Genomic DNA, 57007 nt, shown 5'->3' with positions numbered 1-57007 from the left:
AAATACACCCGCCGTCGCAACCCCAACCTCAAAAAAGGGTTCCGTAAGCCGCCCGCCAAATACGCCGCCCGCTCGCCCTTCGCACCCGCTATCGGGGCGGCGTCCGCCCCCGAGAATGAAGCTCCCCAGCGCAAGCGCTCGCAGCCTCTCTTCCGTGAAGGCTCAGCCCTGAACGAGCCGGTCACCGACGAAGAGATGCTGGTGCAGGGGATCACTCCTATGCCCGAGAAACGGGGCAGGGGCGGAAAAGAGCCGGAAAGCGAGTTCACGCGGGCTAAAAATATTGTGCTGAATCAGCTGGCTGCCTCGCCTAAGTCCCGGGCCATGCTAGAGAAAAAGCTGGTTGAGAAAGAAATCTCGGCGGAGGTTATTGAGGATATCCTGAACCGTTTTGAGGCGGTCAACCTGATTAACGACGCTGAGTTTGCCGATATGTATGTGCGCACTCGAATGAACGTGAAGAAGCTGTCGCGGTCGGCTATCCGGCGGGAGCTGAAAACCAAGGGGGTTGAGGGTGAGTTAGCTGAGCTTGCCCTGGAGCAGCGTACCGAGGAGGACGAGCGCGCCGACGCCCACGAGCTGGTGCGCAAAAAATTGCGGCCCTCAATGGACCTGGGGGACCGTGCTGAGAAAGAGAAGGTTATGCGCCGCCTGGTGGCTATGCTGGGCCGTAAGGGCTACCCGGCGGGTCTAGCTTTTAGCGTGGTGCGCGAGGAAATTGAGGCGTATGCAACCAAGATGGGCATGGTGTCAGAAGATAGCTACTCCTACTATGACTAAACAAATGGGGCGCACGGTACAGAGGTATGTACCGTGCGCCCCAGCCTAATACGATATGTGGGGGATTCAGGACCAGCCGTTGGGCAGTAGACCGAAAATAGCGGCAACCGAGTAGATAAAGGCAACCGTATAGGTCAAAATGAGAATCCCCTGGGCAATGGGGTGAGCTTGCCAGGTCGCTGTCCAGACAGGTTCTAGCTCGCCCTTTTTACGGGCGGCTCGAAGCATGAGCACCGGGAGGATAGACATAGCAGCACCGGCAAAGCCGCCGGCATATGACAGGGCAGAAACGAAACCACCTAGACCTGCAATAGAGATAGCCAGCGGGGGTAGAACGGTCAGGCCAACAGCGGCGATACGAAGCGGTCCGTGTTCTTCCCAGCGAGTGATATCAAGGATATTACGCATAGCGGTGTAGCCGATAGCTACAAAAGAGGTAAACATTGCCAGCAGGGCAAAGATGTTAGCCAGGTAGTAGGCAAAAGGCCCTAGAGCCTCACCCCAGGAGAGCGTGACAACCTCAGAGACGTTATCACCGAGCAGACCCAGCGCGACAAAGGGAACCAGAGCTAGGGTGAAACCGGTGGCTGACATGCCGCCAACGAGGGCGGTAGGGATGGCCTTGGGGTTGGTATCGCCAAGTCCGCGAACCAGCTCAGGAACAACGTACTGAGCCATAAAGGTGAAGACCGCGAGGTTCATAATTGGCACGATGAAGAAGGGGTGCAACTCAACCAGGTTGGAGAGAGTGATGCCGGGGCCAAGAATTGTCCAGAGTGAGAGGGCAAGAATAATCGCTGCCATGCCTGTGGTAATAAGCCCTTCGACAAGACCGGTGGCGTGCAGACCCTTGAACATGATGAAGGATCCAAGCGCGAAGAAAAGTAGGGTTCCAGCGAGCTGCGGTAGACCGGTGAGGTTGTTGAGCAGGGAGCCTGAGCCTGCGGCGTAGGCTATGAGTGCGCCGATAGAGTTGACCATGATAGCAGCGAAGATCACCCAGCGGCCGGCCTGACCCAGGTATTTTTCTGCTAGGCCTGAGAGCTGTAGTGGTTCTTTGGTGCGCTGAGAAACCTCGGCGATGTACATCATAGAGAAGGTGGTCAGCAGACCAGCGATGGTGAGGGCAATGGCGAGCGCCAGGAAACCACCGTTTCGGGCGGCGTAGGGCAGGCTGAGAATGCCCGCGCCAATATTGGTACCAAAGATGAGGGCGATGCCTTGCAGAATACTGAGGGTTGGGGCGGGGTGCTGATAGGTGACTGACCCTGACGGAGCGGATGAGGGCATGGAGATCCTTAGGGTAGGGGTAGAGGAAAGGTGCATACAGTGTGAGGTACTGAAGGATATAGTACTCTTGGCGGGGCAAAGAAGAGCTATTGTGACTGCATATGCCCGACAGCTTGTTCCGTTAAGATTGCTTGGAGGGCGAGAACCGCCGAAGCCACTTGCTGATCGCGATCAAAAGCTACCTGGGGCTGGGGGGAGACTCGCTCGTAGAATTCTTGGGTTTTTGTGCGCCAGATCAGACTGCTTATTACTGCTTGCGGTAGTGGTCCATCTGGCCAGGACGGAAATCCCAGCAGGAGCTCAGCGACCGGTAGCGCCCAGTGGTGCCAGCAGGTACCCTCAGCGTCGATACCGCGAATCCCCGGCCCAGGGGCCGCCTGCTGAAGCAGGTTAGCCGGAGAAAAATCGCCGGACGACAGCACCCTCTCGCTCGGTGCCGGGTAGATAATGCCCTCCACAGCCTGCTCCATCTGCGTAAACTCAACCGACCCCACCGGCACACCTTCTCTCTCGGCCAACAGGCGCAGGCCCTTGAAGGCAAGCTGGGGTGAGGGTAAGGATCCCGGTACGGACGCCCGCGCATCAGCGCTCGCAAGCTCAGCGGCAAAAAATGCCTGGGAGGCAGCCTGCGCGGGGGAGCCCAGAATACTAGCCCAGGTATCTACCCAAGCGTCCAGGGCCTGCCGGGGTGCGGCGTCCGCCCCGGCAGAGAGCAGGAGGTCGCCCAGGCTGACTGTAGGGTTGCTGCTGGCGACGTCCTCAAGAATCAAGAGCCTGGCCGTGTCGTCGGATGCCAGCAGGCGGGGGTAAAGCCCCGGTGCAACCTGATCCAGGGCAGCAAGGCCGTGCTTTTCGCGAAGGTAGCCAAAACCGCCAGAGTTACGGGCTGAGTCTTTGCGGCGAAAATACTTGAGCACACAGCTCACCCCGCGATGATCTCGCACCCGAACCACCACCGACCGCATCCCGCTCGACAGAATCTGGGCATCAGCAACCTGAGCGCCGGTTAGTTCCACCGACCGCTCTAAAAGCCCAGCCAGCAGACGCAAAAAAGCGGGGGAATCTACGGGCTGCTCCACCGCGCTAGGGGAGTAGGTGCTTGCAGCCTGAGCGGCACGTGATGCAAAGAATGAGGGAGAAGGGCGAACCGACATAGAGCCCAGAATAGCAACCTAGTAGACTGTACGGGTGAGTATTGACGTGAACACCGACAAGCCCGTGGCAGCACCCAAGACCCGCACCTACGAGGTGCGTACCTTCGGCTGCCAGATGAACGTACACGATTCAGAGCGCATGAGCGGCCTGCTCGAAGCATCAGGCTACGTGCCCGCAGAAGAGGGAACCACCCCCGACCTGGTCGTTTTTAACACCTGTGCCGTACGCGAAAACGCCGATAACAAGCTCTACGGTAACCTGGGGCAGCTCGCCCCGGTCAAGCGTGAGAACGAAGGCATGCAGATCGCTGTGGGTGGCTGCCTGGCGCAGAAAGACCAGGACGTCATTCTGAAGAAGGCCCCCTGGGTCGACGTGGTGTTCGGTACCCACAACATCGGCTCCCTGCCCACTCTGCTCGAGCGCGCCCGTCATAACAACGAGGCCCAGGCTGAGCTGTTAGAAGCCCTAGAGGTATTCCCCTCCACCCTGCCGACCAAGCGCGACCACGTGTACTCCGGCTGGGTCTCTATTTCGGTGGGCTGCAACAACACCTGTACCTTCTGCATCGTGCCCTCTCTGCGCGGTAAGGAAGAAGACCGCCGCCCCGGTGAAATCCTGGCAGAAGTGCAGGCCCTAGTTGACGACGGCGCCATCGAAGTGACTCTGCTGGGCCAGAACGTCAACTCCTACGGTGTGGGCTTTGGCGACCGCCAGGCATTCTCGAAGCTGCTGCGCGCCTGCGGCGAGATTGAGGGCCTAGAGCGCGTCCGCTTTACCTCCCCCCACCCGGCCATGTTCACCGACGACGTCATCGATGCTATGGCCGAAACCCCCAACGTCATGCCCGTGCTGCACATGCCCCTGCAGTCCGGCTCTGACAAGGTGCTCAAGGACATGAAGCGTTCCTACCGCTCCAAGAAGTTCCTGGGCATCCTGGAGAAGGTGCGCGAGCGCATCCCCGATGCCGTCATCACCACCGACATTATCGTGGGCTTCCCCGGCGAAACCGAAGAGGACTTCCAGGAGACCCTGCGGGTGGTTGAGGAGTCCCGTTTCTCGTCCGCTTTTACCTTCCAGTATTCAATTCGCCCCGGCACTCCGGCAGCGACCATGCCCAACCAGGTGCCCAAGGCTGTGGTGCAGGAACGCTACGAGCGCCTGATCGCCCTACAGGACCGCATTGCCGGTGAAGAAAACCGTAAGCAGCTGGGTAAGACCGTTGAGCTGATGGTTACCGCAGAGTCAGGGCGCAAGGCCGAAGAAACCGGCCGACTGTCGGGCCGCGCCCGCGACCAGCGCCTGGTGCACTTCACCGTGCCCGAAGGCTGCGAGGTGCCCCGCCCCGGTGATCTGGTGACCCTGCCCATCACCGAGGCCGGTTCCTTCCACCTGATTTCTGACCCCACCGCTGACCAGTACTCGGTGCGCCGCTCCCGCGCGGGTGACGCCTGGGACCGTGCCCAGGCCGACTCCTGCGGCACCGGTACCACCCAGGTGCCCGGCACCCCGGTTTCCCTGGGCTTCCCCACCTTTAAGCCCGCCCTCTAACCCATGACAGAGAAGGACGCCGCCAGCAGCTCCCTGCCGATTATCGCCGTGGTGGGCCCCACCGGCTCGGGTAAAAGCGCCCTCGCTATCGAGCTGGCACGGGCTTTGGGCGGGGAGTGTGTCAACGCCGATTCCATGCAGTTCTACCGGGGTATGGATATCGGCACCGCCAAGGTTACTGCCGAAGAAATGCAGGGGGTTCCCCACCACCTGCTCGACACCCTCGAGGTTACTGAAGAAGCCTCGGTGGCAACCTTCCAGGCTCAGGCTAGGGCTACCTTCGATGAGATCCGCGCTCGCGGGAACTACCCGATTCTGGTCGGTGGCTCCGGCCTGTATGTGCGTGCTGCCCTGGACGTTTTGGAATTTCCCGAAACCGACCCTGCCGTGCGCTCCCGTCTAGAAGCCGAGCTGGCGGCGTCCGGCCCCGGCCCCCTGCTTCAGCGCCTGCGCACGGTTGACCCCGAATCTGCCGAGCGGGTCAAGGACGACCGCCGCCTGGTTCGTGCTCTTGAGGTCTTTGAGGTGACCGGCCGCCCCTTCTCGTCCTTTATGCCCACCCGCACCTACCACCAGCCTGCCCTTCAAATTGGTCTCAACGGCGACCGAGCCCAGCTGCACCAGCGGCTGCGCCAGAGGGTAGTTGCCATGGAAGAAGCCGGCCTGCTGGCCGAGGTAGAAGCCCTCGAAGCCAGGGGCCTGCGCCGGGGCAAAACCGCCCCGGCAGCCATCGGCTACCGGGAATTTCTCAAGGTTCTGGACGCCGCCCGCGGCTTGCTGCCCGCCGGTGAGGAATATTCTGTCGCCCAGGCAGTTGACGATACCGTCACCGCCACCCGCCAGTTCGCCCGCCGCCAGCTCACCTGGTTCAGGGCAGATCACCGGGTGCACTGGCTCGACTGGTCCAGCTCCACCCTGCTCGAAGAAGCCCTGGCCCTCGTCAAGGGCAACCAGGCACTAGACTAAGTAAGAAAAGCGCCCCACAACGGAAAGGCAAAACCCGTGGCAACCCACACCGTAGAAATCCCCGTCTGGGGCGATTTGACCGGTAAGACCCTTACCAAGGGGCAGGCAACCGGCAACGACTTCATCTTCGTCACTGACCCCGAAGCCAAGCTTAATCTGCCTGCCGAGCTCATCGCTAGGGTTACCGACCGCCACTTCGGCATCGGTGCTGACGGCTTTATCCGCGCGGTCAAGACCGAGCACCTGGATTTTGCCTCCCACCTGCTGGAAGAGGCTCCCGAAGCTATCTGGTTCATGGACTACCGCAACGGCGACGGCTCAATCGCCGAGATGTGCGGCAATGGTGTGCGCGCTTTTGTGGACTATCTGTTGACCGAGAAACTGGTTGAGCTTGAAGAGGGCGGACGCCTGCTGATTGCTACCCGCGCCGGTATCAAGGCTGTAGGTCGCACCGAAGACGGCTACGCCATTGATATGGGCCCCTGGGGCTTCATCAACGGCGACATGGCCCGCGATAACGGCACCGACGCCCAGGTGACCGCCAAGGGCCTGCGTACTCCCCGCGGGGCCCTGTCCATTACCATGGGTAACCCCCACACCGTTGTCATGCTGGGTACCGACGGCAAGCTTGACGGGCTGAACCTGCACGAGGCCCCCAAGGTTTCACCCAACCCGCCTGAAGGCACCAACGTAGAGTTCGTCGTCCCCGAAGAAATCTCAGCAGAGGACGGCGACCCCGCCACCGAAAACATCGGTTCAATTCGCATGCGCGTGCACGAACGCGGCGTCGGCGAAACCCTCTCCTGCGGTACCGGCGCTTGTGCCGCCGCTGCCGCTACCCGCTTCTGGGGTGGCGAGGACGCCCCCGACGAGTGGCTGGTCCGCGTACCCGGTGGAACCCTGGCCGTCACTTTCGTACTGGGCCCCGACAACCTCGAACACGTCGTGTTGGCAGGGCCTGCCGCCATGACCGGTAAGGTGCTGCTGGGCTAAATGACTGAAAACCTAGAAAACAACCGGGAACTCTGGAACGAGATTTACTCAGAGCGGGAACAGATGTGGTCGGGCAAGCCTAACGCTTCGCTTGTTACCCTCATCGGCGACCGCGCCCCCGGCACCGTCCTTGACCTTGGCGGCATCCCTGGACTTGCTGGAGCCGGTGGAGAGCTCATTTCGGTGGCGCACGCAGGTGCCCCCTCCTACGCTGATCCCGAGGACGCTCGTAAGCACAAGGCCCGCATAGTCAAGGCGGCAGAAGAGACAGGGGCATGCTGGCAGCCCGTTGGCTCGGGGCTGGCGTGAATCGCGACTGAGCGAAGCGAAGCTGCGAGAGGGTCGACGGGCAGAAGTATGCCTCTGCCTTTCTTACATGTATTAGCTGAGGAGCTATTCCGGGCGGTGCACCTCAAGAATGCGGAAACCTTTTGAGGTAGCGTAGCGGGTTACCTCTAGGTCGGGGAAAGTTTCAGCCAGCCACTTCTGCAGGGAGTCTGAGCCCAGGTTTTTCTGCACGACTAGGTAGGCGGTGCCGTCGGGGGCAAGACGGGGCAGCCAGGTGTGCATGATGCCGTGTAGCACGTCCTTACCCACGCGGATGGGCGGGTTGGACCAGATGGTGTCAAAGGTAAGCGTTTCATCGAGTGCCTCGGGGGCTGAGACCGTTACGTTGCTCAGGCCCAGACGTTCAGCGTTCATCTCGGTGAGCTGGGCAGAGCGGGAGTTCACCTCGACCCCGTAGACCTCAGCATCAGGCGCTGCCATTGCCAGGCTCAGGGTAATCGGGCCCCACCCACACCCGATATCGAGCATGCGCGCCCCCTGCGGGGCAGGGGCCTCATCCAGGAGAATACGGGTTCCCTTGTCAACCCCACCCGGGCTAAAGATGCCGGAAGCGGTCAGAACCTGCACCCGGTGTCCGCCCAGCTCAACAGTTACAGGCTGGGGCGAAAATTCGCCGGTGGGGTTTTCAGAAAAATAGTGCGCGCTACTCATAGACGTTCATTCTACGCTAAGCCTCTGCCCTTACCGCCCCGGAAAAGCTAGAATAGAAGGACGCCTCAAACCACCTCGAAAGGTACTATGACCGAGACTTCAAACCCCAGCAATGACCCTAAACTTCCCTCAGATGAACAGCTGAGACTCACGGTAGACCGCGTGCTGGGGCGGGCAGCGGGCAACGGCAGTGTGCTTGATGAAAGGGCCCGCGAACTCTCAGATAACCAGCGTGAACATTCCGAATACGACGGTGACCAGGTAGATCTCGAAGAGCGCCGGGCGCTACGCCGTGTGGCTGGTCTGTCGACCGAACTCGATGATGTGACCGAAGTTGAATACCGCCAGCTGCGCCTTGAGCGCGTTGTGCTGGCAGGCATCTGGTCAGAGGGCACTCTGGAAGAAGCTGAGAATTCCCTACGTGAGCTGGCGGCGCTGGCTGAGACTGCCGGTTCTGAGGTTCTGGACGGTCTGGTGCAGCGTCGTCTGAAGCCCGACCCGGGTACCTACCTGGGCTCCGGCAAGGTGCTCGAACTTAAAGATATCGTTGAGGCGTCCGGTGCCGATACCGTGATTGTGGACGCCGAGCTGGCCCCATCCCAGCGCCGAGCTATTGAAGATATCGTCAAGGTCAAGGTCATTGACCGAACCGCCCTGATTCTTGATATCTTCGCCCAGCACGCTAAGTCGCGTGAGGGTAAGGCCCAGGTTGAGCTGGCCCAGCTTGAATACATGCTGCCGCGTCTGCGCGGTTGGGGTGCCTCTCTGTCCCGTCAGGCTGGTGGCCGTGCCGCCGGTGGTGAGGGTATTGGTTCCCGCGGTCCCGGCGAAACCAAAATCGAAATGGACCGCCGCCGCCTGCGCGCCCGCATGGCCAAGCTCAAGCGAGAGATTGCGGCCATGGCTCCTGCCCGCGAAACCAAGCGCCTGAACCGCAAGCGTAACCGGGTGCCATCCGTAGCTATTGCCGGTTACACCAACGCCGGTAAGTCCTCCCTGCTCAACCGCCTCACAGACGCCGGCGTGCTGGTCGAGAACGCCCTCTTTGCGACCCTCGACCCTACCGTGCGCAAGGCCCAGACTCCGGACGGCGTGGGCTACACCCTGTCTGACACCGTCGGCTTCGTGCGCGCCCTGCCCACCCAGCTGGTGGAGGCCTTTCGCTCTACCCTTGAGGAAGTGGCTGACGCTGATGTGATTGTTCACGTCGTGGATGTCTCCCACCCCGACCCCGAGGGGCAGATTCACTCCGTCCGTCAGGTGATTACCGAGGTCGACGCCCAAAATATCCCCGAAATCATTGTGCTCAACAAGGCAGATGCGGCCGACCCCTTCGTCATTGAGCGCCTGCGCCAGAAGGAACCCAACCACGTTGTGGTCTCAGCCCGCACCGGCGAGGGTATCGAGGAACTCCAGCAAAAGATAGCTGATACCATTCCCCGCCCCTCCATTGAACTCAACCTGCTGGTACCCTTCTCAGCAGGTGGCGTGGTGTCCCGTCTGCACGAGTGGGACGCCGAGATTCTGCGTACTGCCTTTGTGCAAGACGGCACCTACGTGCAGGCCCTGGTCCGCGAAGAGGTAGCCTCTGACCTTGCGGAGTACGTGCTCGAAGAAGACCTTCTTGAAGTACTGCAACCTGAAATCGACGAAGCTATCGCCTCAGGGGCGGTAGAGACTCAGCGCGCATGAACGACCACGTCACCGCACCCACCGGGCAGGAGCTAGAGACCCTGCCCGGTGCCAAGCCCGTCCTACAGCTCCTCGACACCGTCGTGGAGCGCTCCGGCGGCCAGAAGCGCGACGGCCAGCGCACCATGGCAGCCCACGTAGCCCGTGCCCTCGACACCGAAAAACACCTGCTGGTGCAGGCCGGTACCGGTACGGGTAAGTCCCTGGGCTACCTGGTACCCGCCATTCACGCTGCCCAAACAGCAGAAAAACCTATCGTGGTAGCTACCGCAACCCTGGCCCTGCAAGCCCAGATTGTTAATCGCGATATTCCGCGCCTGCTGGAATCCCTGGGCGATGAACCCGAGCACGAAACCGACGTCGCTATCCTCAAGGGGCGCAACAATTACGTCTGCCTACACAAGCTTGAAGGCGGCTACCCCGAGGACGACGGAGATGCCCTCTTCGATATGGACGCCGCTACCGGCTCCACCGGTCCCTCAGGAAAGCTGGGGGAGGAGGTTGTGCGCCTTCGCGAGTGGGCACAGACCACCGACACCGGCGACCGCGACGAGTTGCTGCCAGGTGTCAGCGATAAGGCATGGCGGCAGATAGCCGTCACCGCCTCAGAGTGCCTGGGCAAAAAGTGCCCCCTGGTCGAAGAGTGTTTCAGCGAGATGGCCCGAACCAGAGCTGCTGAATCAGATATCGTCATTACCAACCACGCCCTTCTCGCTATCAACGCCTTTGAAGGTGCTGCGGTGCTGCCCGACCACGACATCGCCATCATCGACGAGGCCCACGAACTAGCTGACCGCGTCACCGGCGCCGTCACCGGGGCACTCTCGCCGGCCGCTATTACCAAGGTTGCCCGCAGCCTCAAACGGCACACGGATGCCGACCACAAGGCACTAGAACAGGCAGCGCTCGCCCTTGACGATTCTCTCAACGGGGTGCCCGCAGAGATGATGCCCAAGGGCTTGCCTGACCGGGTTGCCGCTGCCATGGAACGCGTGCGCGATGCGGCGCGTCAGGCTCTCTCCGATACGAAGAGCGGGGATAAGGATGGCGACGCCGGCCGCCAGATGGCGCGTGCCGCCCTGACAGAGGTGCACGAAACCTCAGAGAAGATGCTGACCGCTGACCCGCTCTACCAGGTCATCTGGGTTTCTCGTACCGGCTCCTGGGAGCCCGGCAGGGGGTATGTGGCGGCTGCCGACGATGATCCCGCCACCTTGAACATTGCCCCTATCTCGGTTGCTGGTTACCTGCGAGAAGGACTTTTCGAAAACCGAACCGTGGTGCTGACATCTGCGACGCTGACGGTGGGAGAAAGTTTTGATGCCGCCGCTGGTGCCCTGGGGCTGATGGGTAAGGACGCTCCGCGCTGGGACGGTATCGACGTGGGCTCACCCTTTAACTACCCCAAGCAGGGCGTGCTGTATCTAGCCTCTGACCTGCCTAAACCCGGCCGGGGAGTTTCGGTAGAGCAGCTGGACCGTATCGTTGAGCTTGTGACCGCCTCGGGTGGCGGCGCGCTGGGGCTCTTTTCCTCTAAGCGCGGGGCAGAGCTGGCTGCCGAGTATGTGCGGGAGCGCACCGATCTGAATATTCTTTTGCAGGGGGAGTCGTCTCTGCGTGCCCTGGTGCAGGAGTTCACCGAGGACACCGATTCCTGCCTTTTTGGCACCATGAGTCTCTGGCAGGGCGTGGACGTTCCTGGCGACTCCTGCCGCCTGGTCATGATGGACCGTATTCCATTCCCCCGCCCCGATGACCCGCTGTCGCAGGCGCGCACCCGGGCGGTAGCCGCTGCCGGTGGTAACGGCTTCATGGCTGTTTCTGCCTACCATGCTGCGGTCCGTATGGCCCAGGGCGCCGGTCGTCTAGTGAGGTCAGTCGGTGACAGGGGTGTTGTGGCAGTCCTTGACTCCCGTATCGCTACTCAGCGCTACGGTTCCTATCTGGTGAAGTCGCTGCCGCCCTTCTGGACTACCACCCGCAAGGACGTGGTGTTAGGCGCGCTCGAGCGCCTCAAACAGTCAATCGACTAGTGAGAGGCTAGGTCTTAGAGACTACGCAGTACCGAGACGACCTTACCCATGATGGTGGCCTTATCGCCCAGGATAGGCTCGTACTGGGTGTTCTGGGGCAGCAACCAGGTGTGGCCGTCGCGCTGGCGGAAGGTCTTCACGGTGGCCTCATCGTCAAGCAAGGCCGCGACAATGTCACCGTTCTGAGCAGTGTTCTGGGCACGCACTACCACCCAGTCGCCATCGCAAATCGCAGCATCGACCATGGAGTCCCCCTTGACGCGCAGCATAAAGAGGTCGCCCTGACCTACGAGCTGGCGGGGGAGCGTCATGACGTCTTCGATTGCCTGCTCGGCGGCAATGGGGGAGCCCGCAGCAATACGGCCCACCAGGGGAACAGTTGCAAGGTTGTCGTCGGTCTGCGCGAAGGTGGGCACAATCGGCAGCGTGATGACGCTGGTTTCAGGCTTTGCTTCTTCGGGGGAGGTCTCGCCGGTGAGAACCTCAATGGCGCGCGGACGCTTGGGATCGCGCCTAATGTAGCCCATCTCTTCGAGGCGCGAGAGCTGGTGGGTAACAGATGAGAGTGAAGCGAGACCAACAAGGTCACCGATTTCACGCATAGACGGTGGGTAGCCGTGCTCATCGATAGCGCTCGAAATGGCGCTCAAAATTTTTTTCTGGCGGGCAGTGAGGGGGCGAGAGCCCTTGTGGGGCGGGCTTGCCGGAGTCTGCGGAGTTCGTTCGCTCACGGTATCTCGTCTCTGTTGGTTCTTAAAATGTCAGCCACCCGGTGTTCACTATCAAGTGGTCTTCTAAGACTATGTCAAGCAAACAGGTTATTCAAACATTTGTTCTAATTTTTCTCGACTATGTTCGATTTTTCTGATAGAACATAGATACGAAGAAATTTTAGAACAAAGATTCGACTTTTGGTTGAATGTTTGAGCGTGGATCAGGAGAAAGACTTATGAGCACCATCGCCTTGCCCGAGTTTATGGCTCGTACTTCTTTGAAGAAGCCCCTTGATCAGGCTGCTACTTTTACCGTCCGTCATCACCCGCAAGTGACCGTATCGGCCGGGGCACTGCGGCAGCCCCAGTACCGTATTCGTTTTGCAGCACCTGTGCCTGTTCGCCCTGCACCTGTAGCTCCCTTGCGGAATCTGCCTTCCCGCCCTGCAGCTTCTGCCCCGGCTCAGCAGACTAGCGCGGTAGTAGAACCACCCCAGAGTGCGAAAACGGAGCGCCAGAAAATCCGTCTGACCCGCCGCGGTCGGCTGGTCTTCAGGGGGCTGCCGCTGCTCACACTCCTAGCTCTGGTGGTTCTGGGTGCTCTTACTTTTCTAGTTCCAGGGGAAGCTAAGAGTGCCACTCTTGAACCGCTTGCCCCCGTGAGCCAGACTGTGACCGTTGTGCACGGCGATACTCTCTGGACCATCGCAGCAGACGTGGCACCCGGTGAAGACAATCGCGACGTCATCAATCGCATCATGCAGATTAACGACCTCACCAGCGCACAGCTGGTTCCCGGTCATGTTCTTGAGGTGCCTGTCTACACCCAGTCACAGTAAGAAAAAGAGCGATGCCCTATGCCAGACTGCGAAACAAGAATGCAACGTACGGGGCTGGGTCGTTACACTAGGGGAGTGACCGAAACTACCACAGCATTCGAAGCCCTGCCCCTGCGTGAAGATTTGCGGGGCCGTTCACCCTACGGCGCACCCATGATCGATGTTCCGGTGACCCTCAACGTTAACGAGAACACCCACCCCATGCCGCAAGAAGTCATCGATGCCATCACGCGCGATGTAGCAGAGGTTGCCGTAAGTCTGAACCGCTACCCCGACCGCGAGTTCGATACCCTCAGAGCAGAACTCGCAGACTACCTGGGGCACGGTCTGACCCCCGAAAACATCTGGGCAGCTAACGGCTCCAATGAGATTCTCCAGCAACTCATGCAGGTCTTTGGCGGCCCCGGGCGCTCGGTCATGAGTTTTGTGCCCACCTACTCTATGTACCCCCTGCTGGCAGACGGAACCAATACCGCTTTTATCGCAGGCACTCGGGCAGGTAACTACTCCCTCACCGCCGCTTCAGCAGTTGAACAAATTGAAGAGCACAAGCCCTCAATTGTTATTCTCTGCTCGCCCAACAACCCCACCGGCACCGGTCTGGGCCTAGACGTTATCGAGGCTGTCTACGATGCCGTAGCTGCCTACAACGGTATCGTCGTGGTCGATGAGGCCTACGCAGAGTTTGCCCAAGACCGCACCCAGAACGCTCTCACCCTTCTGCCCGGACGCCCTAACCTGGTTGTCTCCCGCACCATGAGCAAGGCCTTCGCTCTTGCAGGTGCCCGCCTGGGCTACTTCGCAGCAGATCCCGCTGTTGCCGACGCCGTTCGCCTGGTTCGCCTGCCCTACCACCTCTCAGCCGTCACCCAGGCAACCGCGATTGCAGCCCTGCGTCACCGCACCCAGCTGCTGGCTAATGTCGACGACATCCGCGCCCAGCGCGACCGCATCGTGGAGCACCTCACCGGCCTGGGGCTAGAACCGGCTGTATCGGATTCCAACTTTGTGTTCTTCGGTGGTCTCAAGGACGAAAAAGCTGCCTGGAACTACCTGCTAGAACGCGGCGTCCTGGTACGCGATAACGGGATCCCCGGCTACCTGCGCGTCACTGCCGGTACTGAAGCCGAGACCAGCGCCTTCCTAGACCACCTCACCGACTACGTGCAGACTTTTGAACGCTAAGCGCAACGCACAGTCCTATCCACACCGGCAGATACCTTAGAAAAAGAGACAGACATGGCAGTACCTACTGAATCATCCACCGGCATTGGCCCCCGCATTGCAAAGATGGAGCGGGCAACCAGCGAGTCGTCCGTCAGCGTCGAAATTAACCTCGACGGCACCGGCGTATCAGATATCGACACCGGTGTGCCCTTCTACGACCACATGCTCACAGCTCTGTCTAAGCACTCCCTAATTGACATGACTATCAAGTGCTCCGGCGATACCCACATCGATGTGCATCACACTGTTGAAGATACCGGCATCGTGCTGGGTGAGGTACTCCGCCAGGCCCTGGGCGATAAGGCAGGCATCCGCCGCTTCGGTACTGCTACAGTGCCCCTCGATGAAGCTCTGGCTTCTGCCGTGGTCGATATTTCTGGCCGTCCCTACCTGGTCCACACCGGTGAGCCCGAAGGCTTCGAATACCATCTCATCGGTGGGCACTTCACCGGGTCAATGGTGCGCCATGTCTTTGAGGCTTTCGCCTATCATGCCGGTATCTGTCTGCACATCACCTTGTTGGGCGGGCGCGACCCCCACCATATCGCTGAAGCCCAGTTCAAGGCTCTCGCCCGCGCCCTGCGTCAGGCAGTAGAGCCCGACCCCCGCCACGCCGGTATCCCCTCGACTAAGGGAGCTCTCTAATGAGTGAGACTTTACAGCAGAAGCCCACCGTCACCGTCCTTGACTACGGGGCAGGGAACGTGCGTTCAGCCGTCCGCGCCCTTGAAGAAGCCGGTGCCTACGTGATGCTGTCCCGCAAGGAGTCAGACGTGCTGGGTGCAGACGGCCTGGTCGTACCTGGCGTTGGTGCTTTCAAGGCCGTGATGGACGGGCTCAAAGATGCGGACGCCATTCGCATGATTGGCAGGCGCGTTGCGGGCGGACGCCCCGTGCTCGGCATCTGCGTGGGCCTACAGGTCATGTTCGAAAAGGGCGTTGAGCACGGAGTTGAAGCCGACGGCCTGGGCGAGTGGCCCGGCACCGTTGAAAAGCTCAAAGCCGAGGTCGTGCCCCACATGGGGTGGAATACCGTCCGCACACCTGAGGGGTCTACACTCTTTGCCGGTATTGAGAACGAACGCTTCTACTTTGTGCACTCCTACGGGGTACAAGAATGGACCTTCGACCAGAACAACGAAGCTATGCTGCCGCCGCAGGTCACCTGGGCTAACCACGGCGGCGACTTCATCGCGGCGGTCGAGAACGGGCCCCTAACTGCCACCCAGTTCCACCCAGAAAAGTCGGGTGAGGCCGGCATCCGCCTGCTTAAGAACTGGATTAATTCCCTGCCTGTAACCGGGCGTTTAGACGGGGCGAAGTAGGGTATGTCAGCTACAACGTCCGGGCTACTGATTATGACCGTAGGTATGATGTTCATCGGCGGAGCCTACTCCTTCTACAAGCAAAAAATTACCTGGGTAGCTCAGCTGGTGCTGCTGCTGGTGGGTCTAGCCTTTGCCGGGTACGGCCTGTACGTCGTGATGAACTACAGCTAGCCCGCCCCCAAACCTAGATTTTTACCTTTCCACTCCCAAGGAGATAAGAATGACTGATCGTCTCGAACTGCTACCCGCAGTCGATGTAGCCAACGGCCAGGCCGTGCGCCTGGTGCAGGGCGAAGCCGGATCGGAAACCAACTACGGCTCCCCCGTCGAAGCTGCCCTAGAGTGGCAGAACGCCGGTGCTGAATGGCTGCACCTGGTTGATCTCGACGCTGCCTTTGGCCGCGGCGACAACATCGAGATCCTGACCGAGGTAGCCCAGGAACTTTCCATCAAGATTGAGATGTCGGGCGGCATCCGCGACGACGAATCCCTGGAACGAGCCCTGTCGCTCAACCCCGCCCGCATCAATCTCGGCACCGCTGCCCTCGAAAACCCCGAATGGACCCGCAAGGTCATCGCCGAGCACGGCGATGTTATCGCTGTTGGGCTGGACGTCCGCGGGGACGTACTGGCCGCCCGCGGTTGGACCAAGGAAGGCGGCAACCTCTGGGAAGTTCTCGACCGCCTGAACGACGACGGCTGTGCCCGCTACGTCGTCACCGACGTCACCAAGGACGGTACCCTGCAGGGCCCCAACCTGGAACTTCTGCGCAAGGTTGCTGAGCGTACCGATAAGCCGGTGGTCGCCTCCGGCGGTATCGCAACTCTGGACGACATCGCTGCCCTGCGCACCATGGTGCCCCACGGTGTTGAAGGAGCCATCACCGGTAAGGCCCTCTACGCCGGCAAATTCACCCTGGCCCAGGCACTCGACGTCGCAGGTCGCCCCTAGTGACAGACTTTTTAGATCGCGTGCACCGCGCCCACACCCACGGGCACGGCAACCCCGGAGACCCCAGCGCACCCCGCCGGGAACTCCCCGCACATATTGCTGCCCAGTTGGCGTCCGCTGGCCAAAAAACCGATACCGGCGGGCAGCCCTGGAAAGGACGCAACCTGGGGGAGGGCACCAGCCACACCCACCAGTTCCCCGGTGACGACGGTAAAACCGACCCCGCCCTGCAAAAAGTTCTCGATGCTTTCGCCGCGGGCGAAGTCGATGAAGTCGCCGTGGTCGACGCCCTGCGCTCCGTGCGTATCTTTGCCCCGGTTGTAGCCCAGCTATCTCAAGCAGAAATCACCGAACACGGCCTGGTATCAGACAAAGAATCGGATATGGCGCTGGTGAGTATCCAGGCTCCGGACGGACGCCGCGCCCTCCCCGTCTTCACCAACGTAGACGCCCTCACTGCCTGGCACGACCTAGCCCGCCCGGTTGCCGCAGATATGCGCAAAACCGCCCTATCAGCTGTTGAAGACGAGAACCAACTGATTGTGGTAAACCCGGGCGCAGACCTCACCTTCGTCGTGCGCCGCCCAGCCTTCTGGGCAATCGCTAAGGGGGAAGAATGGGTGCCCTCCTACCGCAACCCGCAGATTGCCCAAGAACTCAGCAACATTGCCGCGCCCTTGTCGGCCGTGGTTGCGGTTGAAGCAGGCCCCGGCACCGGCGTGTACTCGCAAACCGCAAGCGGACGCGTGCTGGCAGGCGGCGGGCACGGGCCAGAGCTGAAAATCATGCTCAAACTCCGCCCCGGCCTCACTCAGGAACAGGTCAACCAGACCGTACAGACCTTCCAGCAGGGGCTAGCCCTCAACCAGGTCATTGCCGAGCAGGCTGACTCAGTGCAAATTGCCTTAGCCTCAGCCTAGAAAACCGGCCCGGTGAACTTTTCGCCGGGCCCCTTGCCGGGGGCGTCCGGGTAGGGGGAAGCCTCACGGAAAGCCAGCTGGAGGGAACGCAGGCCGTCACGCAGGGGAGCGGCGTGCTGGGAACCAATCTCGGGTGCCGCAGCGGTGACGAAACCTGCCAGGGCGGTAATCAGCTTGCGGGCCTCATCAAGATCTTTGAGGTCTTCAGCGTTCTCTTCAGCAGCCAGGCCGCACTTGACGGCGGCAGCGCTCATCAGGTGAACCGCAGCGGTGGTAATCACCTCAACAGCGGGCACCTCTGCGATATCGCGCATCTGCGCGTTGACCTCTTCAACCTGCTCTGCAGTCAGGCCTTCAGGCAGCGTCTGGCCCTGTTCAGCGGAATCTTCAAAACGGTAGCTAGTTTCGTTGCTCATGGTTACTAGAATCTCACACCAACCCCACCGAGTGTGAATTGCCCGTCACACTCAACCCGGCCACCGGCGTCCGCCCCAAGAAAAACCCCGAAAACCCTTGAAAAATTGCCCCTAACCCAGTAATGTTAAGTGCTGTTTGCAAGTGGAACCCAGGTTCCCACCCGCTGCCGCCAAATCTGGCGACCGGGTCAGCGCCCGCAGCCTCCCCTCAGGGAAGCAAAAGGCAGGTGGTAGCGCCGACTGTTGGCGTCCGCGCCCTGCACCGCGGGTAGGTAACTGAAGCCTCCGCTTGCCAAGCCGCAACCGGGGGCTTTTTTCAACCCCCACAGAAATTCACGGGGGATACCCCACCACAAGCAACAGGAGCTTTGTCATTAGCGATCCACGCATCAACGACCGCATTCGCGTTCCGGAAGTTCGACTCGTCGGCCCCGGCGGTGAACAGGTCGGTATTGTCCGCGTAGAAGATGCACTGCGTCTTGCTCAGGAGTCTGACCTTGACCTGGTTGAGGTTGCTCCCAACGCTAAGCCGCCTGTGTGCAAGCTTATGGACTTCGGCAAGTACAAGTACGAAGCCGCAGTCAAGGCACGTGAATCTCGAAAGAAGCAGGTCAACGCTTCTTTGAAGGAAATCCGTTTCCGCCTCAAGATTGATACCCATGACTACGAAACCAAGGTCGGGCATGCACGTCGCTTCCTGGCCGGCGGTGACAAGGTCAAGGCTATGATTCAGTTCCGTGGTCGTGAACAGCAGCGCCCCGAGATGGGTGTGCGTCTGCTTGAACGCATGGCAAACGACCTGACCGAGGTTGGCACCGTAGAGTCCAACCCTCGCGTTGACGGTCGCAACATGGTGATGGTTCTTGCCCCGCTTCGCGGCAAGCAGGAAGCCCGCCGTGAAAGCCAGAAGTCAGGTGGCCGCAAGGGTCGCGAACGCGTCAACACCACCGAGGCAACCCCTGTGACCAACTCCCTGGCAGATGCAATGCCCGAGGAGCTCAAGGCACAGGCGTCAGCCGAATAGGAACTATTTAGACAACCAGGCGCGAGCTCGTGTAGGGTTTCGTGCTTGGTCGTCGTTCGCTTACCGAAGTTTTTATTGAGAAATAAAGGCGTTGGTGAGCGGGCAGAACACCCTTAAAACTTCCCCGCCCGCCGGGGATGTTGAGTTTTTCAGTTCCTCACCCCGTAACCGGGGCGAGGGTAGAACGTAAGGAGAATCGGCTCATGCCGAAGCAGAAGACCCACTCTGGTGCTAAGAAGCGCTTCAAGCTCACCGGTACTGGCAAGGTTAAGCGCCAGCAGGCCAACCGCCGCCACTACCTCGAGCACAAGTCATCCCGTCTGACCCGTCGTCTGGCTTCTGACCAGATCGTAACCGGCGGTCAGGCTAAGGTCATCAAGAAGATGCTGGGCAAGTAAGCTCCTTCTTTTTGAAGCTTCGCCCCGCAGGGGCGCACCAAAAGTAGATATTTTCTCTCCTGCACCAGCGCTAGAGTTTATAGCTGGGTAGGACACAAGACGTTAGGAGACACACGTGGCACGTGTGAAGCGCGCGGTAAACGCGCACAAGAAGCGCCGAGTAATCCTTGAACGTGCATCAGGCTACCGTGGCCAGCGTTCACGCCTTTACCGTAAGGCCAAGGAACAGGTCACTCACTCACTGGTATACAGCTACGACCACCGTCGTAAGAAGAAGGGCGACTTCCGTCGTCTCTGGATCCAGCGCATCAACGCAGCTGCACGCGCTGAGGGTCTGACCTACAACCGCTTCATCCAGGGCCTGAAGGCTGCTGAGGTTGAGGTTGACCGTCGTATGCTGGCTGAGCTGGCTGTAAACGAGCCTGCTGCTTTCTCAGCTCTGGTTGAAATCGCTAAGAACAACCTGCCTGAGGACACTTCAGCTCCCAAGGCTGCCTAAATCTTTTTAGGTTTGTCTTTCCCCACCTAGCAGGTGGGGTGCGGACGCCGCCTCCCACTTTCCTGCCCCTAGGCAGGGGAGTGAGGGGCGGCGTCCTTGTATTTATTGCGGTATCTGTTGGGGGGCTGGAGCGTCGGGCGCGTAGCGAACGCCCACCAGATTCTCGCAGTGTCTACGCGTAAGGTGGACGTAGCGAGAGTCTGGTGGGCAGTTAGGTCTTGTGCGGGGACGGACGAGCGGCTAAGTGCCGGTCGCGGCACAAGATGCTAGCTTTATGACAGTACTCGGAGCATCATCCCGTCCTTTTCGCGGCCTACTACAGGGGTGAAGCCCTCGGCTAGGTAGAGGTTGCGGGCGAAGTTGTCGGCTTCTACAGAGAGGCTAATCTGGTTCAAGTTCCTGGTGGCAGCTTCTGAAATGATGGCCTGTAGAAGCATTCGGCCAAGACCGCGGCCGCGGTGCTCTTCTGATACCCAGAGGCTGACTTCGGGGGTTGTTTCGTCGATGTAACCGTAACCGGGGTCATCTGCTGAGAGGTAGAGGGCCCAGACTACCCCAGCTGGTTCTTCATCGTGGTATGCGGCGATGCCGAAATCGCCGCGTGCTGGTTTACAACGTGTGTAGTGGGAAAATCCAGGACGGGTGCGGACGTCCGTGAGCGCGAAACGCGGCCCACACCAGTTCATGGTTCCGAGGGTCGCTTTGTTCGAGCAGGGGAGTGTCTTCGGCGCTGAGGGCACGATGAGTGTAGATTGGCATGATTTCAAGGGTAGATATTTGGAGCTAGACCTTGCGCATGGGGTCTTAGAGCAATTTCTTTTTCTTGTCTGGAAAGGAAATACTGGTACCTTACCTGTGGCTGATTCTTTCATTCTCTGAGCGTGCTTTTGCGGCATCTGCGATATCGGCCTGGTCTTCGAGGGCTTGGACGGCGCGGTCAAAAAATTCAGGGGATACCACAACGGCCCGGCGCTTTGATCCGTCTGAGGTGAGCTCTACGGGTACTTTTTGGGCTACGGCAATGTAGTCGCTTTGGTTGGCGCGGAACTCTGAGAGGCTTACGGAAATCAAGCCTTAAAGGTACTTCTAGTTTATTTTCGTTTCAAGGGTCAACTGAAACCGGCGCAGGTAAGCCCACCCCGCTTTTGTCCGTGGGCGGACGGCGGCGGGGTGGGCTTTTCTGCGCTGCCTGGAGTGTGCGGTGGGCTAGGGCCTTGTTAGTTGACCCAGGTGATGACCTCTTCGGCGGGCTTGCGGGTCTGGGGCCAGGGGAGGTCTTCGGTGCGGTAGCCGAGGGCGAGCATAGAGACAATGCCTTCGGTTTCGGGGTCGATGATGCCGTGCTCTGCCAGTAGGGCGTTGGCCTTGTCTGCGTTGAAGCCCTCAATGGGGCAGGAGTCAACGCCGATGAGTGCGGCTGCGGTCATCATGTTGCCCAGGGCAATGTAGGTCTGCTTGGCGGCCCAGTCGAAGAGGGCACGGTCGGTGGTTAGCCCCATGTCGTTGATCTGGAAGCTCTTGTAGGTTTCGAGGGCCTTAGCGTGGTCTTCGGGGGAGAGATTACGGGAGTTGAGCGACGCCTGCATGTGGGGGCCATCGTGCTGCATATTGCGGTTGGCTAGGAGCAGAACGAAGTGGCTTGCACCATCGAGCTGGCGGGCTGCTCCCCAGCTGAAGGGCTTGAGGGCTTCGCGGATGTCGGGGTTTTGCAGGACGACAAAGCGCCAACCCTGAGCGCCGACGGAGCTGGGGGAGAGGCGGGCGGTTTCGAGGATGTAGTTGATGTCGTCGTCGCTGATTTTCTTCTCGGGGTCGAAGAACTTGATGGCGCGGCGGCGGTGGGCGGCGTCGAGGACGAGCTGCTTGATGTCTTGGTTCTGCACGGTCTGTACCTTTCATTGTGGGGCAGGTTAGTGCTTCCAGGTCAACAAGCGGGGAAAGGAGTTTATTCCGGGGCGGGCTAATAGCAATGAAAAATACGTAGGGATTCACCTACTAGAATTTGAGTAGAAACCGGAATAAGTGGATATGGCTAGTTTAGCCATGCACACCGGAAAGAAAGACTAAATGAGTCAGGAACTTGAGCGAGCAGAGTTGCACCGCGCCCTATGGAAAATTGCGAATGACCTGCGCGGTAGCGTCGATGGGTGGGACTTCAAACAATACGTTTTGGGGCTCATGTTCTACCGCTTTATCTCGGAAAACCTCACGGCCTACCTTGATAGCGAGCTAGAAGAGAGCGAGTCCAGCTACGCGACCCTGACCAACGTCGAGATTGCTGAGAACCCGGAGGCTATCGAAGATACAGTTGAGGAAAAGGGCTTCTTTATCTTCCCTGAGGACCTCTTCGAGAAATCGAACTCATCAAACAGGTTTCGGTCGGTGTCGACCATATTCTCATGCTGGTCGAACAGTACCGACGAAGTAATGGAACCGATGAGGAGGTGCGCTCGCAGATTACACGTGCCGTTGATTCAAGCCCCACCCTGCACAATAAAAAGGACCTCATCGAAGGCTTCCTCGACAAGGTATCCTTCGACGAGGACGACGTGCAGGGTGAATGGAAGAAGCACGTTCAGGAGCAGTCATCAGCCGAACTCAACAAGATTATTGAAGAGGAAAAGCTGAACCCTGAACCTACACGAGCGCTAATAGCTGATGCATGGTTGGCCGGGGGAGTGCCTACCCATGGGGAACGCATTGGTCGACTGATGAAGGCCACCGGCTCCCGCTTTGCTCGACCCGCAAACGGTGAAAGTCGTGCTGCACGTAAGGAGAACGCCTTATCAACCGTCTTCAGCGGTTCTACGAGCGATTCAGCGAAATCATCAGCTAAGTTGCATCCTCGGCCTTAAAGAGATCCAGCCCACTACCACCTCCAATAGGTGGTGCGGGCTGAACGGTTAAGAAAAGACTACCACTTACATAGCGGAACAAACAGGCCTATTTCCTTGAGCTTGAACAGAGTTATTTGCCTCTCGGGCTAGTTTTCCTCTACGAGGCCTCTAGCGTCTCTCTTAGCTCTCTCGCTGACTTGGGGGCTAGCAACCACAGCCCTTAAAATCTGAAATAAGAATCTCAGGTTGCTCTCGTCCAGATAACCTGGGCTGACCATCTCAAATTTTCCGCTCTTCAAATCTTCAAGCGATAAAGAATGAACCGCGTTGCAGTTCACCATCGTCTCACGAGGGAAGTACGGGGTTTGACCACCAGGAATAACCACATAGGTGTCTTCCGGGCGAACACCAGGAAACGCCCCTAAAGTTCTATGAATATTCGCCTTCCAACGTGACACCTTAGAACTACCATTCACCACGTAGTACAACTGCTGGCGTTTCTCATCAACACCTACAACAATGAAATGATGGCCCACCTCGCGGTTCGCAGGAAAGGGCTTTTCGCCACGGAACTTAAAGACGGTGCCTACACGAACAGACAACGCCCATAAATTAAGATTCTTCTCAAGCACAGCAAGCTCCCACCAAACGACTGCTTACGCGGTTGCTAGCTAAGAATGACCTAAAGCAAAAATATCGTGGGCAGCTTCTAGAGTTTTTTCATCCTGTGCAAAAAAAGAGTCACTCTCAGGGTTCAAAAAGAAATCCTCAAGAGACATTGCCCGGCGGCTCTTAGGGTGAAGCTCAAAAAAACCTTCAAACTTTGACCACTCCGGGTACTGATGGGTAATCGAATTCGCCAAATAGAAGGGGTCAAAACCCTTAAAAGTCTCCCACGACTTCTGAATCATCATCTTCTCAGAGGGTGACAATAAATCGTCACCGCATGAAGACTTCAGCGAAACCTCATGATTCGTGAAGTCAATAAACTCTTCAACAAACTGACGCTGATCAGGGGAAAGCAACGAATACCCAGTGCCAGATTCACGAATAACATCAAGACCCTCAGAAGCTACAGGGCCATTCTTCATCGCAACATAGGTATCGCTAGTAACAGTCCGGCCAAACTGACGCAGATGAAAACGGTCAGCAGCCCACACAAGCTTCATCAATTTCAAATGATTTATAGAGGGAAAATCCTCGTTGTGGGCATGACGAAGGAACTGCTCAAAAATCTGAACATACTTTTCAAGATCAGTTTTCAAGATGACTCCTTACCATCAACCTGATAGCTGGGCGACCTTGACCAGAAAGGGCGCGAAAAATACAGGTTTCGTGTCTACTACCTTACCAAGCACAGCTAACTCTGTCTGTGTCCCCGCCCCCACTTTCTAACAAGAGTAAACCCACCCCATCGCGTCCTTCCCCACAATCTGACTGGCCAGCAAACTAGCCATGAGACAATAGACCCTATGGACTTCAAAGAACGCCTCAGCACCCCTGTTGTCATGGAAAACCCCCAGGCAGACCGCGTCAAAGACATCGCCAAGCTTGCCACCCGGGCAGCCCGCACCAAGACCGGGCACTTCCTGGTTGAGGGGCCGCAGGCTGTCCGCGAAGCCCTCAAAGCCCACCAGATCAAGCCCCTGCTCGACGCCGTCTACATCACCGAACGCGCCTTTGACCGCCACCCCGACATCGTCGACCTGCTCGAAGACGTCCACGGCACCCCCACCCCTGAGGCCGGTCGCAAGGTCTTCATGCGCATGGTGACCGAGCCCGTCCTCGCCGCCATGGCAGAGTCCGTCAGCCCCCAGGGCATCATCGCCGTTGCCTTCCAGAACGATATCGCCCCCTCCGACATCTGGGGTGAAGGCGCCATCAACCCCAAGCTCATCGCTGTCCTGGCCCGCGTTCAGGACCCGGGCAACGCCGGCACCATCCTGCGCGCCGCCGATGCCGCCGGTGCTGACCTCATTGTCACTACCAAGGGGGCAGTTGACCTCTACAACCCCAAGGCAGTGCGCTCCACCGCAGGATCCCTCTTCCACGTGCCCGTTATCCAGGGCATTGACCTCGAAGACTTCGCTGAAGACGCCAAGGCCCAGGGCATCGGCGTGCTCGCGGCGGACGGCTACGGCCGAGTCTCCCTCGACGACCTGCAGGACGCCGCCTTCGCCCTGCGCAACGGTGTCGAACCGCGCAAGAAGGTTAAGTACGACCTGGCCAAGCCCACCATGTGGCTCTTCGGCAACGAGGCGGCTGGCCTAAGCGGCGAAGAAAAAGCCGCCGCCTCCCTGCGCGTGGCCGTGCCCCTGCGCGGTGCCGCCGAGTCGCTGAACGTCGGCATGGCAGCTGGCGTCTGCCTCTTCGCCTCGTCCCTGGCTCAGAACCGCAAGGGCGACTAGTGGGGGAGCGCACCAACACCGTCTACCCGGTGCAGGTGGTCGGGGCCGCTATCGTTGATTCTCTGGCTACCCCTACCCGCCTGCTGGTCGGCCAGCGCTCTGCCCCGCCCGCGCTTGCGGGCCTGTGGGAGTTCCCCGGCGGCAAGGTCGAGGCAGGGGAAGGGTGTGAGGACGCCCTGCTGCGCGAACTGCGCGAAGAGCTCGGCATTACCGCCCGGCTCGGCACCGAAATCGCAGGGCCCCACTCGCAGGGCTGGGTGCTGAACGAGAAGGCTGCTATGCGGGTCTGGTTTGCAGAAATTGCGGACGGACGCGCCACCGCCCTGCAAGACCACGCTGAGTTACGCTGGGTGCAGCTTGATGCCACGGTGCTGGAGCTGCCCTGGATTCCCGCTGACTTTCCTATTGTCGAGGAGCTGCTGGCGGGCGTCCGCGCCGCCTAACCTGTAGCGGAGCGTAATAGAACTCGCCTCGGTGAAAATGTAAGGTGTCTGACTTTTATCTCCGGTATGATGTGTAGTACGCAACACATCTTTCACATGGAGGTTTAGACATGTCGCAGACACCCTACGGAACTAACGACCACTCCGCACCGAACGACACCCAGGCCATGTATATGAGTGGTCAGCCCGGTTTCAGCCCTGAGCCGCAGGTTGCCCCCGATGCCGAGCAGAAGCTTAAGCTCTCGCAGATGATTCTGCTGGCTACTGCTGTTGTCTACCTGTTGATGCAGACACTGAGCTACGTACTTACACCCGCAACTATTGATGTGCTGGGAGAAACTGTTCCAACTGACCAGAACCCCGTCTATACAGTGATTGGTGTTCTCATTGGGCTGGCGCTCTTTGCGTTGGTATACAGCCTGATGAGCAAGCGCAAAAAAGCTGGTCGCATCACCGGCTATGTTTTCGCGGGTCTGGGAATTCTTGGTGCAGCCTTCTCGGCGCTGGGCTCACTCTACATCTCGCTAATTGTCGTTGTTCTTTGCATTGTTTGGCTGGTTCTGGCCATCGTCTGGATTGTTGCGGTATCGAATAAGTCCGTTGCTTCAATCCTGCGCTAGACCTTATCTTCTAGCTGTGATGGGCCCTTCGGTTGATCCGGAGGGCCCATTTCTGTGCGAACTTCATGATCTTGAACCGTGACCGGCTGGTCGTTACCCTAAAAGAAAGGAGGCTGATGATTCATGAAAGACAAAGAGAAACAGCAACTGGCCTTTAGCAGGGGAGAGGTGCCCACGGTTATCCGAGTAATGCAGGGCATTTTAGTGCTGTCGGGTATCGCTTACCTGACGCTAACGGTTACTTCCCTTGATATCAGCGGTACACGGGGAATCGTGAGTGCTGTTATTTCAATCGCCCTCACCTCTTTGCTGTATATCTGGGTTATCCGCCGCACCGGCACCTGGCAAAAAGCAGGAGCCGCTAATCTGCTCGGGTTTGTCTGTACGGTTGTCAGTACTGTCTCGCTCATTTCTCTCATCTGGACTATGCCCTCCGATGTAAACCCGGGAATTATGGCCTGCTTCTTGATGTGGTCTCTAGCCAACCTCACCTGGCTTGGCCTAACCTTTACCCCTGTTGCCCGTGCCTTCTTTGAGCGGGTTGATGTTATTCCAGCGCCCTAACTGCCTGTTAGCGGTCATTTACCTGCGGGCAGCGTCCGCTCCTTTCCCATCGAGCGCGAGCCTGCTTCACCTTTTTGCACTAAACTATTGTCTTGATGCCCTGGGCGCGGTAAGCGCCCGTTTCGCCCACAATGTGAAGAGAAGTGCAGATGACTGATTCTTTGCCCGAGGTGCCTGAGAACCCCACACCCTTCCAGGTGCTGGCTAATATTCGCGCCATTCTAGAAAAAGACCCCGAGAACGGTCTGGCGACCGTCCGCGAAGCCTTCGCCGCCGAGTTTGAGCGTGCGCAGAAGGAAATCGCTGAAAAAACCGCTGACTTCGAAGAACTTAAGCGCGTGCGCCTGGATTTCACGGGCGATAAGGCTGGCTTCACCCTGGCTAATAAGCAGATGCGTGATTTGCGTAAGGAGCACAAGGCTGAGGTGGGTAAGCTCATGGGCCAGGCGCGTGGACGCCTGACTAAGGCTCTTGAGGCCCGTAACGCTGAGCTGGAAGAAGAGCGCGACGCTCGTATTCTGGTTGAAGAGGCTGTGGATGTCACTGCCCACACTCCTCGCCGCCGTATCGGTGGCCGCCACCCCATCAGCGTCCTGCAGGAGCAGATGTGCGATATCTTCGTGGGCATGGGCTGGGAGATTGCCGACGGCCCCGAACTTGAATCAGAGTGGTACAACTTTGATTCGCTGAACTTCAAGCCTGACCACCCGGCGCGTGAACTGCAGGATACCTTCTTCGTGGAGCCCACTAGCGCCCACCTGATGCTGCGTACTCACACTTCACCGGTGCAGATGCGTTCCCTGCTGTCTCGTGACCTGCCCCTGTATGTGGTTTGCCCCGGCCAGGTCTACCGCACCGATGAGCTCGATGCCACCCACACCCCGGTCTTCCACCAGATTGAGGGCCTGGCCGTCGATAAGGGCCTGACCATGGCCGACCTCAAGGGCACCCTGGAACACATGGCCCGCGCCATGTTCGGCGAAGAAGCAAAGATTCGTCTGCGCCCCAACTACTTCCCCTTCACCGAGCCGTCCGCTGAGCTGGACGTCTGGCACCCGGACGCCAAGGGCGGCCCCCGCTGGATCGAGTGGGGCGGCTGCGGCATGGTCAACCCCAACGTGCTGCGAGCAGCCGGTGTTGACCCCGAAGTTTACTCAGGTTTCGCTTTTGGTATGGGCATCGAACGTACCCTCATGTTCCGCAACGGCGTACAGGATATGCGCGACATGATTGAAGGCGACGTCCGTTTCTCACAGCAGTTCAAGATGGAGATCTAACCCATGCGCGTACCCCTTTCCTGGCTGCGTGAATACGCACCCGTTCCGGCCGACGCAAGTGCCGAAGATGTTATGGCTACCCTGGTCACAGTTGGCCTGGAAGAAGAGGACGTCCACCGCCCGACCGACGAGCTGACCGGCCCCATCGTGGTGGGTCAGGTGCTCTCGATGGAGCCCGAGACTCACTCCAACGGTAAGACCGTTAACTGGTGCCAGGTGCGCGTTGTGCCCGAGGGCCAGAAGCAGACCCTGACCGGTAAGGGCATTGAAGAGTCCGGCGTGCAGGGCATTATCTGCGGCGCCCACAACTTCAAGCCCGGTGACAAGGTCGTTGTCACCCTGCCCGGTGCTGTACTGCCCGGCGGCTTCGCTATTACCGCCCGCAAGACCTACGGCCACAAGTCAGCCGGTATGATCGCCTCCGTCAAGGAGCTCGGCATCGGTGAGGACCACGGCGGCATTCTGGTGCTTTCCACTCTGGGGCTTGACCCCGAGGTCGGCACCGACGCCATGGAGCTGCTGGGCCTCTACGACGAAGCTGCTGAAGTCAACGTAACCCCCGACCGTGGCTACGGCTTCTCCATTCGCGGTATCGCCCGCGAATACTGCCACGCCACAGGCAACGACTTTGATGACTTCGTCCTCGACCTGGCCGCCAAGGCACCCGCTGCCAACAGCGCGGGCCTGCCCGTCACCCTGACCGACTCAGCTCCCATTCACGGTAAGGACGGCGCCACCCGCTTCGTTGCCCGCTCTGTTAGCGGCGTCGACGCAACTGCCCCCGTCCCTACCTGGATGTCCTCCCGCCTGCGCCTGGCGGGCGTCCGCTCTGTCTCCCTGCCGGTTGATATCTCGAACTACGTCATGCTCGAAACCGGCCAGCCCCTGCACTTCTACGATGCAGACAAGCTGGCAGGCGGCATCACCGTGCGTCGCGCCGAAGCTGGCGAGAAGCTCACCACCCTGGATGAGAAGGAGCGCGAGCTCAACGTCGAAGACCTGCTGATTACCGACGAGTCCGGCCCTATCGGCCTGGCAGGTGTGATGGGCGGGGCCTCCACTGAGGTCTCTGACTCAACCACCCGCATCGTCATTGAGGCAGCCCGTTTCGACGAGGTCTCCATCGCCCGCACCGCCCGCCGCCACAAGCTCTCATCTGAGGCGTCCAAGCGTTTTGAGCGCGGTGTTGACCCCCAGATTCAGGCCGCTGCTGCCCAGCGCGCCGTTGACCTGCTGGTTGAGCTGGCAGGTGCAACCGTTGATGAGGGTGTGACGGACGCCGGTGGCAGCTTCGAGCCCACCGTCATTTCCCTGCCCGCCGACTACACCGCAGGCCGCATTGGCATCGACTACACCGAAGAGCAGATTGTTGGCTCTCTGGAGCAGATTGGCGCCAGCGTTGAGGTGGTCGAGGGTTCCTACGAGGTTACCGTGCCCTCATGGCGCACCGACCTGGGTGCCAAGGAAGATTTGACCGAGGAAGTTGCCCGTCTGGTGGGCTACGATAAGATTCCCTCGACCCTGCCCGTGGCCCCTCCCGGTCGCGGCTACACCGTTGAGCAGACCCTGCGCCGCCGGGCCCTCAACGCCCTGGCAGCATCGGGCCTGACCGAGGTCTTTGCCTACCCCTTCGTCTCTGATGAAGATAACAACCTCTGGGCAACCCCTGTAGCCGGTGAAAAGGTGGATTCTATCCGCCTGGCTAACCCCATCTCGTCCGCCCAGGGCTGGATGCGCCGCTCCCTGCTGCCGGGCCTGACCGAGGTGCTCTCCCGCAACCTCTCCCGCGGCTTCAAGAACCTGGCCATCTACGAAACCGGCTCCGTCTTTATTCCCGGCACCCAGCTGGGGTCAGCCTCAATCCCCGGCCTGGGCGTCAAGCCCGCCGACGAGGTTCTGGCCGACCTGAACGCCGGTATTCCCGACCAGCCTCACCACATCGCCGGCCTCTTCTCCGGCGCTGAGCACGATGAAACCCCGGGCGCGACCGCCCGTGCCTTTGACTGGCGCGATGCCCTGGACTCCGTGCTCCTGGTTGCCGATGCCGCTGGCGTGAAGCTCACCCTTGCCAATGGCGAGCACCAGGCCTTCCACCCGGGGCGCACCGCCGTGCTCAAGAACGCTGCCGGTGACGTGATCGCCTACGCCGGTGAACTGCACCCCAAGCTGCTGGCTAAGCTCAACCTGCCCGAGCGCACCAGCGCCTTCGAGCTCAACTTCACCGCCCTGATCGCTGAGGCAGGCGAGGCAGTGCAGGCTACCGGTATCTCCGGCTACCCGGCTGCCAACCAGGACGTCGCCCTGGTCGTCGATGCCGCGGTTCCTGCCGCTGACGTGGCCGCCGCCCTGGCTGAGGGCGCAGGGGAGCTGCTCGAGGACGTCCGCGTCTTTGACGACTACCGCGGCACCGGTATCGAAGAGGGCAAGAAGTCCCTGGCCTTCGCCCTGCGCTTCCGCGCCACCGACCGCACCCTGACCGCCGACGAGGCCTCCGAGGCCCGCGAGGCAGGTGTGGCCCTGGCTGCCGAACGCTTCGGCGCGGTTCAGCGAGCCTAAGGCCCGCACAAACCCCAGATTCGGGTAGAGCCCGGCGGACGCGCGTCCGCCGGGCTCTTTGTCTGCGCAGCTAGCCTGCCGGGCAGGTGCTTGAGCGAGGACGGGCAGTTTTCTGGGCGGCGGCGCTGAAAAGGCTGGGCGGTCGGTGAGACAGATAAGCCTTTTGGGAGCCGACGCGGTAGAATGGACTTCCGCCTTTATATAGGCAATCACCCACAACCTCTGGAGATGCACCGTGAGCGATCAGCGTTACCTCGAAGACCGCGATAACTTCGACGAAGATGACCGCACCGACGACTTCTTCACCTTCGCGGAAGAGGAAGAAGACTACGAGGAACCCCGCGGCCCGCTCGGCCCCAAGCTGGCAGCTGCCGGCATCATGATTCTCGCGTCAATCTTCGCGATTATCCTGCTGATTGGCGGCATACGGACCTTCAACGAGGCCCGCGCCAACGAAGGCTACGAGGGGCGCTCCTGGGTGATGACCGGCACCTTTGAAAAGGTCACCAGCGACCTGCAAGGTGATAACAACGTGGCGACTTACACCGGCACCCTACCCGATAACACCGCCATGACTGGTAAAACCTTCGTATCAGAGATTGCCGACCCTGTGCAGGTCAACCCCGGTTCTACTGTTGAGTTCCGCGGATCCCAGACCGGTACCGTCAGCGCTGACTTCCCCGAGACCGTCGATGCCCTGCTGGTGCAAACCGGAGACGCTAACCTCACCGTGGTCCGTACCGGCGAAGAAGGTAGCCTGGTACCGGTGACCGAAGATACCGTTGCATCGCAGAAGCGTAGCGCCATGCTGCGTCTTGCCGGTGCGATTCTGGTCTTTGGCGCCGGTGTCGCCGGTACCTTCATGATGATCCGCAAGCGCAAGAACACCGAGATGCTCGACTAGGTTGAGCTGGTCCCCCTCACCTTCAACACCAAGGGGACCGCATTTTTAAAAAGGGACCGCACATTATGCGGTCCCTTTTTGGTTTTCAGGTCCCCTTGTGGGGGATGGGGAGGGATGGGCGGGCGGACGCGCGTGGCCGGCTTGGTGCCCGCTGGTTCACATTGCGAAATGCAGTGCATAAATATTTACTACTATGCAAAAACATGCAAAGATGGTGCTATGACTATTACCGTAGCTGTCACAGGAGCCACCGGGTACGCCGGTGGCGAGATTTTGCGCCTACTGGCAACCCACCCCCACGTTGAGGTGAAAACCGTGGCCGCGCACTCGTCCGCTGGTTCCCGCCTGGGTGATATCGCCCCCCACCTTCGCGCCTACGCCGACCTGGTCGTTGCCGATACCACCGCCGAGGCCCTGAGCGGGCACGATGTTGTCTTCATGGCCCTGCCCCACGGCGCCAGCGCCGAGATCGCGGCCCAGCTGCCCGAGAACACCCTGGTCATCGACGCCGGGGCAGATCACCGCCTTGACAGCGCGGACGCCTGGGAAAAGTTCTACGGTTCTGCACACTCCGGCACCTGGCCCTACGGTCTGCCCGAACTGCCCACCGCCACCGGCAAACAGCGCGATAACCTCGTGGGCACCAAGCGAGTTGCGGTGCCCGGGTGCTACCCCACGGCGTCCATCCTGGCCCTGGCTCCCGGTTTTGCCACCGGCCTGCTCGAACCCACCGACGTGGTCATCGTTGCCGCTTCAGGTACCTCAGGGGCCGGGAAGAGCCTCAAGCCCCACCTGCTCTCAGCCGAAGTTATGGGCGGCATGAGCCCCTACGGGGTCGGCGGCTCCCACCGGCACACCCCCGAAATCGAAGAGAAGCTCACCCACATCGCGGGGGAGCAGGTGCAGATTTCCTTTACACCCACCCTGGCCCCCATGCCCCGAGGCATCCTCGCTACCGCAACCGCGCGCGTCCGCCCCGGCGTGACCGAAGCCCAGCTGCGTGAAGCCTGGCAGCAGGCCTACGCCGACGAAAAGTTCGTGTACCTGCTCCCCGAAGGGCAGTGGCCCACCACCAAGAGCGTGCAGGGCTCCAACCACGCCGAAATGCAGCTGGCCTTCGACGCACACGCCGGGCGCGTAATCGTCACCAGCGTCATCGACAACCTAGCCAAGGGCACCGCCGGCGGTGCCATCCAATCCATGAACATTGCCCTCGGGCTCCCCGAAAACGCAGGTCTGCTCCAGGAAGGACTCGCACCGTGACCGACACTATCCACCAGATCGAAGGCATCACCACCCATGGAGTCACCTTCCCCCGCGGCTTCCGCGCTACGGGCGTCCGCGCTGGAATCAGCGCCGTCGAGGGTAAAAAGGACGTCGCCCTGGTCGTCAACGACGGGCCCGTCAAGCACGCTGCCGCCGTCTTCACCAGCAACCGCTTCGCAGCCGCCCCCGTGCTCTGGAGCCAGCAGGTCATCAGCGACGGTCGGGCCGACGCCGTCCTACTCAACTCCGGCGGCGCCAACGCCTGCACCGGTGCCCCCGGCTTCCAAGACACGCACGAATCCGCTGAACTCGTTGCCGACCTGCTCGGCGTCTCAGCCGGCGACGTGCTGGTGTGCTCCACCGGCCTCATCGGCGAGCGCCTGCCCATGGACAAGCTCACCGCGGGCGCAAAGGACGCCGCAGCCTCCTTGGGCGTGAGCTCCGGCTCTTCGCTGGCTGCGGCTGAAGCCATCATGACCACCGACACCGTCTCAAAGCAGGCCGCTATCGGCGTGGAAATCGAAGAGGGCGGCTCCTACCTCATCGGCGGTATGGCCAAGGGCGCAGGTATGCTGGCCCCGGGGCTGGCAACCATGCTGGTGGTCATCACCACCGACGCCCTGGTCTCACCCGACAACCTCGACACCGCCCTGCGCGAGGCCGTGCGCCTGAGCTTCAACCGGGCCGACTCCGACGGCTGCATGTCGACCAACGACACCGTTATTCTCATGAGCTCCGGTGCCTCCGATATCGAACCTGACCTGGGCGTCTTCACCGAAGCACTCACCAAGGTCTGCCAGGACCTCGCCCTGCAACTCATTGGAGACGCCGAGGGAGCCAGCCACGATATCCACGTGCGTACCCTGGGAGCTGCCAGCGAAGCGGACGCCGAAGAAGTCTCCCGGGCAGTATCTCGCTCCAACCTCTTCAAAACCGCCATCTTCGGTAACGACCCCAACTGGGGTCGTATCCTCTCCGAAGTCGGCACCACCTCAGCCACCTTCGACCCCGACAAGGTCAACGTCACCATCAACGGAGTGCAGGTCTGCACCGGCGGCGGCATCGGCCAAGACCGCTCTCTCGTTGACCTCGCCGCAGACCGCAAAGTAACCGTCGACATCGACCTGGGTGCAGGCCAGCACGAAGCCACCATCTGGACCAACGACCTCACCCACGATTACGTCCACGAAAACTCGGCCTACTCCAGCTAACCCAAAGGAACGCCAGATGGCAGAGCAAAAAAACGCCCACGCCCGCTTCGACACCGCCCAACAAAAAGCCAAAACTCTCATGGAAGCCCTACCCTGGATCCAGCAGTTCCGGGGTAAGATTATGGTCTTCAAATACGGTGGTAACGCTATGATCTCCGAGGAACTGCGCGCCGCCTTCGCTGAAGACATGGTCTTCTTGCGAACCATCGGCATCTGCCCCGTTGTTGTGCACGGCGGCGGCCCACAAATCACCGCCATGCTGACCAAACTCGGTATCGAAAGTGAGTTCCGCGGCGGCCTGCGCTACACCACCCCCGAAGCCATGGACGTCGTCCGCATGGTACTCACCGGCCAAGTAGCCCGCGAACTCGTCTCCCTCATCAACGCCCACGGCCCCTTCGCCGTCGCCATGAGCGGTGAGGACGGCGGGCTCCTACGCGCCCGCCGCATCGGCACCGTGGTGGACGGCCAAGAAGTCGACCTCGGCCTCGTCGGTGAAGTGGTCGGCGTGAACACCACCGCCATCATGTCCATGATCCAGGCAGGAAAAATCCCCGTCATCTCATCTGTGGCCCCCGAAATGCACGACCCCGAGAAATACCCTGGCCATCATCACGGGCTTGCCGGGCTCACCGGAGAAATTCTCAACGTCAACGCAGACACCGCCGCCGCAGCCGTCGCCGCCGCCCTCGGGGCCGAAAAACTCGTCATCCTCACCGACGTCGAGGGCCTCTACGCCAACTGGCCCGATAAAGACTCCCTTATCTCATCTCTCACCGTCAGCGAACTACGCGAGATGCTCCCCAGCCTGGTCTCCGGCATGATCCCCAAAATGAGCGCCTGCCTACAGGCCGTAGAACAGGGAGTTCCGCGTGCCTCCATCGTTGACGGTCGCTTGGCCCACTCGCCCCTGCTCGAAATCTTCACCGACCGCGGTATCGGTACCCAGCTGACCCCCGACAACGTGGACGATACCCCCTGGCACCACCCGGCCCCTGACTTCCAGGTCAAGCCGGTGACTTATTAGGACTACCCATGACACAAGAAAACCTCCTCGCCGACTACCGGAACGACCTCCTGGGGGTCTTTGGCGACCCCTCACTGGTGCTGGTCTCGGGGCAGGGCTCACGCGTGACGGACGCCGATGGGAAAGTTTATCTCGATCTGCTCGGCGGTATTGCCGTCAACGCTCTCGGCCATGCCCACCCCGCCTGGGTAAAAGCCGTCAGCGAGCAGGCCGCAACCCTGGCCCACGTCTCCAATTTCTTCACCAGCCCCCAACAGATCTCCCTGGCCCACCGCCTGCTGGGCTACCTGGGAACTGAGCAGGGCCGCGTCTTCTTCTGCAACTCCGGCACCGAAGCCAACGAAGCCGCCTACAAACTCGCCCGCCGCCACGGCAACACTCACGGCAAAGGCACCATCCTAGCCCTGGATCACGGCTTCCACGGGCGCACCATCGGTGCCCTATCCCTCACCTGGAAGCCAGCCTACCGTGAGCCTTTCGAACCCCTCCCCAGCGGCATCAAACATATTCCGGCCACCCTCGAAGCCCTGGAAGAAAATCTCACCGACGACGTCGCAGCGCTCATCGTTGAACCCATCCAGGGGGAAGCTGGCGTCCTGCCCCTGCCTGCAGGCTACCTGACCCGCGCCCGAGAACTCACCCGCGCTCGCGGCGCCCTGCTCATCGTGGACGAAGTCCAAACAGGCATGGGCCGCACCGGCCGCTGGTTCGAACACTCCCGTGAACTCACCGGCGACAACCTGCCCGATGCCATCACCCTCGCCAAGGGCCTGGGTGGAGGTTTCCCCATCGGCGCCATGATCGTGGTCGGCGACGACAACGCCCGCACCCTCGAAGCAGGTATGCACGGTACCACCTTCGGCGGCAACCCCCTCGCCACCGCAGCAGCCACCGCAACCCTCGAAACTATCGAAGCTGAGCATCTACTCGGCTCTGCCGCCCAACGCGGCTCGACCTTCAGGGCCGCTATCGAAGAGGTAGACGGCGTGGCAGAAACCAGGGGAGCAGGCCTACTCATCGGCATCGTCCTGGCCGACGACACCACCGACTCCGGCGCGCCCCTGGCACCCGCCTTTGTCACCGCCGCCCGATCAGCCGGCTTCATCGTCAACGCACCGGATGCCCGCACCATCCGCATAGCCCCCGCCCTCACCGTCACCGACGCAGAACTAGCAGAATTCACCGCCGCTTTCCCAGAGGTCCTGGCCCAGGCCAGCACCCACCACTAAGCCATATTCATACCCTGCATAAATATCAAAAATCTGTGCATATAATGGGAAGGGTAGGCCCCGCACCTGCCCCTGCCCACACTAGGAGAAAACCGTGGTCCGCCACTTCCTTAAAGACACCGACCTCACCCCCGCCGAGCAGGCGCAGGTGCTCGATCTGGCTGCCTCCATGAAGGCTGACCGCTACGGCTACAAGCCCCTATCCGGGCCCCAGACCGCTGCCGTCATCTTCGACAAGACCTCCACCCGCACCCGTTTCTCCTTCCACGCCGGCATCGCAGAACTCGGCGGCAACCCCCTGATTGTTAACCCCGGCGAAGCTCAGCTTGGCCACAAGGAAACCATCTCAGATACCGCCAAGGTCATCTCTCGCATGGTCTCCATCATCGTCTGGCGCACCTACGCCCAGGCGGGTCTCGAAGAAATGGCTGAGCACTCCCGCGTGCCCGTCATCAACGCCCTCTCCGACGACTACCACCCCTGCCAGATCCTCGCCGACCTGCTCACCATCCGCGAGCACAAGGGCAAGCTGGCCGGACTCACCATGGTTTACCTGGGAGATGCCGCCAACAACATGGCTAACTCCTACCTGCTCGGTGGCGCCACCGCAGGCATGCACGTTCGTATCGCGGGCCCCGAGGGTTACCTTCCCGCTGAATCCGTCGTCGCAGAAGCCCAGCAACGAGCAGCCGAAACCGGCGGCTCAATCCTGGTCACCACCGACCCCGACCAGGCCCTGGCTAGCGCCGACGTCGTCATCACCGACACCTGGGTCTCTATGGGCCGAGAGGATGAAAAAGAAGCCCGCGCCCAGGTCTTCAAGCCCTACACCGTCAATACCGACGCTATGAACAAGGCTGATTCCAACGCTATCTTCCTCCACTGCCTTCCCGCCTACCGCGGCTACGAAGTCACCGCCGACGTCATCGACGGGCCCACCTCCGTCGTCTTCGACGAAGCAGAAAACCGCCTCCACGCCCAAAAAGCCCTCATGGCCTTCCTGCTCGCCGAGTCCAACCTATCCACCGACGTCCGCACCGCTCTTAGCTAAACCGACCAGAAAAAGAGAAGAAACAATGGCGATTCCCTCCACCAAAACCGCGCGGCAAGCCCGCATCATCGAGGTGCTCCAAACCCACCGCGTGCGCTCGCAGGCCGAACTAGCCCAGCTGCTCACCGACGACGGGCTCAAAGTCACCCAGGCGACCCTCTCCCGCGACCTTGTGGAAATCGGTGCCGAGCGCGTTCGCGACGAAAAATCGGGACTGATTTACGCCGTGCCCAACCACCCCGTCCGTCGTAGCAGCCAGGAAGGCCCCGACGCTCGCTTGGTCTCCCTCTTCAAAGAACTGCTCGTGACCGCCGAAGCCTCAGCTAACCTGGTCATCCTGCGTACCCCGCCGGGAGCAGCCCAGTTCCTGGCCTCAGCTATTGACCAGGCCGGGCTAGAACCCCTGCTGGGATCCATCGCGGGTGACGACACCGTCATGGTCATTACTCGCGACCCCAATGGCGGTGAAAAGGTTGCTGGCCTTTTCTTGGAGTGGGCGGCCTAGGTCTTTACCCGCAGCCAGACAGCGTGAATAAGCCCCGGTCTTTATCGTCGAAGACCGGGGCTGAACAATAGGGACAGGTGGGGCCCGGCAGTGCAGCCGGTCTAACCTATTACCCCCTCGAAAAGCTTCTTCATCTCGTCAAGGTCGAAGAAGTCAGCAACGTCGGCGGGAGTCTGCGATCCCAGAGTCTCATCGGCACCGGCATCGAGCAGCATGCGGGCGATGGGTAGATTGTTACGGAAGGTAGCGCATACCAGGGCGGTCTGGCCCCGCTCGTTCAGGCGGTCAAGATCGGCACCCTCATTGATGAGCAGCTGAACCAGCTCAGGGTGTTCGTGGTAGGCAGCTAGGATGAGCAGAGTATCGCCTTTGGCGTTGGTCAGGTCAACGGGGACGCCCTGGTCAAACAGAGATTTGAGGGCTACCGGCTTGTTGTCCCGGGCCAGGTCGAAAACCGAGTTGAGGAAGTCGATATCTTGCTCCGTCAGGCTATGATTCGCGTCTGTCATACTTTCACTTTCTCAGAAAGCAAGCCCCTTTAGCAACCCTGTCTAGACCACCCTACAGCTCACGCCAATCTTATTTAGAACTTTCGTTCAGAAGCTTTAGACAGGCCTGTATGAAAGAATGGGCAAAGCCGGTTAGGCCCCTAAGGAAAGGCTCCCTGTGAATACCAAAGACGCTCAGCAGACACCCGATTCCTCACCCCAGAACAATATTGCGGCTCTGCTACAGGCCCGCGCGGCTGAAGACCGCACTGCTCTGACCTGGGCCGGTGGGTCCATGAGCTATCGACAGTTGGCACAATATACGGGCAGCTTGCGTAGCTGGTTGCATGAGCGCGGAGTGGTAGCCGGTGACCGGGTGGCCTTGGCCCTACCCAATGTGCCTGCGATGGTGGGCCTCTACTACGGTGCTCTGTCCCTGGGGGCTGTGGTGGTGCCCATGCATCCGCTGCTCTCAGCCCGCGAAGCTGCTTATCAGGTGCAGGATGCCGGTGCCCGGCTCCTGATTGCAGCCGCCGGTACCCGGGTGGGTCAGGAGCTGGACCAGATTCGTGATGAGGTGGGGGAGTACGTAGCGCTTGAGGTGCTTTCACCCGAGACCACGTTTGGCGCGGACGCTCCCGCACCGCAGGCCTGGGAACCCCAATCGGTTGCGACCGACGAGCCTGCCGTTATTCTCTATACTTCTGGAACCACCGGGGCCCCCAAGGGGGCAATCCTCACCCACGCCAATATGCTGTCTAACGCCCTGACCTGTGTAGATGTTTTTGGTTTTACAGCGGACGACGTGATCTTCGGTGGACTGCCTCTTTTCCACGCTTTTGGCCAGACCGTTTCGATGAACGCCGTTCTGGCTGCCGGTGCTGCTATAGCCCTACTCCCTCGCTTTACCCCGGGCGGTGCAGCCCAGCTCTGCGCCGCTGCGGGGGTCACCGTCTTTGCCGCAGTTCCCACCATGTACAGCGCCCTAGCCAGCTACCTGGGCACCGACCCCGCCCTGGCGCACCGATTGCAGGGGCGCGTCCGCTTTGGTATTTCAGGCGGCGCAGCCCTGCCCGCCTCGGTGCACGCGGAGATCGAGCAGTTAGCGGCCTTCCCCATCTACGAGGGCTACGGGCTGAGTGAAACAGCCCCTGTTGTCTCTTTCAACCGGGCAGAATACGGCCTGGTGATGGGGTCGGTAGGGCGGGCTTTACCCGGGGTTGATGTGAAGGTCGTTGACCGTCAAGGGCAGAAACGTGCTGCCGGTGAGCCGGGTGAACTGTGGGTGGCTGGCCCCAACGTGATGGCCGGTTATTGGAACAACGCCCAGGCTACAGAGGCCGTGATGTCGGGGCGCTGGTTTGCCACCGGAGACGTTGCCTACCTTGATGATCAGGGCAATATCTTTATTGTTGACCGCCTCAAAGATATGATTTTGCGCAACGGCAACAGCGTCTACCCGCGGGAAATTGAGGACGTTCTTTACACCCACCCGCAGGTGCGTTTAGCGGCGGTTGTCGGCCAGCTCTCAGAAACGGTGGGAGAAGAGGTCGTAGCCGTTATTGTCCCCAGAGAAGAACTGACCCCTGAGCAGACTAGCGACCTTGAAGCTGCTCTCGACAACCTAGCCCGCGCTGAACTTGCCGCCTACAAGTACCCGCGTCGCTATGTTTTCAAAGAGGAGCTACCGCTGGGGCCCACCGGCAAAATCTTGAAGCGGGTACTGGCAGAGGCCCTCACCCAGAAAGCCTAGGGGAGAGCCTCTACCGCGGCCTTAGGCTGCCCTAGCCATGAATAACAACCCCAGCGACAAACCCAGGCCCAGATAGCAAGAATAAAGATGACAAGGGTTAAAGCGCCTTCGAGAGACAGCTCGGCGGATGTCATCCCGGTGATAGAAGTAGCACCGATGAGCAGTACAGCAACGAAGAAAGAGACCAGTAGCTTGCCGGTGATGAAGCTGGGCTTGACGATGGCGAGGGGAGCAGTGGTGACTGCCGGTTCGTGGGCAGTGCATTGGTGGATGAGTAGAGAAGTTTCAAACGAATCGGTAGCCTGTCCCTCGGACGGTGGCGATGTAGTCATCACCAATTTTTTTGCGGAGTGCGCGAATGTAGACGTCGACGATGTTTGAGTTGGGGGCAAAGTCCATGCCCCAGACTTGACCTAGAAGCTGCTCGCGCGAGAGCACCTGGTTCTTGTGCCTTATGAAGGTCTCGAGCAGAGCGAATTCACGGCTAGTGAGTTCAGCGATAGTGCCGTTGACGGTGACCTGACGGGTCAGAACGTTGAGCTCAAGGTTGCGGTGGGCTAGGGTCGAGGCGTTGGTTTCTTCGCGGTTGGTGTCGAGCAGGCGCAGGCGGATGCGTGCGAGTAGCTCAGCGAACTGGAACGGCTTGGTCATGTAGTCGTTGGCGCCGTTTTCAAGCCCTTCGAGGGTGTCTGAGACGGAGTCGCGGGCGGTGAGCATGATGATGGGGGTGGTGATGCCTTCAGCCCGCAGGGACTTCATGATGGTAAATCCGTCCATACCGGGAAGCCCCACATCGAGGATGATGAGGTCGAAGTCGCTGACCTTGGCCAGGGCGTAGGCGGAGCGGCCTTCGTCAATCAGGGTTGAGGTGTAACCGGCTGATTTCAGGCCCTTGACGATAAAGGACGAGATGCGCGGGTCATCTTCAACAATCAGGATATGGCTCATGGCGGGGCTTCTTTCTGATGGTGCGGTCGGGTCTAAGAGTTTTATTTGGTCCAGCTGGGGTAGCGAACGCTGGAGACGCTGTCTGCTAGGGCGTCAGTGTCGTCCTTGCCGCTCTCTGCGGGGGCGTTGACCGGCAGGGTGATGCCGAAGATGGCCCCGATTCCGTCGTCGGGCTGGGCAATCCATACGGAACCCTCGTGGGCTTCTGCGATGGAGCGGACGATGGCCAGCCCCAGCCCTGCTCCCACCGAGTGCTTTTTGGCGGTGGCGGGGTTCTTGGCGTTGTTGCGTTTGAAGCGTTCGAAGAGGGTTGCGGCGTCTTCTGCGCTGACGCCGGGGCCCTGGTCGCGTACCCAGAACTTGAGTTCACGCTGTGGGTCTGTTCCCTCGAAAGCTGAGCCGATAGAAATGGTGGTTCCCTCGGGGGAGTACTGGGCCGCGTTGGCACAGAGCTGCACCATAGCCTGGGTGATGCGTTGTTCATCAAGATCAACCTCACCTTCGGCAATATCTGAAATCATCCAGCGGTGGTCGGTGAAGGCCTGCACCTTTGAATCAAGGGTGATCATCAAATCTGCGACATCGACCGGGTGGAGAGAGACAAAGTCCGGACGCTCCGACTTGGCCAGGGTGAGCAGGTCAGCGACGATACGCCCCATGCGCTCTAGTTCGTCGTCAACCAGCTGCAGGGTCTGATCTTGTTCCGCGGTGCGCTCCATGAGCTCAAGGTGACCTCGCACGATGGTGATGGGGGTGCGCAGCTCGTGGCTGACATCGTCCATAAACTGACGTTCAATCATGGCTGACTCCTCCAATCTGTCAAGCATCTGGTTAAAGGTGCAGCCCATAGCGGCTACATCATCATCGCCCTTGACGGCGACTCGACCTGAAAAGTTTTTATCGTTGATGGCTTGGGCTACGGTGCGTAGGCTACGAATCGGTTTGGTGATTCTGCCTGCAACCAGCCAGGCGATGAGCACGGTAGCTGCCAGCCCACCGAGCCCTACCCAAATCATAGTGACAATGGTGTGCTGTACCGCATCGAGCTCAGGCTGGATGTATTCCACAACAACGAGGTGCCCGGTTTGGGTTCCGGCATCGGTATTGAGGCTGACCTCCACCTTGCCCCAGTGAACCGGGCCGGCCGGGGTCTGCTCAATCCCCGACGTCTGTTCGTAGCCTGTGATGAGTGCCAGTAGATTCTGGTCCTGGGGGAGCCTGTAGCCGGTTTCTTCGGCGTAGTCTTGCTGTTCTTCGATGAAAATGACCTGGTTGCTGGTTACACCGATGAGTTGCTCTGAATAGCCGGTGAACTGGCGGGAGACAAAGACTGTGAGCATCTGGCCTAGGTCTTCGAAGGGGGCAGCGGTGGTGGGGTCTACCCCGAGTTCAGCGAAGGTGCGGAACTCTGAAATTTCGCTTTCGGTGCTCGCTGCGGCGTTGGCGCCCACCTCACTGATAAGAATCTCCCGCACCGTGAAGATCAGGCCGGTGATGATAAAAGCCGTGACCAGAACCATCCAGGCTACGATGCGCAATCGCACTGACCCGGTGCGCGGGTTCTGCACACTGGTCTGCTCCTGTGAGCGCTGCTTGGACCGGAGCTTTTTGAAGGGATTAGTCATCGTTGTCATCGTCATCGTCATCGTCATCGACCTCGTAGTCGTCGTCGTCATCGTCCTCCGGTGCCGGGGCAGGCGCGGGCGCCTGCTCCACGACGACGGGGGGCGGGTGCTGGCTCGACAACCACAGGTGCCGGTACCTGCTCGACCACGACGGGGGTGGGGGCTTCAACAACTGCCGGAGCTTGTTCAACGACCGGGGCTTCGGCAGGTGCCTGCTCCACGACCGCGGGGGCTTCTTCAGCCGGGGTGGCCTGGTCAGCTGCCTGCTCCGTGGTGGGCTCAGGGCTGGGGCTCTCGCTTGTCGCCGACGGTGAGGGGCCAGCAGAGGCGGACGCTGACGAGCTGGGGGAGGTGGTGCGGTCAAGGACGATGGGGTCTACCTCATAGCTGAGCTGGCCTCGAAAGCTCATGAGTAGAGCGAGAGCGGCGACCATTCCAACAGCTGCAAGCAGTAGGATTCCGAAGATGTATTTCTTGAGCATGTTTCTAGTGTGTCAGCCATCTTTAAAAGTTCTGTGAGTATTCCATTAAGGTTTTTTCATTTTCGGGTGCGCGTTTCTCTTGCTGGTTTGGGGTAGCCGCGCGATGATAGTAGCGCGTATCACTAACCGATACGTTTTGCATAATTATGTCTGAGTGTGCATAATTATTTATAGAACCTGCGGGGACCTCCCGCCCCTGAACGTAATACCTCAAGGAGCACCATGAAAGAGCGCATCGTCCTGGCCTACTCAGGCGGTCTTGACACCTCAGTAGCCATCGGCTGGATCGGCGAAGCTACCGGCGCCGAAGTTATTGCCGTTGCCGTTGACGTAGGGCAGGGTGGCGAGGACCTTGAGACCATCCGCCAGCGTGCTCTCGACTGCGGTGCTGTAGAAGCCTACGTGGCAGATGCTCGCGATGAGTTCGCCAACGAGTACTGCATGCCCGCTCTCAAGGCCAACGCCCTTTACATGGATGCCTACCCCCTGGTATCAGCTGTTTCCCGCCCCGTCATCACCAAGCACCTGGTAGCTGCCGCCAAGCAGTTCGGCGCCACCACCGTAGCCCACGGCTGCACAGGTAAGGGCAACGACCAGGTCCGTTTCGAGGTAGGCATCCAGACCCTGGGTCCCAATCTCAAGTGCATCGCCCCCGTGCGTGACCTGGCTCTGACCCGCGAGAAAGCCATCGACTACGCAGAAAAGAACAACCTGCCGATCGTCACCACCAAGAAGAACCCCTTCTCCATCGACCAGAACGTCTGGGGCCGTGCTGTTGAAACCGGCTTCCTCGAAGACATCTGGAACGGCCCCACCAAGGATGTCTACGACTACACCGACGACCCCACCTTCGCTCCCGCCCCCGATACTGTCGTCATCTCCTTCAAGGAGGGCATCCCCGTTGCCATCGACGGCCAGGCTGTCACCCCGCTTGAAGCTATCGAGATTATGAACCGCCGCGCAGGTGCCCAGGGTATCGGCCGCATCGACATCGTCGAAGACCGCCTAGTCGGCATCAAGTCCCGCGAAATCTACGAGGCTCCTGGCGCAATGGCCCTCATGGCTGCCCACAAGGAACTCGAAAACGTCACCATCGAGCGCGAGCAGGCCCGCTTCAAGAAGATTGTTGGTCAGCGCTGGACCGAACTGGTCTACGACGGCCAGTGGTTTTCACCCCTGAAGAAGTCCCTGGACGCCTTCATCAACGACACCCAGAAGATGGTCAATGGCGATATCCGCATGGATCTGCACGGTGGCCGCGCCGTTGTTACCGGCCGTAAGTCAGAGACCTCCCTCTACGACTTCAACCTGGCCACCTACGACGAAGGCGACACCTTCGATCAGTCCATGGCCCGCGGCTTCATTGAGCTGTTCGGTATGTCCTCCAAGGTCGCTTCAGCCCGCGACCAGCGCCTGGGCCTCTAAAACCGGCCCCGCTTCAGCCGCCCAACCCCGCGCGTCCTTACCCTGCTCAAGGGTGAGGACGCCGGCGGGCGGCTTTTGCCTTACCCCGCACGATTTTCCCAACCCCGTAAAGGTAAAACTATGTCAGCTGAAAAGCACGGTACCAACGATGGCGCTCTCTGGGGCGGACGCTTCGCAGGCGGCCCCTCTGAGGCTCTTGCTGCCCTATCGAAGTCAACCCAGTTCGACTGGCGTCTAGCGCCCTACGATATTGCAGGCTCCCGTGCCCACGCCCGTGTGCTGGCTAAGGCCGGTCTGCTCACCGATGACGAGCTCACCGGCATGATTGCAGCCCTCGACCAGCTTGAAGCCGACGTCCGTTCTGGCGCCTACACCCCGGCAGAGTCGGACGAGGACGTCCACGGCTCCTTGGAAAAGGGCCTGATTGAACGCGCCGGTGCTGAGCTGGGCGGCAAGCTGCGGGCTGGTCGCTCCCGCAACGACCAGATTGCCACCCTGGGCCGCATGTACCTGCGTGACCACGCCTCCATCATTGCTAAGGGCGTCATGGATACCATCGATGCCCTCATCGCCCAGTCCGAGGCCCACCCTTACGCACCCATGCCCGGCCGCACCCACCTGCAGCACGCCCAGCCCGTCCTGCTCTCCCACCAGCTCCTGGCCCACGCCTGGGCCCTGTCCCGCGACCTCGACCGCCTGATTGACTGGGACAAGCGCGCCGCTGTCTCCCCCTACGGCTCCGGGGCGCTCGCGGGCTCTTCACTGGGCCTGGATCCGGAAGCTGTTGCCGCTGACCTGGGCTTCAACTCTGCAACCCACAACTCTATCGACGGCACTGCCTCTCGCGATGTCTACGCCGAGTTCGCCTGGATTGCCGCCATGATTTCGGTGGACCTCTCCCGCATCTCTGAAGAGATTATTCTCTGGGCAACCAAGGAGTTCTCCTTCGTAACCCTGCACGACTCCTTCTCCACCGGCTCATCGATTATGCCGCAGAAGAAGAACCCCGATATCGCTGAGCTTGCCCGCGGTAAGGCCGGTCGCCTGATCGGTGACCTTACCGGCCTGCTGGCAACCCTGAAGGCCCTGCCCCTGGCCTACAACCGCGACCTGCAGGAAGATAAGGAACCGGTCTTTGACGCCATCGACCAGCTTGAAGTTCTGCTGCCCGCTGTCTCCGGCATGATTGCCACCCTCACCTTCAACACCGACCGTCTGGCGGAGCTGGCTCCCCAGGGCTTTGCCCTGGCGACGGACGTTGCCGAGTGGCTGGTGCGCGAGGGTGTACCCTTCCGCGTGGCCCACGAACTGGCCGGTGAAGCTGTGCGCGTCTGCGAAGAGAAGGACTGCGAGCTGTGGGACCTGACCGACGAGGACTACCTGGCGATCTCACCTGCCCTGCACGCTGGCGTCCGCGAAGTGCTCACCGTTGAGGGGTCTTTGAACTCCCGGAGCGCCCAGGGCGGCACCGCCCCGTCCGCTGTGGCTGCCCAGCTGGAAGCGCTCAAGAGTGAGCTAGAACCTGCGCGTGCTTTCGCGGCCCGCACCCAGGTCATCAGCTAGGCTAAAAGCATGATTAAGCCCGTTGATTCTTCCCTGCCCCTTGAGGAGCAGATTCCCGCTGCCTGCGCGCAGATTCAGGACTACCCCAAGGAAGGCATCCTCTTCTACGACGTCACCACCCTGTTCGCTAACCCGCAGGTCTTCCGGGCGTCTATGGAAGAGCTCGCCCAGCGTTTTGAGGGTCAGTTCGATATCGTAGCTGGCGTTGAAGCGCGCGGCTTTTTGATGGCTTCGGCTATCGCCTACATTGCCGGCACCGGCGTCATGACCGTGCGTAAGGCTGGTAAGCTGCCTCGCGATACCTACATGAAGGAATACTCCCTCGAATACGGTCAGGCTGCGATTGAGATTCACAAGGACGACATCCCGGCAGGTTCCCGTGTGCTGATTGTGGATGACCTTCTGGCCACCGGAGGCACCCTTGAGGCGGCCACCCACCTGATGGAGATGGCTGACCTGAAGGTCGCCGGCATTGGCGTGCTCCTGGAGCTTGAGGGCCTGGGCGGACGCGAAATCCTGGCTGGCCACCGCCTGGAGGCCCTGTCTCTGGTCGCGGAATAGAGACTGCCCCCGCGTAGTACCCCGGTTTTCATGCAGTTACCCTGGTTTTTACCTGGGGTGAATGCACGAAAACCGGGGTCTTTTGTTTCGGTTAGGCTTCCTGGGAGAAACTGCTGGACGTACAATAGGTCGTACAAGAAAGGTTGTGTGGAATGAAAACAATGACCTATTCAGAATCTCGGGCTCGTTACGCAGAGGTCATGGATTCTGTTATCAACGACCGCGAAGAAGTCGTCATCACTAGAGTGGGGCACGACCCCGTCGTCATGCTGTCGCTCGAAGACTATGAGTCCCTCAAAGAAGCCGCCTACCTCATGCGCTCTCCCCGGAACGCTCGTCGAATCTCTGACTCAATCGCGCGGCTGAAAGCTGGTCTGGGGGAAGAGCACCAGCTGATCGAAGAGTAAGACATGAAAATCGTGTGGGATGAAAACGCCTGGGAAGACTACCTCTGGTGGCAGCAGCAGGACCGCAAAGTCCTTAAACGCATTAACACTCTGATCAAAGATATTGCCCGCAACGGGCACGAGGGTATCGGCAAACCCGAGGCCCTTAAACACGACTGGTCAGGGTTCTGGTCGCGGCGGATTACAGACGAACACAGACTCATTTATGCGATAACAGATACGTCAATCTTGATTGCCGCCTGCAGATACCACTACTGATAGGCAGCGATTGAAAGTCTGGGCGCCCTGCCCCACCGAGCTGCCGCGGGCGTCCTTTCTTTTTGTTCGGGCGTACGGGTAGAATGGAGGGCTTGAATTTTCCGCGATGAAGGGTTCCCTCTTGACCGAGAATACAACCGCAACCGGTGAGCAGACTGCCGCTGAAAAAGCCTACGAGGCTCAGCTGGCAGGTGAACGAGCCTACGTGGGCAGGCTGTACGCCCGCCTCGATGAGCTCCGAGAGATTAACGAGAAAAAGCTCAAGAGCACCCGCAAGAACCAGGCTGTTGGCAGCCACCAGAACCGTTCAGAGCGTGACGCCTACGCCCAGCACTATGAAGACCGCCTGGCCCAGTACAACGCTGTTGACCACCGCCTGGCTTTTGGCCGTCTTGACCTCGACGACGAGGCTATCCGCTACATCGGCCGTATCGGCCTGGCAACCGAAGACCACGAGCGCTTGCTCATTGACTGGCGTGCCCCCGAAGCCGGCACCTTCTATCAGGCCACCGCTTTCAACCGGCAGGGTGTGCGCCGCCGCCGCCACCTGATGCTAGAGCGCCGCGAAGTCACCGGCTTCGAAGACGATGTGCTCGACTCAACCCTGCTTGAGGACGGCGATGAGAACCTGCACGGTGAGGGTGCCCTGCTGGCGGCCCTGAACCGCAAGCGCACTGGCCGCATGGGCGATATCGTGGCGACAATTCAGGCAGAGCAGGACGCCATTATCCGCGCCGACCTGGCGGGCGTCCGCGTTGTGCAGGGCGGCCCCGGTACCGGTAAAACCGCCGTTGCCCTGCACCGTGCCGCCTACCTGCTCTACACCTTCCGCGAGCGTCTCAACAATGCCGGTGTTCTGGTCGTTGGCCCCTCCGCTTCCTTCATGTGGTACATCGAGCGCGTGCTGCCCTCCCTGGGCGAGACCGGCGTGGTCATGTCGTCTCTTGCAACCCTGTACCCGGGTATCAAGGCCGTACCCGAAACCGACCCCGCTGTTGCTAGGGTCAAGGGCGATTTACGCATGGCCGAGGTCATCAAAAAGGCAGTAGCCGACCGTCAGAAAGTACCGGCCAAGCCCGTGAAGATGTACGTGGACTCTACCGCCATCGAGATGACCCCCGGCATGGTCAAGCACGCCCGCAACACGGCGCGTTCAACCGGCAAACCCCATAATGAGGCTCGGGAAACCTTTGTGAAGGTGCTCCTGAAAGAGCTCACCGTCCAGCTCAACGAAAAGCTGGATGCCGCCGCCGGCCACGCGGTTGACCGCCCCTACCTCGAAGACGATGTCCGCGGGTCCCTGGACGTCCGCCGAGCTATCAACCTCGCCTGGATGCCCCTGTCACCCGAGACCCTGGTGCGCTCGCTGTTTTCAAAGCCGGAATACCTGCAGAGCGCAACCGCGGGCGTCCTCACCGACACTGAGCGTGACGTCCTGGCGCGCGCAGCGAACCTGCCCTTTACCGAGTCCGATGTGCCCCTGCTAGATGAAGCTGCGGAGCTTCTCGGTGATTTTTCCAAGGTCGCCGGTGCCGGAGCCGCTGCCCGCGCTGAGGCGGCCCACCAGGCCAATCTCGAAAACGCCCGTAAGGCCCTGGAGAACGTAGACCAGCAGCTGGCCGATATGGGCGTGGACGGCGTAGTTACCGCCGAGCAGATTGCCGAGCTGAACGAGGAGCGCGGTGAGCGTATGACCGCTGCCCGCGCTGCGCAGGCCGACCGCACCTGGGCCTACGGGCACGTGGTAGTTGACGAGGCCCAGGAGCTTTCCCCCATGCAATGGCGCCTGCTCATGCGCCGCTGCCCCATGAAGTCCTTTACGATTGTTGGCGATATCGCGCAGGCATCTTCGGCAGCAGCGTCGCAGTCCTGGGCGCAGGCTCTTGAGCCTTTTGTGGGGGAGCGCTTCACCCTGGACGAGCTGACCGTCAACTACCGTACCCCCGCCCAGATTTCGGACGCCGCCGTTGAGGTTGCCCGTGCTGCCGGCCTGGATATCTCTGCCCCCCGCGCCGTGCGCGAGGGCAAGTGGGCGCCGTCCGCCCGTATCGTGGGTGAGGACGCCCTCTACCCGGCTGTGGTGAGCACCGTCAGCGATGAGTTGGAGCAGGGCGCCGGTGGCCTTATTGGCGTGATTGTCAGCGAGGAACGCTACCGCGAGACCGCCCTGGCGATTGCTGCCGAGCACAAGGGTAAGCTGGGCACCTCGGCCTCTGCCCTGGAACACCAAGTACTAATTCTGACCCCCTGGGAAGCCAAGGGTCTAGAGTTCGACACCGTGATTATCGTTGAGCCTGCCGACCTGGTGCGTGCAGCTAACGGTTCGGTGGGCGACCTGTATGTCTCCATGACCCGCCCCACCCAGCGCCTGCACCTGCTCGCTTCTCGTGAGCTGCCCGCGGGCATCGCCCCTACCGAGTAGCTGCACGAGATTCCGTAGCGCAAGGACGCTCCCACCCCCTTCCTGCCCGCGGGCAGGGAAGCGGGGGAGGGGCGTCCTTTCTCTTTCTCTCAATCAGAGAACACCGGAAGTGCCCGCTGCCCGTCCCCGGCGGTGAACTGGTACCTTTGTAGAGGTGGCTTTGCCACTGCTTTTTGTTCATTACTAACCATGGAGTAACCGTGTCTGAAGAGACTCTTGCAGCTCAGCACAACGATGATTCCTTCGAGAATATCTGGCAGGAATTGAAGTGGCGTGGCTTTGTGCACGTCAGCACCGATGAAGAAGCCCTTGAGAAGGCGCTGGCTGAAGAGACCGTGAACTTCTATATCGGTTACGACCCCACCGCAGCTTCCCTGCACCTGGGGCACCTGGTCCAGCTGCTGCTTATGCGTCGCCTGCAGCTGGCTGGCCACCGCCCCTTCGGCCTGGTTGGCGGTGCTACCGGCCTGATTGGTGATCCCCGCCAGACCTCTGAGCGTGTGCTCAACTCCCGCGATGTTGTTGAGGGCTGGGTAAGCCGTCTGCGCGGCCAGATTGAGCGTTTCTTGTCTTTTGAGGGCGAGAACGGGGCCCAGATGGTCAATAACCTGGACTGGACCAGCGAACTATCTGCCATCGATTTCCTGCGCGAAATCGGTAAGAACTTCCGCGTGGGCACCATGATTAAAAAGGAAATCGTGGCTAAGCGCCTGAACTCTGAAGAGGGCATCTCCTACACCGAGTTCTCCTACCAGATTCTGCAGGGCAATGACTTCCTGGAACTCAACCGCCGCCACGGCGTGACCCTTCAGTGCGGTGGCTCCGATCAGTGGGGCAACCTGACCAGCGGTACCGAGCTGGTCCGCAAGGTCACCGGTAAGTCTGTCCACGCCCTGGGCACCCCGCTCATTACTAACTCTGACGGCACCAAGTTTGGTAAGTCTGAGGGTAACGCTATCTGGCTTGACCCCGAGATGTGCTCACCCTACGCCTTCTACCAGTTCTGGCTGAACACCGCTGACGCTGACGTAGCTGACCGCCTCAAGGTCTTCACCTTCAAGACCCGCGACGAGATCGCTGCCCTGCAGAAGTCTGTTGAAGAAGAGCCCTTCAAGCGCCTAGCCCAGAAGACCCTGGCCTACGAGGTGACCTCTCTGGTACACGGTGTTGAAGCTACCGAAAAGGTGATCGCTGCTTCTGAGGCTCTCTTCGGCAAGGGCGATTTCGCGGCCCTGGACGAGGCCACCCTCAAGGCCGCTACCGCCGAGCTGCCCCACGCGGTACTTTCAGCTGACCAGCTGGACATGGTGACTGTGCTGACCGAAACCGGCCTTTCTACCTCTAAGTCCGAGGCCCGCCGCACCCTCAAGGAAGGCGGCGCAGCAATCAACAACGTCAAGGTACAGGGCGAGGACGCCGCCCTCACCGAATCTGACCTGCTTCTCGGCAAGTACGCGGTAGTTCGCCGCGGCAAGAAGAACATGGCAGTTGTTGAGGTTGCCCAGTAAGTTAAGTCCTTCTCTTCAGCGAGGACGCCCGCCCCACCTCTCATCCTTAAACACGGGAGAGAATGGGGCGGGTTTTTCTATTTGCCCTTGTCAGGGTGGTAAAAGTGCGGGAAAACGGAGTCAGGCTAGGGTGGGGTTCTGCGAGGCTGGAAAAGTTTTTCAAAATATTTTTGAGAAAATTTAACCCGCTTTTTACTAGGGGAAACACCTTTGTTTGGGTGGGTTTGGGTGGTGTTGTGAGGGAAAAAGAGCCCCAATCGGGTTGCGTGCTCCAAAAAACCTGCGTAAAGTATAACGAGTCGCTGAGGCGCGGGTAACCGGTCGAAAGCGAAACATAATCGAATAGTGCACCACAAGTTGAGTTGATAAAGGCTCCCAGGGAGAGTTGATTGAACTGGTTTTCGGGTTTGAAGCTTAGGCTTTGAAGTAAAGAAAAGAGCTTGTGGCTATCGTCACGCTCTGGCGAGTTGCGATGATGGGAAAAGCATTATAGACTGAATGAGTTGCCCAAACGGGTGACACAAAAACTTGAGAATGACCGATACGAAACACCGGCCAGTTCCACTGGCTAGGGTTGAGAATGCGGTTTGTTGCTTGAAAACTCAATAGCGTACCAATGTTATACATAACATTCTTATCGTCCACACTACACACTAGTGTTCACCATGAACACCAGGTAGTGCGGAAGTTGAACTGATACCAAATATTTATACAAGACGTGAGAAACCCCTTGGTTTCTCACTGAATTTGATAATCACATGGTTTCAGATTCGTCAGCTCGAACCACACCACCCCGTGGTGAATGGTTCGCTAACAATCAGAGACCAGGATCATCAACTACTTCATTTTTCTAACGGAGAGTTTGATTCTGGCTCAGGACGAACGCTGGCGGCGTGCTTAACACATGCAAGTCGAACGATGAAGGCCCTGCTTGCAGGGTTGGATTAGTGGCGAACGGGTGAGTAATACGTGAGTAACCTGCCTTTAACTCTGGGATAAGCCTTGGAAACGAGGTCTAATACCGGATACGACCAGTTCCCGCATGGGATGCTGGTGGAAAGGGATATGTACTGGTTTTAGATGGGCTCACGGCCTATCAGCTTGTTGGTGAGGTAACGGCTCACCAAGGCGACGACGGGTAGCCGGCCTGAGAGGGTGACCGGCCACACTGGGACTGAGACACGGCCCAGACTCCTACGGGAGGCAGCAGTGGGGAATATTGCACAATGGGCGCAAGCCTGATGCAGCGACGCCGCGTGAGGGATGACGGCCTTCGGGTTGTAAACCTCTTTCAGCAGGGAAGAAGCGAAAGTGACGGTACCTGCAGAAGAAGCGCCGGCTAACTACGTGCCAGCAGCCGCGGTAATACGTAGGGCGCGAGCGTTGTCCGGAATTATTGGGCGTAAAGAGCTTGTAGGCGGTTTGTCGCGTCTGCTGTGAAAGCCCGGGGCTTAACCCCGGGTTTGCAGTGGGTACGGGCTAACTAGAGTGCAGTAGGGGAGACTGGAATTCCTGGTGTAGCGGTGAAATGCGCAGATATCAGGAGGAACACCAATGGCGAAGGCAGGTCTCTGGGCTGTAACTGACGCTGAGAAGCGAAAGCATGGGGAGCAAACAGGATTAGATACCCTGGTAGTCCATGCCGTAAACGTTGGGCACTAGGTGTGGGGGGCATTCCACGTTTTCCGCGCCGTAGCTAACGCATTAAGTGCCCCGCCTGGGGAGTACGGCCGCAAGGCTAAAACTCAAAGAAATTGACGGGGGCCCGCACAAGCGGCGGAGCATGCGGATTAATTCGATGCAACGCGAAGAACCTTACCAAGGCTTGACATATACTGGACCGCTCTAGAGATAGAGTTTCCCTTTGGGGCTGGTATACAGGTGGTGCATGGTTGTCGTCAGCTCGTGTCGTGAGATGTTGGGTTAAGTCCCGCAACGAGCGCAACCCTCGTTCTATGTTGCCAGCACGTAATGGTGGGGACTCATAGGAGACTGCCGGGGTCAACTCGGAGGAAGGTGGGGATGACGTCAAATCATCATGCCCCTTATGTCTTGGGCTTCACGCATGCTACAATGGCCGGTACAAAGGGTTGCGATACTGTGAGGTTGAGCTAATCCCAAAAAGCCGGTCTCAGTTCGGATTGGGGTCTGCAACTCGACCCCATGAAGTCGGAGTCGCTAGTAATCGCAGATCAGCAACGCTGCGGTGAATACGTTCCCGGGCCTTGTACACACCGCCCGTCAAGTCACGAAAGTTGGTAACACCCGAAGCCGATGGCCTAACCCCTTGTGGGAGGGAGTCGTCGAAGGTGGGATTGGCGATTGGGACTAAGTCGTAACAAGGTAGCCGTACCGGAAGGTGCGGCTGGATCACCTCCTTTCTAAGGAGCTTCAACAATTTTGGTTGAGCCACGCTGGACGCGAGTGTCGTTTGGGTGGTTTGCTCATGGGTGGAATGTTGGTTCAGGTGCCCTTTGGTGGGTGCTGATAGGAATGGTGTGATGCTGGTGCGCTTTTGGGTTTTGAGGTAACAAGCCATGCGTGGTTTGTTGCTCTCAGGTTCCCGGCATGAGAGTAGTGGTCAGGTTTTTCCTGGTTGCCTTGAGTGGTATCGGGTTGTTGTTTGAGAACTGTATAGTGGACGCGAGCATCTTCGAATGTAATGAAGATTTCTCAATCTCTAGTGATTGGGTTTCTTTGATACTTTTGATTTTGTACTTAGTTAGTCAAGGTTTTATTATCTTTGATTTTATCTGTGTGTAAGTTATTAAGGGCACACGGTGGATGCCTTGGCACTAGAAGCCGATGAAGGACGTGTGAATCTGCGAAAAGCCTGGGGGAGCCGATAACAGGGCGTTGATCCCAGGATGTCCGAATGGGGAAACCCAGCAAGCCATCATGGTTTGTTACCACCAGTTGAATGTATAGGCTGGTTGGAGGGAACGGGGGGAAGTGAAACATCTCAGTACCCTCAGGAAGAGAAAATAACTAATGATTCTGTGAGTAGTGGCGAGCGAAAGCGGAAGAGACTAAACCTGTGGTGTGTGATACCGGTTGAGGGTTGCATCATGGGGGTTGTGGGAGTACGCATAACAGTTTCAACCGGCTGTTGACGTGATGTTCTAGCATGTAGGTGAACGCCTTGGGATGGGCGACCGGAGAGGGTGAGAGTCCTGTAATCGTAATGTGTTAGACCGCGTGTGTGCCACCCGAGTAGCACGGGGCTCGTGGAATCTCGTGTGAATCTGCCAGGACCACCTGGTAAGTCTAAATACTTTCTAGTGACCGATAGTGAATCAGTACCGTGAGGGAATGGTGAAAAGTACCCCGGGAGGGGAGTGAAATAGTACCTGAAACCGTGTGCTTACAAGCCGTTGGAGCCTTGTGGGGTGACAGCGTGCCTTTTGAAGAATGAGCCTGCGAGTTAGTGTTCTGTCGCGAGGTTAACCCGTGTGGGGAAGCCGTAGCGAAAGCGAGTCTGAATAGGGCGTTTGAGTGGCAGGATCTAGACCCGAAGCGGAGTGATCTATCCATGGCCAGGTTGAAGCGACGGTAAGACGTCGTGGAGGACCGAACCCACTTCAGTTGAAAATGGAGGGGATGAGCTGTGGATAGGGGTGAAAGGCCAATCAAACTCTGTGATAGCTGGTTCTCCCCGAAATGCATTTAGGTGCAGCGTTGCGTGTTTCTTGCCGGAGGTAGAGCTACTGGATGGCCGATGGGCCCCACAGGGTTACTGACGTCAGCTAAACTCCGAATGCCGGTAAGTGAGAGCGTAGCAGTGAGACAGTGGGGGATAAGCTTCATTGTCGAGAGGGAAACAGCCCAGACCATCAACTAAGGTCCCTAAGCGTGTACTAAGTGGGAAAGGATGTGGAGTTGCTTAGACAACCAGGAGGTTGGCTTAGAAGCAGCCACCCTTGAAAGAGTGCGTAATAGCTCACTGGTCAAGTGATTCTGCGCCGATAATGTAGCGGGGCTCAAGTACACCACCGAAGTTATGGCAATCAGTTTTTTGCTGGTTGGGTAGGGGAGCGTCGTGTATCCGGTGAAGCTGCGGTGTAAACCAGTGGTGGAGGGTATGCGAGTGAGAATGCAGGCATGAGTAGCGAATCACGGGTGAGAAACCCGTGCGCCGGATGATCAAGGGTTCCAGGGTCAAGCTAATCTGCCCTGGGTTAGTCGGGGCCTAAGGCGAGGCCGACAGGCGTAGTCGATGGATAACGGGTTGATATTCCCGTACCGGCGAAAAACCGCCCATACTGATATTTTGATGCTAACTGTGAGAAGCTGTTTGTAACCCTGCCGTTTGTGGTGGGGGGCTTATGGTGGACTGCAGGACCCGATTTTTGGAGGTAAACGTATTAACAGGTGTGACGCAGGAAGGTAGCCAAGCCACGCGATGGTTGTCGTGGTCTAAGCGTGTAGGGTATCCGGTTGTTAAATGCGCCGGTGTTGGCCTGAGACGTGATGGGACCCTGTTGTGGGGGATTTGGTGATCCTATGCTGCCGAGAAAAGCATCGACGTGAGGTTTTAGCCGCCCGTACCCGAAACCGACACAGGTGATCAGGTAGAGAATACTAAGGCGATCGAGAGAATCATGGTTAAGGAACTCGGCAAAATGTCCCCGTAACTTCGGGAGAAGGGGAGCCTTGAGCGTGACCGGTCCGTGCGGCCGTGAGCGTGTATGGGTCGCAGAGAATTGGGGGAAGCGACTGTTTATCAAAAACACAGGTCCGTGCGAAGTCGTAAGACGATGTATACGGACTGACTCCTGCCCGGTGCTGGAAGGTTAAGAGGATTGGTTAGCCATTTTGTGGCGAAGCTGAGAATTTAAGCCCCAGTAAACGGCGGTGGTAACTATAACCATCCTAAGGTAGCGAAATTCCTTGTCGGGTAAGTTCCGACCTGCACGAATGGAGTAACGACTTCCCTACTGTCTCAACCATGAACTCGGCGAAATTGCAGTACGAGTAAAGATGCTCGTTTCGCGCAGCAGGACGGAAAGACCCCGTGACCTTTACTATAGTTTGGTATTGGTGTTCGGTGTGGCTTGTGTAGGATAGGTGGGAGACTGTGAAGCAGGCACGCTAGTGTTTGTGGAGTCGTTGTTGAAATACCACTCTGGTCGCTCTGGATGTCTAACTTCGGCCCGTGATCCGGGTCAGGGACAGTGCCTGATGGGTAGTTTAACTGGGGCGGTTGCCTCCCAAAGAGTAACGGAGGCGCCCAAAGGTTCCCTCAGCCTGGTTGGCAATCAGGTGTTGAGTGTAAGTGCACAAGGGAGCTTGACTGTGAGACTGGCAGGTCGAGCAGGGACGAAAGTCGGGACTAGTGATCCGGCGGTACGTTGTGGAACGGCCGTCGCTCAACGGATAAAAGGTACCTCGGGGATAACAGGCTGATCTTGCCCAAGAGTCCATATCGACGGCATGGTTTGGCACCTCGATGTCGGCTCGTCGCATCCTGGGGCTGGAGTTGGTCCCAAGGGTTGGGCTGTTCGCCCATTAAAGCGGTACGCGAGCTGGGTTCAGAACGTCGTGAGACAGTTCGGTCCCTATCCGCTGCGCGCGTTGGAAATTTGAGAAAGGCTGTCCTTAGTACGAGAGGACCGGGACGGACGAACCTCTGGTATGTCAGTTGTACCGCCAGGTGCATGGCTGATTGGCTACGTTCGGGAGGGATAACCGCTGAAAGCATCTAAGCGGGAAGCCTGTTTCGAGATGAGATTTCCTGGCAACGTTTGTTGTGTGAGGATCCCTATAGATGATGGGGTTGATAGGCCAGGTATGGACGCGGGGAATGCCCGTGGAGTTGACTGGTACTAATAGTCCGAAGGCTTACACTTTTTGACTGAGTTTTGTTTGTTTGTGTCCACTGTATGGTTTTGAGATAA

The 57007-nt window shown here is 59.4% G+C and carries 53 protein-coding genes, 2 rRNA genes and 2 pseudogenes (1 of these 57 cut by a window edge); 42 read left to right on the top strand and 15 right to left on the bottom strand.

All coding sequences use genetic code 11. The features are described from left to right. Positions 1-780, top strand: partial view of a regulatory protein RecX gene (locus VSX42_RS10540; protein WP_326504232.1) — the 3' portion only. The gene continues 222 nt to the left of window position 1, outside the view; the window shows 780 of its 1002 coding nt (coding positions 223-1002); its start codon lies beyond the left edge, outside the window; the stop codon is at positions 778-780. Between the two features lie 66 nt (positions 781-846). On the opposite strand, the gene VSX42_RS10535 is transcribed toward VSX42_RS10540, so the two are convergent. Next, positions 847-2070, bottom strand: coding sequence for an amino acid permease (locus VSX42_RS10535; protein ID WP_326504231.1), 1224 nt, complete (start codon positions 2068-2070; stop codon positions 847-849). An 86-nt stretch (positions 2071-2156) separates the two neighbouring features. Then, positions 2157-3224, bottom strand: coding sequence for a hypothetical protein (locus VSX42_RS10530; protein ID WP_326504230.1), 1068 nt, complete (start codon positions 3222-3224; stop codon positions 2157-2159). A gap of 34 nt (positions 3225-3258) precedes the next feature. Here VSX42_RS10530 and miaB point away from each other — a divergent pair, with 34 nt between their 5' ends. From miaB to VSX42_RS10510, 4 genes are read left to right on the top strand one after another with little or no spacing between them, the layout of a single operon-like run. Next, positions 3259-4773 carry a tRNA (N6-isopentenyl adenosine(37)-C2)-methylthiotransferase MiaB gene (gene miaB / locus VSX42_RS10525; protein ID WP_185173265.1) on the top strand — a complete coding sequence of 505 codons (1515 nt, stop codon included), beginning with the start codon at positions 3259-3261 and terminating at the stop codon, positions 4771-4773. A gap of 3 nt (positions 4774-4776) precedes the next feature. Further along, on the top strand, positions 4777-5739 hold the full coding sequence (gene miaA, locus VSX42_RS10520; RefSeq protein ID WP_326504229.1) for a tRNA (adenosine(37)-N6)-dimethylallyltransferase MiaA: 963 nt from the start codon (positions 4777-4779) through the stop codon (positions 5737-5739). Positions 5740-5775: 36 nt separating this feature from the next. After that, complete coding sequence (gene dapF, locus VSX42_RS10515) at positions 5776-6732, top strand: diaminopimelate epimerase (protein ID WP_326504228.1); 957 nt, start codon at positions 5776-5778, stop codon at positions 6730-6732. After that, positions 6733-7041 carry a hypothetical protein gene (locus VSX42_RS10510; protein WP_326504227.1) on the top strand — a complete coding sequence of 103 codons (309 nt, stop codon included), beginning with the start codon at positions 6733-6735 and terminating at the stop codon, positions 7039-7041. Positions 7042-7125: 84 nt separating this feature from the next. Here the strand turns inward: VSX42_RS10510 and VSX42_RS10505 are convergent, their stop codons facing one another. Then, positions 7126-7731 (bottom strand): class I SAM-dependent methyltransferase, encoded by a 606-nt coding sequence (locus VSX42_RS10505; RefSeq protein WP_326504226.1) that lies wholly within the window; start codon positions 7729-7731, stop codon positions 7126-7128. 87 nt (positions 7732-7818) lie between these two features. Here VSX42_RS10505 and hflX point away from each other — a divergent pair, with 87 nt between their 5' ends. Beyond that, complete coding sequence (hflX, locus tag VSX42_RS10500) at positions 7819-9423, top strand: GTPase HflX (RefSeq protein ID WP_326504225.1); 1605 nt, start codon at positions 7819-7821, stop codon at positions 9421-9423. Further along, entirely contained in the window at positions 9420-11456 is a 2037-nt protein-coding gene (locus VSX42_RS10495) for an ATP-dependent DNA helicase (RefSeq protein ID WP_326504224.1), read from the top strand. The genes hflX and VSX42_RS10495 overlap by 4 nt, the downstream gene beginning before the upstream one ends. A 14-nt stretch (positions 11457-11470) precedes the next feature. Here the strand turns inward: VSX42_RS10495 and lexA are convergent, their stop codons facing one another. Continuing rightward, positions 11471-12187 (bottom strand): transcriptional repressor LexA, encoded by a 717-nt coding sequence (gene lexA / locus VSX42_RS10490; RefSeq protein WP_185173259.1) that lies wholly within the window; start codon positions 12185-12187, stop codon positions 11471-11473. A gap of 218 nt (positions 12188-12405) precedes the next feature. Here lexA and VSX42_RS10485 point away from each other — a divergent pair, with 218 nt between their 5' ends. The 7 genes from VSX42_RS10485 to VSX42_RS10455 all read left to right on the top strand — a co-directional run bounded on the left by VSX42_RS10485 (position 12406) and on the right by VSX42_RS10455 (position 17435). Continuing rightward, positions 12406-13008, top strand: a complete 603-nt coding sequence (locus VSX42_RS10485; protein ID WP_326504223.1) for a LysM peptidoglycan-binding domain-containing protein — start codon at positions 12406-12408, stop codon at positions 13006-13008. A gap of 75 nt (positions 13009-13083) precedes the next feature. Next, entirely contained in the window at positions 13084-14193 is a 1110-nt protein-coding gene (locus VSX42_RS10480) for a histidinol-phosphate transaminase (protein WP_326504222.1), read from the top strand. A 54-nt stretch (positions 14194-14247) separates the two neighbouring features. After that, entirely contained in the window at positions 14248-14880 is a 633-nt protein-coding gene (hisB, locus tag VSX42_RS10475; protein WP_185173257.1) for an imidazoleglycerol-phosphate dehydratase HisB, read from the top strand. Next, a complete protein-coding gene (hisH, locus tag VSX42_RS10470) occupies positions 14880-15560 on the top strand; it encodes an imidazole glycerol phosphate synthase subunit HisH (protein ID WP_326504221.1) in 681 nt (226 codons plus the stop codon). Before hisB ends, hisH begins: the two co-directional genes overlap by 1 nt. A 3-nt stretch (positions 15561-15563) precedes the next feature. Further along, positions 15564-15734 carry a hypothetical protein gene (locus VSX42_RS10465; protein WP_326504220.1) on the top strand — a complete coding sequence of 57 codons (171 nt, stop codon included), beginning with the start codon at positions 15564-15566 and terminating at the stop codon, positions 15732-15734. A 49-nt stretch (positions 15735-15783) separates the two neighbouring features. After that, positions 15784-16515, top strand: a complete 732-nt coding sequence (priA, locus tag VSX42_RS10460) for a bifunctional 1-(5-phosphoribosyl)-5-((5-phosphoribosylamino)methylideneamino)imidazole-4-carboxamide isomerase/phosphoribosylanthranilate isomerase PriA (RefSeq protein ID WP_237186834.1) — start codon at positions 15784-15786, stop codon at positions 16513-16515. Further along, complete coding sequence (locus VSX42_RS10455; RefSeq protein ID WP_326504219.1) at positions 16515-17435, top strand: SseB family protein; 921 nt, start codon at positions 16515-16517, stop codon at positions 17433-17435. The genes priA and VSX42_RS10455 overlap by 1 nt, the downstream gene beginning before the upstream one ends. Here VSX42_RS10455 and VSX42_RS10450 read toward each other — a convergent pair. After that, on the bottom strand, positions 17432-17851 hold the full coding sequence (locus tag VSX42_RS10450) for a DUF1844 domain-containing protein (protein ID WP_326504218.1): 420 nt from the start codon (positions 17849-17851) through the stop codon (positions 17432-17434). The two genes, VSX42_RS10455 and VSX42_RS10450, sit on opposite strands and share 4 nt — an antisense overlap. Before the next feature lie 289 nt (positions 17852-18140). Here VSX42_RS10450 and infC point away from each other — a divergent pair, with 289 nt between their 5' ends. From infC to rplT, 3 genes are all read left to right on the top strand, one after another. Continuing rightward, the gene (gene infC / locus VSX42_RS10445; protein WP_418950798.1) at positions 18141-18875 is read left to right on the top strand and encodes a translation initiation factor IF-3; all 735 of its coding nucleotides are present in this window, start codon (positions 18141-18143) and stop codon (positions 18873-18875) included. A 203-nt stretch (positions 18876-19078) separates the two neighbouring features. After that, positions 19079-19273 (top strand): 50S ribosomal protein L35, encoded by a 195-nt coding sequence (gene rpmI / locus VSX42_RS10440; protein ID WP_135011425.1) that lies wholly within the window; start codon positions 19079-19081, stop codon positions 19271-19273. Positions 19274-19388: 115 nt separating this feature from the next. Further along, entirely contained in the window at positions 19389-19772 is a 384-nt protein-coding gene (gene rplT, locus VSX42_RS10435; RefSeq protein WP_083093587.1) for a 50S ribosomal protein L20, read from the top strand. Positions 19773-20044: 272 nt separating this feature from the next. On the opposite strand, the gene VSX42_RS10430 is transcribed toward rplT, so the two are convergent. The 3 genes from VSX42_RS10430 to VSX42_RS10420 form a co-directional block, all read right to left on the bottom strand. After that, positions 20045-20458 (bottom strand): GNAT family N-acetyltransferase, encoded by a 414-nt coding sequence (locus VSX42_RS10430; RefSeq protein ID WP_326504217.1) that lies wholly within the window; start codon positions 20456-20458, stop codon positions 20045-20047. A 163-nt stretch (positions 20459-20621) separates the two neighbouring features. Beyond that, positions 20622-20843, bottom strand: coding sequence for a type II toxin-antitoxin system prevent-host-death family antitoxin (locus VSX42_RS10425; RefSeq protein WP_326504216.1), 222 nt, complete (start codon positions 20841-20843; stop codon positions 20622-20624). Positions 20844-20989: 146 nt separating this feature from the next. Further along, positions 20990-21655, bottom strand: coding sequence for an NAD(P)H-dependent oxidoreductase (locus tag VSX42_RS10420; protein WP_326504215.1), 666 nt, complete (start codon positions 21653-21655; stop codon positions 20990-20992). A 184-nt stretch (positions 21656-21839) separates the two neighbouring features. Between VSX42_RS10420 and VSX42_RS10415 the strand changes: the two are divergent. Both VSX42_RS10415 and VSX42_RS10410 read left to right on the top strand, forming a co-directional pair. Continuing rightward, positions 21840-22052, top strand: a pseudogene (locus VSX42_RS10415) (type I restriction-modification system subunit M N-terminal domain-containing protein); the annotation flags it as partial. Positions 22053-22126: 74 nt separating this feature from the next. After that, positions 22127-22627, top strand: a complete 501-nt coding sequence (locus VSX42_RS10410; RefSeq protein ID WP_418950799.1) for a type I restriction endonuclease subunit R, EcoR124 family — start codon at positions 22127-22129, stop codon at positions 22625-22627. A 128-nt stretch (positions 22628-22755) separates the two neighbouring features. Here VSX42_RS10410 and VSX42_RS10405 read toward each other — a convergent pair whose 3' ends face one another. Both VSX42_RS10405 and VSX42_RS10400 read right to left on the bottom strand, forming a co-directional pair. Then, the gene (locus VSX42_RS10405) at positions 22756-23241 is read right to left on the bottom strand and encodes a hypothetical protein (protein WP_326504213.1); all 486 of its coding nucleotides are present in this window, start codon (positions 23239-23241) and stop codon (positions 22756-22758) included. A 39-nt stretch (positions 23242-23280) separates the two neighbouring features. Further along, entirely contained in the window at positions 23281-23874 is a 594-nt protein-coding gene (locus VSX42_RS10400) for a Panacea domain-containing protein (RefSeq protein ID WP_326504212.1), read from the bottom strand. A gap of 207 nt (positions 23875-24081) precedes the next feature. Between VSX42_RS10400 and VSX42_RS10395 the strand changes: the two genes are divergently transcribed. From VSX42_RS10395 to VSX42_RS10335, 13 genes and pseudogenes are all read left to right on the top strand, one after another. Further along, positions 24082-25017, top strand: coding sequence for an RNA methyltransferase (locus tag VSX42_RS10395; RefSeq protein ID WP_326504211.1), 936 nt, complete (start codon positions 24082-24084; stop codon positions 25015-25017). Then, positions 25017-25460 (top strand): (deoxy)nucleoside triphosphate pyrophosphohydrolase, encoded by a 444-nt coding sequence (locus tag VSX42_RS10390; protein ID WP_326504210.1) that lies wholly within the window; start codon positions 25017-25019, stop codon positions 25458-25460. The genes VSX42_RS10395 and VSX42_RS10390 overlap by 1 nt, the downstream gene beginning before the upstream one ends. Positions 25461-25570: 110 nt before the next feature. Next, complete coding sequence (locus VSX42_RS10385; protein ID WP_326504209.1) at positions 25571-26080, top strand: hypothetical protein; 510 nt, start codon at positions 25571-25573, stop codon at positions 26078-26080. Positions 26081-26203: 123 nt separating this feature from the next. After that, the gene (locus tag VSX42_RS10380) at positions 26204-26644 is read left to right on the top strand and encodes a hypothetical protein (RefSeq protein WP_326504208.1); all 441 of its coding nucleotides are present in this window, start codon (positions 26204-26206) and stop codon (positions 26642-26644) included. 149 nt (positions 26645-26793) lie between these two features. After that, positions 26794-27921, top strand: a complete 1128-nt coding sequence (gene pheS / locus VSX42_RS10375; RefSeq protein ID WP_326504207.1) for a phenylalanine--tRNA ligase subunit alpha — start codon at positions 26794-26796, stop codon at positions 27919-27921. A gap of 3 nt (positions 27922-27924) precedes the next feature. After that, entirely contained in the window at positions 27925-30477 is a 2553-nt protein-coding gene (pheT, locus tag VSX42_RS10370) for a phenylalanine--tRNA ligase subunit beta (protein ID WP_326504206.1), read from the top strand. Positions 30478-30712: 235 nt separating this feature from the next. Next, entirely contained in the window at positions 30713-31381 is a 669-nt protein-coding gene (locus tag VSX42_RS10365; protein ID WP_326504205.1) for a hypothetical protein, read from the top strand. 219 nt (positions 31382-31600) lie between these two features. Next, positions 31601-32644, top strand: coding sequence for an N-acetyl-gamma-glutamyl-phosphate reductase (gene argC, locus VSX42_RS10360; RefSeq protein WP_326504204.1), 1044 nt, complete (start codon positions 31601-31603; stop codon positions 32642-32644). Further along, on the top strand, positions 32641-33858 hold the full coding sequence (argJ, locus tag VSX42_RS10355; protein ID WP_326504203.1) for a bifunctional glutamate N-acetyltransferase/amino-acid acetyltransferase ArgJ: 1218 nt from the start codon (positions 32641-32643) through the stop codon (positions 33856-33858). The genes argC and argJ overlap by 4 nt, the downstream gene beginning before the upstream one ends. A gap of 16 nt (positions 33859-33874) precedes the next feature. Beyond that, the gene (gene argB / locus VSX42_RS10350; RefSeq protein WP_326504202.1) at positions 33875-34885 is read left to right on the top strand and encodes an acetylglutamate kinase; all 1011 of its coding nucleotides are present in this window, start codon (positions 33875-33877) and stop codon (positions 34883-34885) included. Positions 34886-34893: 8 nt separating this feature from the next. After that, the gene (locus tag VSX42_RS10345) at positions 34894-36114 is read left to right on the top strand and encodes an acetylornithine transaminase (protein ID WP_326504201.1); all 1221 of its coding nucleotides are present in this window, start codon (positions 34894-34896) and stop codon (positions 36112-36114) included. A gap of 94 nt (positions 36115-36208) precedes the next feature. Further along, positions 36209-37165: an ornithine carbamoyltransferase gene (gene argF, locus VSX42_RS10340; protein WP_326504200.1), complete on the top strand. Its 957-nt coding sequence runs from the start codon at positions 36209-36211 to the stop codon at positions 37163-37165. 16 nt (positions 37166-37181) lie between these two features. Then, positions 37182-37670, top strand: a pseudogene (locus VSX42_RS10335) (arginine repressor); the annotation flags it as partial. A 101-nt stretch (positions 37671-37771) separates the two neighbouring features. On the opposite strand, the gene VSX42_RS10330 reads toward VSX42_RS10335, so the two are convergent. Continuing rightward, complete coding sequence (locus VSX42_RS10330) at positions 37772-38179, bottom strand: ankyrin repeat domain-containing protein (protein WP_326504199.1); 408 nt, start codon at positions 38177-38179, stop codon at positions 37772-37774. 157 nt (positions 38180-38336) lie between these two features. On the opposite strand from VSX42_RS10330, the gene VSX42_RS10325 reads away from it, so the two are divergent. Next, positions 38337-39911 carry an AMP-binding protein gene (locus VSX42_RS10325; RefSeq protein ID WP_326504198.1) on the top strand — a complete coding sequence of 525 codons (1575 nt, stop codon included), beginning with the start codon at positions 38337-38339 and terminating at the stop codon, positions 39909-39911. On the opposite strand, the gene VSX42_RS10320 is transcribed toward VSX42_RS10325, so the two are convergent. Genes VSX42_RS10320 through VSX42_RS10305 form a run of 4 tightly spaced genes read right to left on the bottom strand, consistent with a single transcriptional unit; the run spans position 39908 to position 42966 of the window. Beyond that, positions 39908-40243 (bottom strand): hypothetical protein, encoded by a 336-nt coding sequence (locus tag VSX42_RS10320; RefSeq protein WP_326504197.1) that lies wholly within the window; start codon positions 40241-40243, stop codon positions 39908-39910. The two genes, VSX42_RS10325 and VSX42_RS10320, sit on opposite strands and share 4 nt — an antisense overlap. After that, a complete protein-coding gene (locus VSX42_RS10315) occupies positions 40197-40859 on the bottom strand; it encodes a response regulator transcription factor (protein ID WP_326504196.1) in 663 nt (220 codons plus the stop codon). Before VSX42_RS10315 ends, VSX42_RS10320 begins: the two co-directional genes overlap by 47 nt. Before the next feature lie 41 nt (positions 40860-40900). Next, positions 40901-42484 (bottom strand): HAMP domain-containing sensor histidine kinase, encoded by a 1584-nt coding sequence (locus VSX42_RS10310; protein WP_326504195.1) that lies wholly within the window; start codon positions 42482-42484, stop codon positions 40901-40903. Between the two features lie 47 nt (positions 42485-42531). After that, positions 42532-42966, bottom strand: a complete 435-nt coding sequence (locus tag VSX42_RS10305; RefSeq protein ID WP_326504194.1) for a hypothetical protein — start codon at positions 42964-42966, stop codon at positions 42532-42534. Positions 42967-43188: 222 nt separating this feature from the next. Between VSX42_RS10305 and VSX42_RS10300 the strand changes: the two genes are divergently transcribed. The 9 genes from VSX42_RS10300 (at position 43189) to VSX42_RS10260 (ending at position 56959) form a co-directional block, all read left to right on the top strand. Beyond that, the gene (locus tag VSX42_RS10300; protein ID WP_326504193.1) at positions 43189-44391 is read left to right on the top strand and encodes an argininosuccinate synthase; all 1203 of its coding nucleotides are present in this window, start codon (positions 43189-43191) and stop codon (positions 44389-44391) included. A 120-nt stretch (positions 44392-44511) separates the two neighbouring features. Then, entirely contained in the window at positions 44512-45954 is a 1443-nt protein-coding gene (argH, locus tag VSX42_RS10295) for an argininosuccinate lyase (protein ID WP_326504192.1), read from the top strand. Between the two features lie 9 nt (positions 45955-45963). Further along, entirely contained in the window at positions 45964-46515 is a 552-nt protein-coding gene (locus VSX42_RS10290) for an adenine phosphoribosyltransferase (protein ID WP_135011408.1), read from the top strand. 152 nt (positions 46516-46667) lie between these two features. After that, on the top strand, positions 46668-46922 hold the full coding sequence (locus VSX42_RS10285; RefSeq protein WP_237197118.1) for a type II toxin-antitoxin system Phd/YefM family antitoxin: 255 nt from the start codon (positions 46668-46670) through the stop codon (positions 46920-46922). Between the two features lie 3 nt (positions 46923-46925). After that, the gene (locus tag VSX42_RS10280) at positions 46926-47180 is read left to right on the top strand and encodes a Txe/YoeB family addiction module toxin (RefSeq protein WP_237186795.1); all 255 of its coding nucleotides are present in this window, start codon (positions 46926-46928) and stop codon (positions 47178-47180) included. Positions 47181-47301: 121 nt separating this feature from the next. Continuing rightward, on the top strand, positions 47302-49602 hold the full coding sequence (locus tag VSX42_RS10275; protein ID WP_326504191.1) for an AAA family ATPase: 2301 nt from the start codon (positions 47302-47304) through the stop codon (positions 49600-49602). Positions 49603-49802: 200 nt separating this feature from the next. Beyond that, on the top strand, positions 49803-51110 hold the full coding sequence (tyrS, locus tag VSX42_RS10270; protein WP_326504190.1) for a tyrosine--tRNA ligase: 1308 nt from the start codon (positions 49803-49805) through the stop codon (positions 51108-51110). Between the two features lie 850 nt (positions 51111-51960). Then, positions 51961-53491, top strand: a 16S ribosomal RNA gene (locus tag VSX42_RS10265). A gap of 376 nt (positions 53492-53867) precedes the next feature. Then, positions 53868-56959, top strand: a 23S ribosomal RNA gene (locus VSX42_RS10260). The 16S and 23S rRNA genes sit together here, the layout of an rRNA operon. The last annotated feature ends 48 nt before the right edge of the window (positions 56960-57007 follow it).

The sequence above is a fragment of the Rothia nasimurium genome, from assembly GCF_035916755.1.
Taxonomy (GTDB): Bacteria; Actinomycetota; Actinomycetes; order Actinomycetales; family Micrococcaceae; genus Rothia.
This window is presented reverse-complemented; position numbering and strand designations above follow the sequence as displayed.

Bases quoted from the DNA above. Each gene is read 5' to 3' on its own strand.
- VSX42_RS10465 (WP_326504220.1), top strand. From the start codon at position 15,564: ATGTCAGCTACAACGTCCGGGCTACTGATTATGACCGTAGGTATGATG.
- VSX42_RS10285 (WP_237197118.1), top strand. From the start codon at position 46,668: ATGAAAACAATGACCTATTCAGAATCTCGGGCTCGTTACGCAGAGGTC.
- miaA (WP_326504229.1), top strand. From the start codon at position 4,777: ATGACAGAGAAGGACGCCGCCAGCAGCTCCCTGCCGATTATCGCCGTG.
- VSX42_RS10495 (WP_326504224.1), top strand. From the start codon at position 9,420: ATGAACGACCACGTCACCGCACCCACCGGGCAGGAGCTAGAGACCCTG.
- VSX42_RS10535 (WP_326504231.1), bottom strand. From the start codon at position 2,070: ATGCCCTCATCCGCTCCGTCAGGGTCAGTCACCTATCAGCACCCCGCC.
- priA (WP_237186834.1), top strand. From the start codon at position 15,784: ATGACTGATCGTCTCGAACTGCTACCCGCAGTCGATGTAGCCAACGGC.
- VSX42_RS10485 (WP_326504223.1), top strand. From the start codon at position 12,406: ATGAGCACCATCGCCTTGCCCGAGTTTATGGCTCGTACTTCTTTGAAG.
- argH (WP_326504192.1), top strand. From the start codon at position 44,512: ATGTCAGCTGAAAAGCACGGTACCAACGATGGCGCTCTCTGGGGCGGA.
- VSX42_RS10330 (WP_326504199.1), bottom strand. From the start codon at position 38,179: ATGACAGACGCGAATCATAGCCTGACGGAGCAAGATATCGACTTCCTC.
- VSX42_RS10385 (WP_326504209.1), top strand. From the start codon at position 25,571: ATGTCGCAGACACCCTACGGAACTAACGACCACTCCGCACCGAACGAC.
- rpmI (WP_135011425.1), top strand. From the start codon at position 19,079: ATGCCGAAGCAGAAGACCCACTCTGGTGCTAAGAAGCGCTTCAAGCTC.
- VSX42_RS10315 (WP_326504196.1), bottom strand. From the start codon at position 40,859: ATGAGCCATATCCTGATTGTTGAAGATGACCCGCGCATCTCGTCCTTT.
- VSX42_RS10380 (WP_326504208.1), top strand. From the start codon at position 26,204: ATGAAAGACAAAGAGAAACAGCAACTGGCCTTTAGCAGGGGAGAGGTG.
- pheT (WP_326504206.1), top strand. From the start codon at position 27,925: ATGCGCGTACCCCTTTCCTGGCTGCGTGAATACGCACCCGTTCCGGCC.
- VSX42_RS10300 (WP_326504193.1), top strand. From the start codon at position 43,189: ATGAAAGAGCGCATCGTCCTGGCCTACTCAGGCGGTCTTGACACCTCA.
- VSX42_RS10505 (WP_326504226.1), bottom strand. From the start codon at position 7,731: ATGAGTAGCGCGCACTATTTTTCTGAAAACCCCACCGGCGAATTTTCG.
- argC (WP_326504204.1), top strand. From the start codon at position 31,601: ATGACTATTACCGTAGCTGTCACAGGAGCCACCGGGTACGCCGGTGGC.
- hflX (WP_326504225.1), top strand. From the start codon at position 7,819: ATGACCGAGACTTCAAACCCCAGCAATGACCCTAAACTTCCCTCAGAT.
- VSX42_RS10395 (WP_326504211.1), top strand. From the start codon at position 24,082: ATGGACTTCAAAGAACGCCTCAGCACCCCTGTTGTCATGGAAAACCCC.
- VSX42_RS10345 (WP_326504201.1), top strand. From the start codon at position 34,894: ATGACACAAGAAAACCTCCTCGCCGACTACCGGAACGACCTCCTGGGG.
- VSX42_RS10310 (WP_326504195.1), bottom strand. From the start codon at position 42,484: ATGACTAATCCCTTCAAAAAGCTCCGGTCCAAGCAGCGCTCACAGGAG.
- VSX42_RS10530 (WP_326504230.1), bottom strand. From the start codon at position 3,224: ATGTCGGTTCGCCCTTCTCCCTCATTCTTTGCATCACGTGCCGCTCAG.
- VSX42_RS10510 (WP_326504227.1), top strand. From the start codon at position 6,733: ATGACTGAAAACCTAGAAAACAACCGGGAACTCTGGAACGAGATTTAC.
- VSX42_RS10450 (WP_326504218.1), bottom strand. From the start codon at position 17,851: ATGAGCAACGAAACTAGCTACCGTTTTGAAGATTCCGCTGAACAGGGC.
- VSX42_RS10280 (WP_237186795.1), top strand. From the start codon at position 46,926: ATGAAAATCGTGTGGGATGAAAACGCCTGGGAAGACTACCTCTGGTGG.
- VSX42_RS10290 (WP_135011408.1), top strand. From the start codon at position 45,964: ATGATTAAGCCCGTTGATTCTTCCCTGCCCCTTGAGGAGCAGATTCCC.
- VSX42_RS10305 (WP_326504194.1), bottom strand. From the start codon at position 42,966: ATGCTCAAGAAATACATCTTCGGAATCCTACTGCTTGCAGCTGTTGGA.
- argB (WP_326504202.1), top strand. From the start codon at position 33,875: ATGGCAGAGCAAAAAAACGCCCACGCCCGCTTCGACACCGCCCAACAA.
- VSX42_RS10430 (WP_326504217.1), bottom strand. From the start codon at position 20,458: ATGAACTGGTGTGGGCCGCGTTTCGCGCTCACGGACGTCCGCACCCGT.
- VSX42_RS10320 (WP_326504197.1), bottom strand. From the start codon at position 40,243: ATGACTACATCGCCACCGTCCGAGGGACAGGCTACCGATTCGTTTGAA.
- pheS (WP_326504207.1), top strand. From the start codon at position 26,794: ATGACTGATTCTTTGCCCGAGGTGCCTGAGAACCCCACACCCTTCCAG.
- hisH (WP_326504221.1), top strand. From the start codon at position 14,880: ATGAGTGAGACTTTACAGCAGAAGCCCACCGTCACCGTCCTTGACTAC.
- hisB (WP_185173257.1), top strand. From the start codon at position 14,248: ATGGCAGTACCTACTGAATCATCCACCGGCATTGGCCCCCGCATTGCA.